51 protein-coding genes (2 of these 51 only partly in view) are annotated in these 57,671 nt (G+C 53.2%); 16 read left to right on the top strand and 35 right to left on the bottom strand.

The genetic code is table 11. From position 1 onward, the window contains the following. The 23 genes from F7R27_RS09760 to F7R27_RS09870 form a co-directional block, all read right to left on the bottom strand. On the bottom strand, positions 1 to 561 hold the start of the coding sequence (locus F7R27_RS09760) for a response regulator (RefSeq protein WP_151704053.1). 3,852 nt of this gene lie to the left of the window's left edge; only the first 561 of its 4,413 coding nucleotides appear in the window; it begins with the start codon at positions 559 to 561; its stop codon lies beyond the left edge, outside the window. A gap of 29 nt (positions 562 to 590) precedes the next feature. Continuing rightward, a complete protein-coding gene (locus F7R27_RS09765) occupies positions 591 to 1,796 on the bottom strand; it encodes a SpoIIE family protein phosphatase (RefSeq protein ID WP_151704054.1) in 1,206 nt (401 codons plus the stop codon). A 55-nt stretch (positions 1,797 to 1,851) separates the two neighbouring features. Beyond that, positions 1,852 to 2,925: an HD domain-containing phosphohydrolase gene (locus tag F7R27_RS09770; protein WP_151704055.1), complete on the bottom strand. Its 1,074-nt coding sequence runs from the start codon at positions 2,923 to 2,925 to the stop codon at positions 1,852 to 1,854. Positions 2,926 to 2,992: 67 nt separating this feature from the next. Further along, complete coding sequence (locus tag F7R27_RS09775) at positions 2,993 to 4,075, bottom strand: protein-glutamate methylesterase/protein-glutamine glutaminase (RefSeq protein WP_151704056.1); 1,083 nt, start codon at positions 4,073 to 4,075, stop codon at positions 2,993 to 2,995. 24 nt (positions 4,076 to 4,099) lie between these two features. Beyond that, positions 4,100 to 4,711, bottom strand: a complete 612-nt coding sequence (gene cheD / locus F7R27_RS09780) for a chemoreceptor glutamine deamidase CheD (protein WP_151704057.1) — start codon at positions 4,709 to 4,711, stop codon at positions 4,100 to 4,102. After that, the gene (locus F7R27_RS09785) at positions 4,698 to 5,537 is read right to left on the bottom strand and encodes a CheR family methyltransferase (protein WP_151704058.1); all 840 of its coding nucleotides are present in this window, start codon (positions 5,535 to 5,537) and stop codon (positions 4,698 to 4,700) included. The genes cheD and F7R27_RS09785 overlap by 14 nt, the downstream gene beginning before the upstream one ends. Further along, on the bottom strand, positions 5,530 to 6,294 hold the full coding sequence (locus tag F7R27_RS09790) for an Hpt domain-containing protein (RefSeq protein ID WP_151704059.1): 765 nt from the start codon (positions 6,292 to 6,294) through the stop codon (positions 5,530 to 5,532). Before F7R27_RS09790 ends, F7R27_RS09785 begins: the two co-directional genes overlap by 8 nt. Beyond that, on the bottom strand, positions 6,284 to 7,789 hold the full coding sequence (locus F7R27_RS09795; protein ID WP_168927473.1) for a sensor histidine kinase: 1,506 nt from the start codon (positions 7,787 to 7,789) through the stop codon (positions 6,284 to 6,286). The genes F7R27_RS09790 and F7R27_RS09795 overlap by 11 nt, the downstream gene beginning before the upstream one ends. A 28-nt stretch (positions 7,790 to 7,817) precedes the next feature. After that, positions 7,818 to 9,764 carry a methyl-accepting chemotaxis protein gene (locus tag F7R27_RS09800; RefSeq protein ID WP_151704061.1) on the bottom strand — a complete coding sequence of 649 codons (1,947 nt, stop codon included), beginning with the start codon at positions 9,762 to 9,764 and terminating at the stop codon, positions 7,818 to 7,820. After that, complete coding sequence (locus F7R27_RS09805) at positions 9,764 to 10,270, bottom strand: chemotaxis protein CheW (protein ID WP_151704062.1); 507 nt, start codon at positions 10,268 to 10,270, stop codon at positions 9,764 to 9,766. Before F7R27_RS09805 ends, F7R27_RS09800 begins: the two co-directional genes overlap by 1 nt. Beyond that, the gene (locus tag F7R27_RS09810) at positions 10,267 to 12,147 is read right to left on the bottom strand and encodes a chemotaxis protein CheA (RefSeq protein ID WP_151704063.1); all 1,881 of its coding nucleotides are present in this window, start codon (positions 12,145 to 12,147) and stop codon (positions 10,267 to 10,269) included. Before F7R27_RS09810 ends, F7R27_RS09805 begins: the two co-directional genes overlap by 4 nt. Positions 12,148 to 12,170: 23 nt before the next feature. Beyond that, the gene (locus F7R27_RS09815) at positions 12,171 to 12,536 is read right to left on the bottom strand and encodes a response regulator (RefSeq protein ID WP_151704064.1); all 366 of its coding nucleotides are present in this window, start codon (positions 12,534 to 12,536) and stop codon (positions 12,171 to 12,173) included. Between the two features lie 31 nt (positions 12,537 to 12,567). Continuing rightward, positions 12,568 to 14,346 (bottom strand): ATP-binding SpoIIE family protein phosphatase, encoded by a 1,779-nt coding sequence (locus tag F7R27_RS09820; RefSeq protein ID WP_151704065.1) that lies wholly within the window; start codon positions 14,344 to 14,346, stop codon positions 12,568 to 12,570. Then, positions 14,343 to 14,630: an STAS domain-containing protein gene (locus tag F7R27_RS09825; RefSeq protein WP_151704066.1), complete on the bottom strand. Its 288-nt coding sequence runs from the start codon at positions 14,628 to 14,630 to the stop codon at positions 14,343 to 14,345. Before F7R27_RS09825 ends, F7R27_RS09820 begins: the two co-directional genes overlap by 4 nt. Positions 14,631 to 14,665: 35 nt before the next feature. Next, positions 14,666 to 15,823: a methyl-accepting chemotaxis protein gene (locus F7R27_RS09830; protein ID WP_151704067.1), complete on the bottom strand. Its 1,158-nt coding sequence runs from the start codon at positions 15,821 to 15,823 to the stop codon at positions 14,666 to 14,668. Between the two features lie 196 nt (positions 15,824 to 16,019). Next, positions 16,020 to 18,419, bottom strand: coding sequence for an ATP-binding protein (locus F7R27_RS09835; RefSeq protein ID WP_240776326.1), 2,400 nt, complete (start codon positions 18,417 to 18,419; stop codon positions 16,020 to 16,022). A gap of 92 nt (positions 18,420 to 18,511) precedes the next feature. After that, the gene (locus tag F7R27_RS09840; RefSeq protein ID WP_151704068.1) at positions 18,512 to 20,167 is read right to left on the bottom strand and encodes a diguanylate cyclase; all 1,656 of its coding nucleotides are present in this window, start codon (positions 20,165 to 20,167) and stop codon (positions 18,512 to 18,514) included. Then, positions 20,160 to 20,543 (bottom strand): response regulator, encoded by a 384-nt coding sequence (locus tag F7R27_RS09845; RefSeq protein WP_151704069.1) that lies wholly within the window; start codon positions 20,541 to 20,543, stop codon positions 20,160 to 20,162. Before F7R27_RS09845 ends, F7R27_RS09840 begins: the two co-directional genes overlap by 8 nt. 196 nt (positions 20,544 to 20,739) lie before the next feature. Next, the gene (locus tag F7R27_RS09850) at positions 20,740 to 21,192 is read right to left on the bottom strand and encodes a c-type cytochrome (RefSeq protein ID WP_168927474.1); all 453 of its coding nucleotides are present in this window, start codon (positions 21,190 to 21,192) and stop codon (positions 20,740 to 20,742) included. Positions 21,193 to 21,323: 131 nt separating this feature from the next. After that, the gene (locus F7R27_RS09855; protein WP_151704071.1) at positions 21,324 to 21,992 is read right to left on the bottom strand and encodes an energy-coupling factor ABC transporter permease; all 669 of its coding nucleotides are present in this window, start codon (positions 21,990 to 21,992) and stop codon (positions 21,324 to 21,326) included. 14 nt (positions 21,993 to 22,006) lie between these two features. After that, positions 22,007 to 22,495: a ribosomal protein S18-alanine N-acetyltransferase gene (gene rimI, locus F7R27_RS09860; RefSeq protein WP_168927475.1), complete on the bottom strand. Its 489-nt coding sequence runs from the start codon at positions 22,493 to 22,495 to the stop codon at positions 22,007 to 22,009. Next, positions 22,485 to 23,387 carry a uracil-DNA glycosylase family protein gene (locus tag F7R27_RS09865; protein ID WP_151704073.1) on the bottom strand — a complete coding sequence of 301 codons (903 nt, stop codon included), beginning with the start codon at positions 23,385 to 23,387 and terminating at the stop codon, positions 22,485 to 22,487. The genes rimI and F7R27_RS09865 overlap by 11 nt, the downstream gene beginning before the upstream one ends. Positions 23,388 to 23,463: 76 nt before the next feature. Further along, positions 23,464 to 25,002 (bottom strand): 2-isopropylmalate synthase, encoded by a 1,539-nt coding sequence (locus F7R27_RS09870; RefSeq protein ID WP_151704074.1) that lies wholly within the window; start codon positions 25,000 to 25,002, stop codon positions 23,464 to 23,466. Positions 25,003 to 25,382: 380 nt separating this feature from the next. On the opposite strand from F7R27_RS09870, the gene F7R27_RS09875 reads away from it, so the two are divergent. Then, entirely contained in the window at positions 25,383 to 26,537 is a 1,155-nt protein-coding gene (locus tag F7R27_RS09875) for a MalY/PatB family protein (RefSeq protein ID WP_151704075.1), read from the top strand. On the opposite strand, the gene epmA is transcribed toward F7R27_RS09875, so the two are convergent. The 4 genes from epmA to F7R27_RS09895 form a co-directional block, all read right to left on the bottom strand. Further along, positions 26,538 to 27,515, bottom strand: coding sequence for an EF-P lysine aminoacylase EpmA (gene epmA / locus F7R27_RS09880; protein WP_151704076.1), 978 nt, complete (start codon positions 27,513 to 27,515; stop codon positions 26,538 to 26,540). Further along, positions 27,499 to 28,062, bottom strand: a complete 564-nt coding sequence (gene efp / locus F7R27_RS09885) for an elongation factor P (RefSeq protein WP_151704077.1) — start codon at positions 28,060 to 28,062, stop codon at positions 27,499 to 27,501. The genes epmA and efp overlap by 17 nt, the downstream gene beginning before the upstream one ends. 147 nt (positions 28,063 to 28,209) lie before the next feature. Then, positions 28,210 to 29,124: an exo-alpha-sialidase gene (locus tag F7R27_RS09890; RefSeq protein WP_151704078.1), complete on the bottom strand. Its 915-nt coding sequence runs from the start codon at positions 29,122 to 29,124 to the stop codon at positions 28,210 to 28,212. After that, positions 29,124 to 30,986: a putative bifunctional diguanylate cyclase/phosphodiesterase gene (locus tag F7R27_RS09895; protein ID WP_151704079.1), complete on the bottom strand. Its 1,863-nt coding sequence runs from the start codon at positions 30,984 to 30,986 to the stop codon at positions 29,124 to 29,126. Before F7R27_RS09895 ends, F7R27_RS09890 begins: the two co-directional genes overlap by 1 nt. A 252-nt stretch (positions 30,987 to 31,238) precedes the next feature. On the opposite strand from F7R27_RS09895, the gene epmB reads away from it, so the two are divergent. Together epmB and F7R27_RS09905 are read left to right on the top strand one after the other, a co-directional pair. Then, a complete protein-coding gene (epmB, locus tag F7R27_RS09900) occupies positions 31,239 to 32,261 on the top strand; it encodes an EF-P beta-lysylation protein EpmB (RefSeq protein WP_151704080.1) in 1,023 nt (340 codons plus the stop codon). Between the two features lie 120 nt (positions 32,262 to 32,381). After that, positions 32,382 to 32,831 (top strand): hypothetical protein, encoded by a 450-nt coding sequence (locus F7R27_RS09905; RefSeq protein ID WP_151704081.1) that lies wholly within the window; start codon positions 32,382 to 32,384, stop codon positions 32,829 to 32,831. 82 nt (positions 32,832 to 32,913) lie between these two features. Here F7R27_RS09905 and F7R27_RS09910 read toward each other — a convergent pair whose 3' ends face one another. Continuing rightward, entirely contained in the window at positions 32,914 to 33,237 is a 324-nt protein-coding gene (locus F7R27_RS09910) for a DUF1820 family protein (protein ID WP_151704082.1), read from the bottom strand. Between the two features lie 132 nt (positions 33,238 to 33,369). After that, positions 33,370 to 34,569, bottom strand: a complete 1,200-nt coding sequence (chrA, locus tag F7R27_RS09915) for a chromate efflux transporter (RefSeq protein WP_151704083.1) — start codon at positions 34,567 to 34,569, stop codon at positions 33,370 to 33,372. A 279-nt stretch (positions 34,570 to 34,848) separates the two neighbouring features. On the opposite strand from chrA, the gene miaB reads away from it, so the two are divergent. Genes miaB through lnt form a run of 5 tightly spaced genes read left to right on the top strand, consistent with a single transcriptional unit; the run spans position 34,849 to position 40,088 of the window. Then, complete coding sequence (gene miaB / locus F7R27_RS09920; protein WP_151704084.1) at positions 34,849 to 36,198, top strand: tRNA (N6-isopentenyl adenosine(37)-C2)-methylthiotransferase MiaB; 1,350 nt, start codon at positions 34,849 to 34,851, stop codon at positions 36,196 to 36,198. Positions 36,199 to 36,216: 18 nt separating this feature from the next. After that, complete coding sequence (locus F7R27_RS09925; protein WP_151704085.1) at positions 36,217 to 37,239, top strand: PhoH family protein; 1,023 nt, start codon at positions 36,217 to 36,219, stop codon at positions 37,237 to 37,239. Further along, complete coding sequence (ybeY, locus tag F7R27_RS09930) at positions 37,236 to 37,691, top strand: rRNA maturation RNase YbeY (RefSeq protein WP_151704086.1); 456 nt, start codon at positions 37,236 to 37,238, stop codon at positions 37,689 to 37,691. The genes F7R27_RS09925 and ybeY overlap by 4 nt, the downstream gene beginning before the upstream one ends. Positions 37,692 to 37,699: 8 nt before the next feature. Further along, complete coding sequence (locus F7R27_RS09935; protein WP_151704087.1) at positions 37,700 to 38,542, top strand: HlyC/CorC family transporter; 843 nt, start codon at positions 37,700 to 37,702, stop codon at positions 38,540 to 38,542. A gap of 7 nt (positions 38,543 to 38,549) precedes the next feature. Further along, positions 38,550 to 40,088: an apolipoprotein N-acyltransferase gene (gene lnt, locus F7R27_RS09940; protein ID WP_151704088.1), complete on the top strand. Its 1,539-nt coding sequence runs from the start codon at positions 38,550 to 38,552 to the stop codon at positions 40,086 to 40,088. On the opposite strand, the gene F7R27_RS09945 is transcribed toward lnt, so the two are convergent. Continuing rightward, positions 40,053 to 40,610: a zinc ribbon-containing protein gene (locus F7R27_RS09945; protein ID WP_151704089.1), complete on the bottom strand. Its 558-nt coding sequence runs from the start codon at positions 40,608 to 40,610 to the stop codon at positions 40,053 to 40,055. The two genes, lnt and F7R27_RS09945, sit on opposite strands and share 36 nt — an antisense overlap. A 183-nt stretch (positions 40,611 to 40,793) precedes the next feature. Here F7R27_RS09945 and leuS point away from each other — a divergent pair, with 183 nt between their 5' ends. The 6 genes from leuS (at position 40,794) to F7R27_RS09975 (ending at position 49,648) form a co-directional block, all read left to right on the top strand. Next, a complete protein-coding gene (gene leuS / locus F7R27_RS09950) occupies positions 40,794 to 43,388 on the top strand; it encodes a leucine--tRNA ligase (RefSeq protein ID WP_151704090.1) in 2,595 nt (864 codons plus the stop codon). Between the two features lie 12 nt (positions 43,389 to 43,400). Then, positions 43,401 to 43,913: an LPS-assembly lipoprotein LptE gene (locus F7R27_RS09955; RefSeq protein WP_151704091.1), complete on the top strand. Its 513-nt coding sequence runs from the start codon at positions 43,401 to 43,403 to the stop codon at positions 43,911 to 43,913. 7 nt (positions 43,914 to 43,920) lie between these two features. Next, positions 43,921 to 44,952, top strand: a complete 1,032-nt coding sequence (gene holA / locus F7R27_RS09960; protein WP_151704092.1) for a DNA polymerase III subunit delta — start codon at positions 43,921 to 43,923, stop codon at positions 44,950 to 44,952. Between the two features lie 376 nt (positions 44,953 to 45,328). Then, positions 45,329 to 46,831 carry an NCS1 family nucleobase:cation symporter-1 gene (locus F7R27_RS09965; protein WP_151704093.1) on the top strand — a complete coding sequence of 501 codons (1,503 nt, stop codon included), beginning with the start codon at positions 45,329 to 45,331 and terminating at the stop codon, positions 46,829 to 46,831. Between the two features lie 96 nt (positions 46,832 to 46,927). Next, positions 46,928 to 48,373: a dihydropyrimidinase gene (gene hydA, locus F7R27_RS09970; protein ID WP_151704094.1), complete on the top strand. Its 1,446-nt coding sequence runs from the start codon at positions 46,928 to 46,930 to the stop codon at positions 48,371 to 48,373. Positions 48,374 to 48,682: 309 nt separating this feature from the next. Beyond that, positions 48,683 to 49,648, top strand: coding sequence for a Bug family tripartite tricarboxylate transporter substrate binding protein (locus tag F7R27_RS09975; RefSeq protein WP_151704095.1), 966 nt, complete (start codon positions 48,683 to 48,685; stop codon positions 49,646 to 49,648). 67 nt (positions 49,649 to 49,715) lie between these two features. Here F7R27_RS09975 and F7R27_RS09980 read toward each other — a convergent pair whose 3' ends face one another. Then, entirely contained in the window at positions 49,716 to 50,387 is a 672-nt protein-coding gene (locus F7R27_RS09980; protein ID WP_151704096.1) for a DNA-3-methyladenine glycosylase I, read from the bottom strand. 177 nt (positions 50,388 to 50,564) lie between these two features. On the opposite strand from F7R27_RS09980, the gene F7R27_RS09985 reads away from it, so the two are divergent. Beyond that, positions 50,565 to 50,957, top strand: a complete 393-nt coding sequence (locus F7R27_RS09985; protein WP_151704097.1) for a glutaredoxin family protein — start codon at positions 50,565 to 50,567, stop codon at positions 50,955 to 50,957. Between the two features lie 97 nt (positions 50,958 to 51,054). After that, on the top strand, positions 51,055 to 51,204 hold the full coding sequence (locus tag F7R27_RS09990; protein ID WP_151704098.1) for a DUF3096 domain-containing protein: 150 nt from the start codon (positions 51,055 to 51,057) through the stop codon (positions 51,202 to 51,204). A gap of 17 nt (positions 51,205 to 51,221) precedes the next feature. Here F7R27_RS09990 and F7R27_RS09995 read toward each other — a convergent pair whose 3' ends face one another. The 4 genes from F7R27_RS09995 to F7R27_RS10010 form a co-directional block, all read right to left on the bottom strand. Then, entirely contained in the window at positions 51,222 to 52,688 is a 1,467-nt protein-coding gene (locus F7R27_RS09995; protein ID WP_151704099.1) for a helicase HerA-like domain-containing protein, read from the bottom strand. Between the two features lie 147 nt (positions 52,689 to 52,835). After that, positions 52,836 to 53,576: a 23S rRNA (guanosine(2251)-2'-O)-methyltransferase RlmB gene (gene rlmB / locus F7R27_RS10000; protein WP_151704100.1), complete on the bottom strand. Its 741-nt coding sequence runs from the start codon at positions 53,574 to 53,576 to the stop codon at positions 52,836 to 52,838. Between the two features lie 113 nt (positions 53,577 to 53,689). Beyond that, complete coding sequence (locus F7R27_RS10005) at positions 53,690 to 56,437, bottom strand: diguanylate cyclase domain-containing protein (RefSeq protein WP_151704101.1); 2,748 nt, start codon at positions 56,435 to 56,437, stop codon at positions 53,690 to 53,692. 145 nt (positions 56,438 to 56,582) lie between these two features. Continuing rightward, positions 56,583 to 57,671: the 3' portion of an NADH:flavin oxidoreductase gene (locus F7R27_RS10010; RefSeq protein ID WP_151704102.1), read on the bottom strand. The gene runs 942 nt beyond the window's last position; the window shows 1,089 of its 2,031 coding nt (coding positions 943–2,031); its start codon lies beyond the right edge, outside the window — the gene reads right to left on this strand; the stop codon is at positions 56,583 to 56,585.

The following is a 57,671-nucleotide window of genomic DNA, read 5'->3' on the forward strand; positions in this document are numbered from 1 at the left end:
CTCTCCCTCAGGAAAAACCATATCCAGCACCAACGCATCAGGCCTGGCTCCCTGTTGCCAGGTGGCGCGGAAATCCTCAAGGGAAGTAAACAACTGCACTCGAAATCCATTATCCTTGAGGGTGCTGCTCAACTGCTCTGCCTGGCCAGGGTCATCCTCAAGCAGGTAGATCAGAGGATTCCGGACCAAACGGGACAATGCTGCATGGGGTGACACGTGTGGCGCAGGAGTGTCAGACCCGCTGAGCGCCAAGGACTCCATATGTGACAGTTCAGCACCGATTGCATCCCAGGTTTCGGGTAGTGGAACTACTCCACTTTCAACAATGCCTTTCAGCCTTGTTTCCAGCTGGCGGGACGCGACCCCAAGCGACTGCATCCCAAAGGTACCGGCGCTACCGGTCAGGCTGTGCAACTGATAATGCAGTTTCTGAGCGCACTCAGGCTGCCAGTCACAGGCACTTGTGCTTTGGTAAGCAACACGCATCAGAGCGAGGCGCTCTGGCAGTTTACGGACAAACTGGCGTTGTAAATCTTTCAAGGCATCATTGTATTGCGACATCACTGCTTTACCTTTCTAAATAAGTCGAATCAATCCAGTTCCACTACTCTCGTGGCTATCTCCTCTCCCTTCGAGTCAATGCATAATGCACTGATATCAATTTCTGCCAGGCAGATATCATCCGCTGGTTCAGTTTCCTGTATATGCTGAACCAGAGCCTGACGAATGACCTGCATGGGGTGCTCACTCTCACAAAGCGACTGGCGTAATAGCTTAAATGTCTGACTGAAACTGCAGAGGTCAGCATTCAGCGCCTCTGTCACCCCATCCGAGTACAGAATCACCTTCTCATCCTGTGTAAGGGTCTGCTGTTTCGTCTCAGGTTGGAAAAGCTCAGGAGGTAGAATCCCCAGAGCCATATTTTCAGAGCGGAATTCAGCGATCTTTTTCGTGTTCGGGCTGATGCACATGGCCGCAGGCATACCACCATTCCAGATACTCAGCATGCGGTCATTGCAGTCACATCTCATAATTATCGCTGCGACAAACCTGTCACTCGGCAGCAGCTTATTAAGCTGGGCGTTTAACTCAGCTGCTATCTCACTGACACTGCTGGCTTTTTTAACCGCCGCGTGAAATATCAAGGATATGGGAATGAGACTGATTGCTGCCGCTAAACCATGGCCCATGGCGTCGGCCAACATCACGTAACAGGCACCAGTGGCAGGACATCTACCCGCAAGCAGCATATCACCACTGAATAGACTTGCCGGGCGATGGTAGCAGCTGATGCCGCCAAGCTGGCGCCCTGTATTGCCCAGCAGGTTTTCGTAAAGGCTTTGAGCCAGTATGTTCTCCTGCTCCAGAAGGCTTTTCTGTTGCCTGGTGACTTTGAGGTGGCGTTGCATCTCAATTAAATTGCGCACCCGAGCCAGTAGTTCAATATGGTCAAAAGGTTTAGTCAGGAAGTCTCTGGCTCCAGCTTGCAGCGCCCTCAGGCGATACTCTCTTTGCTGGTATGCTGTCAGTACAACAATTGGCGGTAGCAAGGGGTCTTGCAGTGCATGAAACTCCTCCAGAAGAGTGAACCCATCTTTGGAGGGCATTTGCAGATCCAGTAAAATGATATCTGCCTGACGAGCCAGATAGGCTCCGATGGCCAGCTCCGGATCTTGTAATAACTGAATATGCCTGTAGCCGTTAGACCTGAGGACCTTTTCCAGCAATTTCAAGTTTGCGGCTTCATCATCAATGATTAAGATATGTGCATCACTGTAGTCTGCAACCTGCTGCATAAAAACCTCTTTGATGATTAGTGCTGTATACCCAACCGTGATCCATTCCCTGCTTTCAGGTTATGTCTGGCTCGGCATATATCTCGCGTACAGCCACAACACTTGGCAACTCGAGTAAAAAAAGCTCAACCAGAACCGGGTCGAAGTGCTTGCCACTATTCTCTTTTATCAGTTCAACCGCAGCCTCTACTGACCAGGCTTTTTTATAGGGACGGACCGAGGTCAGGGCATCAAACACATCTGCCAGAGCTGCGATACGCCCTGCCATCGGAATATCTTCACCAGACAACCCGTTGGGGTAACCACTACCATCCCACTTTTCATGATGTGTCAGAGCAATATCGCGAGCCATTAACATTAATTCACTGTCATCACCCTCAAGCAGTTTCGCGCCTATCGCTGCATGGGTTTTCATGATGGCCCACTCGCTTGGTTCGAGCTTGCCGGGCTTGAGTAAAATATGATCTGGAATGCCGATTTTCCCTATGTCGTGCATTGGGCTGGCATTCAGAATAAGATCGACCTTTGCATCGCTCCAACCAACCGCCGTTGCCAGCAGAGCACAAATATGGCTCATGCGCAGAATATGGTTGCCGGTTTCTTCATCACGATACTCTGCCGCCATACCAAGCCGCTGCACCACCTGCAGACGGGTATGGTGCAGTTCATCCGTACGCTCCTTTACCAGCTGCTCAAGCAGATCTTTTTTGTTGTGCAGCATCTCATGGGCGAGCTGAACATCCAGCAGATTTCGCACCCGCATCAAGAGTTCGCTTCGATCAAAGGGCTTACTCACAAAGTCACGCGCACCGCCTGCCAAGGCCTTTAATAAATAATCCTTGGTATGCTGCGCTGTAAGTATCACTATGGGTGGCAACAGTGGGTCATTCAGCGCGATCAGTTGTGCCATTACCTGATAACCATCCAGATGTGGCATATTGATATCCAGCAGGATCAAATGAGGACGCTGCTGCTGATATTGATGCAATACATCTCTGGGGTCCTGGATCAGCACACGCTGCTGATAGCCCTGTGAGGCAAGCATTTTATCCAGCAGTTTGAGGTTGGCAGGTTCATCATCAACGATGAAAATACACACACTCTCACGCGACATCGGCTGTTCTGTCATAGCACTATCTCTCTGCTTGTGTTTCTGTAAACACTGCTTTTGTGACGCCGCGCATGAGTACTGATATTCAGACCCTGACACCGCGCCCCTTTTGAGCAACCCAGCTCAGAATTTCGCCAGCCATCCTATCCAGCGGCTCTATCAGTTCAGCAGCCCCGATCTCCGCTGCCGCACGGGGCATGCCATACACGACACTACTGATCTCATCCTGAGCCAGGGTAAAGGCACCTGCATTCCTGAGTCGTAACAGCCCTTCTGCCCCATCACGCCCCATACCCGTCAACAGTGTTGCAATAGTGTTCAGAGGCGCCACCTCAGCCATGGAATCAAACATCACATCCACTGACGGTCGGTGGCGATTCACGGCAGCATCTGAACCCAGTACCACATGGTAGTTGGCACCCGAGCGTTTAATTCTCATATGCTGATCACCGGGCGCTATGTATGCATATCCCGGAAGGATTCGCTCACCATCCTCCGCTTCCTTGACACGTATCTCGCACAATGAATTAAGCCTCTGTGCAAACGAGCGCGTAAATCCGGCTGGCATGTGCTGGGTGACCAACACTGCCGGCGAAAATGCAGGCAAGCCTGAAAGCAACTGCTGGATCGCTACTGTGCCACCCGTTGAGGCACCCACCCCTATGAGCAGTTCGGTTCCCTGAAAAGCTGTGACACTTGTTGGTGCTTGGGGGTGAGGCTTGCCTGAAGTGCGATGCGTTACCACCCTTGTAACAGCCAATTTTGACATGGCTGCAGCACGCACTTTGTCCGCTATCAATGCAGAAAAGTCACTTAACCCCGCTTCCACACCCAGGCGAGGTTTAGGTATAAAATCCACAGCTCCCATATCCAATGCACGTAATGTTATATCAGCACCAGCTTCTGTCAGTGTGGATATCATCACGACAGGTGTCGGCTGAGCACTCATCAACTTCTCAAGAAAGGTCAGCCCATCCACTCGGGGCATCTCAATATCAAGGGTGATCACGTCTGGCTTCAACTTCCTGACCATATCACGCGCCTCGTAGGCGTCACGGGCTGCAGCGACTACCTGCATATCCGGCTGTTGATTGATAATCTCGGTTAACAGCCGGCGGATCAGGGCAGAGTCATCCACCACTAACACGCGTATTTTGCTTCCTGGCATAGCTGGCTCCTCAAAAACAGGTGGCTAGAACAGATCAACGTCACCACTGACTGGCGCGGACTTGATCTTGAGGCGATATTCGCTCTCGCGCTCCAGAATTGTCGTGTTATGAATTGATCGCAGCGTTTTGATCTTGACCTTTCCGGTATCGGTGAAGAAGTAAACCTTGCGCGGGTAGTCCCCCAGCAAATCATGCCCCACCACAGGTATGCCCTCATTATGAAGATACTCCTCCACAAACTGGGCATTGCGCTGACCGACATTAGCCACTGTTAAACCACGCAATACATTGCCACCACCAAATATCTTGGCCTGCAAACGCTGACGGGAGGCGCCCATTTTGATCAGGTGGTTAATCAACAGCTCCATCGCATAACTGCCATATCGTGCAGACTCAGTGACAACACCTTCAGCCGCTGAATGGTCATTTGGCAGCAAAAAATGGTTCATCCCACCAATACCCGTTACCGGATCGCGCACACACGCAGCAACACAGGAGCCCAAGACAGTGACAATCAACAAGCCGTGGTTGGTGACATAGTATTCACCCGGCAAAATCTTGACCGCCTCACGGTCAAAATAGCGATCAAAGTAGTGATTCGGTGCAAGAAAGTGGTGGGCTTTATCCTGGGTCATTGCTCTCACCACTCAGCGCCGAAACATAGGTGCTTTTTCCAGTCAAGCGCACAACATGCGTGGCATGAACAAAGCTCTCGGAGTGTCCTGCAAAGTAGAGCCCACCCGGTGTAAGCACCTTCATCATGCGCGTCAACAGGCTCAACTGGGTTGGCTTATCGAAATAGATCATCACATTTCGGCAAAAAATAATGTCGAACTGTGACGTCAGCGGCCATGGCTGATCAAGCAAGTTCAATTTTTTGAAACTCACCAGCGAGCGTAACGCCGGATTGACCCGGGCATAACCCGCCCTTGGCCCCTGGCCTCGCTGAAAGAACCGCTTTTTCCGTTCAGGTGCAAGGCTCGAAATACGCTCCAGCGAATAAACGCCTTTACGGGCATGCTCAAGCACCTGGCTATCAATATCAGTTGCCAGAATTCTGGCCGGAGGGGACCAGGTGCCATATGCTTCCACCAGCGTCATCGCAATACTGTAAGGCTCTTCACCGGTACTCGACGCTGCACACCAGACTTTCAACGGCCGCTTCTTGCGCTGCCCTATATATCTGGCAAGCTCTTCAAAGTGATGAGGCTCACGAAAAAAGGAGGTGTGATTGGTTGTCAGGGCATTGATGAAGTTTTCCAACTCATCACTGCGCTCTGCCAGATACGCGAGGTAATCGGTAAACTGCTGCAGACCAAGTGCTCTCAGTCGGCGGGCCAGCCGACTGTAAACCAGATTACTCTTGTTATCCGACAGATTTATGCCAGCCCGTTGGCGAATCAGTGCCTGTATCTGCCGAAAATCAGCATCACTGAAGTGAAATTCACGCAGCTCACCCATTATCTCTTTCACCTTTTTCAAGTGTAAGCAAAAAACGCTCCAGGCTTTCCGTTAACTGGCGATCACGTTGCAATACTGCAGCAAAGCGCTGTGTCTCATCAGCGTGAACACTTCGTGCGGTTATCAATATGATGGGAGTGGAACGATTAGGCCCAGACGATGCCTGTAACGCAGCAGCCAGAGCCTGGCTGTCAATATCGCCCGGATCACGCGCTGAAATGATCAGATCAAAGCGCTGTCTGACCAGCAACTGAAGTGCACTCAGCCCAGTCTCAATCACCTTCACGTCATAGTGGTGATCAACCATGAACTGCTGGAAAAACTGTTGCATCAGCTGAGTAGGCTCAATGACAAGGCATGACTTACGAGCAGAGTTATGCTCCAGATATGACAGCTGCCGTGCCAGATCTCCCCACTCAGGAGCAGCCTGATCACGGGCGCGCTGTGCTATCTCGCGCATAAGATCCGTACCTGCAAGCAGCCTTTCCAGTTGAAGGGTATTTAGTGCCTGAGTTGACTGTTCCAGCAGGTCCTCAAGGTGATGGCACACTCGGCTCAGAAGATGCAGCCCATAGGTGCCACCGGAGCCTTTGAGACTGTGAATGCGTCGCTTCAACTCAGCCATTACCGGCTCTGACAACTCCTTGTGTAAAGTATCAAATTGATGCTCAATCCAATCGACGTGTTCATCAAGGTCCAGCACAAACTCCTGTCGAAGATTAAACAAAACAGCCTGAACCTGGTCCTCATGCTCCATCGAGCGTCCTCCCGGTGCTCTTTTCAGGTAATCTCGATACCACCTGAGAGTGCAGAGGCCATTTCACCCAGAAACATGCTCCGCTTCTATGATCAGGGTCATAACCGATACTGCCATACATCTCTTGCGCTAAGTTTCTGGATATAAACAGGCCCAGTCCCATACCACCACTGGATCGTTTGTCCGAACCATCCGCCTGGGAGAAGCGCTGGAAAAGAAAGGGTTGAAACTCAACCGGCACACCCGGCCCCTGATCCTCGACCTGAATCACCACATCACCTTTGTGCTCATGCATTGATACTGTGACCACCCCGCTGTCTGGCGAAAATTTGATCGCATTCGACAACAGATTACTGATGATCTGTCTGAAGCGTACCGGATCAAGCCACAGCGAACCTGCAGCCGTCATCTGCAGATCAATCAAGATACCTCTCTGAGCTGCAGTGACCTGATGACTTGCAATCACCTCAGGTAACAGTTGCTGCAGATCAACCTGAGAGTACTTGAATGTCAAAGTCCCCTGAGCAAGAGCCTCAATATCCAGCAGATCGTTTATCAAAATGCTCAACTGATCCGCATTCCTGGAGGCCATTTCCAGCAGTTGGCGCATTTCAACTGGCATATCAGAATAGATCCCCCCCTTCAGAAGCCCCAATGCTCCAGCAATAGCAGTCAGCGGTGTTCTCAGCTCATGGCTGATAGTGGAGATAAATTCCTGCTTGATCGACTCTGAGTGCTTGCGATCCGAAATATCCTGGACAGTGCCCACCAGTTTGAATGGCGTGCCGTCTGAGTTGAAACGTGTTTCTGCAAACTCCCGTACCCAGCGGATCTGGCCATCTGCACGAATAATCCGGTGCTCAACGTCATGTATGCCGGTTTCAATAGCTCGCGCCTCACTGGCACGAAGCAAAGGAATATCTTCGGGATGAACAAAGCTGAAGAAAAGATCCACTGAGGGGGTTGTAACCTCCTTGTCCAGGCCGAAAATGTCATAAATAACATCCGACCACCATAACTCACCTGTAGTCAGCCATGCCTCCCAGTGGCCCAGTAGTACCATACGACTGGTATCCTCCAGACGTTTCTGCTCAGTACGCAGAATCTGGTTTGTTTGCAGTAACGCCTCTCTGGCAAGGTGTAACTCTGTGACATCCCATATAAAGCCATCAAGAAAAAGCAGGTCACCGTCATCGTTGAATACCCCTCTTCCAATTTCCTGCACCCATATGATGCGTCCATCGGCATGCAGCATTCGGTATTCGATACGAAACCCCTGGCGCAGAGCGAGATTCTGGTCAACGCAGAATTTCACATCATGCATGTCCTCAGGCAGTATCAGATCCTGAAAGCACATTGGCCGCTTGCTAACAGATGAGACATAAAAGAGATCTGGAGAGTAGCCCAGCATCTCTTCTATGTAGGCACTGATATGGAATACCGTCCAGCCATCATCATTGGCGCAGCGATAAGCGACACCAGGAAGGTTATCCATCAAGTCCCGGAACTGATGGTCCACAGGTTCAGAACTCGCCCCAGTCATCTTCTTCCTCTATCTGTGGTTTTGGAATTCGACGTGGCGTTCCTGATGCTCTGGGTGCAGCAGCGCTGGCTGGTGCCAACAGGGCTGGCCTCCCTGTTTGCTGGATATTTATCCTGAAACGCGTTACCAGCAGGTTCAGCTCTTCTGCCTGAGACTGCTGGCTTTCTGCCGCGGCAGCAGCTTCTTCAACCAGAGCAGCATTCTGCTGAGTCATCTCATCCATCTGATTCACTGCCACCGATATATTCTCGATACCCCGCGCCTGCTCTTCAGAGGCAGCGGATATTTCTGCATTGATATCAGTAACACGCTGGATAGAGGTCACCACATCCTGCATCGTATTGCCGGCCTGTTTGACCAGACTGTCACCACGCTCAATCTTGCTGACTGAATCGGATATCAGTTGTTTGATGTCCTTCGCTGCATTGGCTGACCGCTGAGCCAGGGTCCTGACCTCTGATGCGACCACTGCAAACCCACGCCCCTGATCACCGGCACGCGCGGCTTCAACTGCGGCATTCAATGCAAGAATGTTGGTCTGGAAAGCGATGCCATCAATTACACCGATGATATCTGCAATTTTCTGAGCCGAATGGTTAATTTCAGACATGGTGCTGACAACCTGCTGAACAACATCCCCACCCTCGGCTGCAACCTTCGACGCCTGTGAAGAGAGGATGTTGGCCTGTCTTGCGTTATCAGCATTCTGCTTAACAGTTGACGTAAGCTCTTCCATGCTGGAGGCGGTTTCCTCAAGGCTGGACGCTTGCTCCTCAGTACGTGATGACAAATCCGTGTTACCAACCGCTATCTCTTTTGCTGCAGTACTGATCACATCGGCGGCCGAACGTATTGCGCCGATCATCTCAGAGAGGCTTTCCGCTGTTTCGTTGCAGCCATTCTTCAACTCTTCAAAGCTGCCGCCATAACTGCCAGTGACCCTCTGAGAGAGATCGCCCTCAGAAATCGCGCTCAATACCTGATTAATATCATTCAGCCCGTTTTGGGTTGTATTTAACAGTGCATTGAGTCCTTCCGCCAGCTTCAGGAAGAATGCAGTTTTGTTTGCTGTATCAATCCGGGTTGTAAAGTCACCCCGCCCGGCTGCCTCTACAGCAGCACTGACCTCATTTTCTATTCCCACCTCCTGAGTTCTGTCGAGCCACTCAACCACAGAACCCAGTCGCTCACCACTTTCGGAGTTAATGGGGTTAACAATCAAGCGAAAATGGAGTCGCCCAACCTGTATGTTTGCCGTATGTGTTTTAGTCAGTGATGACAAAAGGTTCATTTGGTGGGATGGGTTTTTGTGGAAAACATCCATATTGCTACCGACAATTTTATCAACAGAAAAGTGGGGCAGTTCCTGACGAAGATCTGCCTCGACCAGTCGTAGCATTTTTTCAACGGCACTGTTTATATATATGATTTTCCGGTCATTGTCGGCAATCATGATATTAGTCGATGTAGTATCCAGCGCACCCAGAATCCTACTTAACTCGTGTTCGGCTGCTATCTCTTTAGTTCTATCCTGCCATTCGACAACCGTTCCCAGACGCTCGCCATCGGCAGCAAAAATCGGGTTGGCTATTAATCTGAAATGGCGATTTGTTACCTGAATATTACCCACATAGGTATCCTTCAATCTCGCCAGGAGCTGGTTTTGATGAGAAGGGTTCTTATGGAAAATATCCATATTGCTGCCGACCACACTGTCCACGGAAAAATGAGGCAACGAAGCTTTCAGATCACTTTCTGCCTCTCGCAACATCTGCTCAACAGCCTTATTCATATAAACAATATTACGATCTGCATCAGCAATCATTATATTGGTGGAGGTAGAATCCAAGGCTGATTTTATCCGCAACATGAAAGCATTTTGCATCTGCTGTTGAGCATCGCTGCCAAACCAAGATTTAATATTCATTATTGTGTCTCCTGCGCAGCTGAGCTGGCATCAAAAAGACCCAGCTCCTGGCTTGAAATTAGTTTTTCTATGTTAAGTAAAATGATCATGTTGTTATTAATTGGCGCGAGCCCAAAAAGATACTGACTATCAAAAGCCACACCAAATTCTGGAGGCGGTTTAATATCCTGTTTCTGAAAATTGATGACATCTGATACGGCATCCACAACGATGCCTACAATTCGATCGCCTATGTGTAGCATGATCACAATAGTAAACTCATTATATTCAGCCCGACCAACATCAAACTTGATGCGCAGATCAACAATAGGAACAACATCTCCTCGAAGATTCAGTACCCCTTTTATAAAAGGAGGCGCATTAGCAATTTTAGTGACCGGCTCATATCCACGAATTTCACGCACCTGCATGATATCCAGGCCATAATGCTCATCACCCAGCGTGAAGGTTAAAAATTCACATGTACTGGATTCCGGTTTAATGGTGTCGCCTGCATTGTCACTCATACCGTTTCCTTCATCATCAGAGATTCATCTACCCGCTGAGCCAGAGACTCAGCATCAAGTATCAGGGCTACGCTGCCATCACCCATGATGGTAGCCCCGGCAATGCCCGGAACTCGCCGGTAATGCTGCTCAAGACTTTTGATCACCACCTGCTGTTGCCCGATAAGGTCATCCACCATCAGTGCAAATCTGGTTTTGCTCGTTTCAATCAGCACCAGTATCGCTTCAGAGATGGCTGTTCGTGCACCTTCAACCTGCATCACCTGATACAGTGGCACTATGGGCCAGTAGGCGTCCCTGAGTTCCAGCATCTCCTGCTTCTTGATCTGTTTGATCTGCTCAGGAGATGGTTGAACAGACTCAATAATATTCACGAGAGGGATAATGAAGTGCTGTTCTCCGACAGCAACAGACATGCCATCCAGAATAGCCAGTGTCAGCGGCAAACGAATCTGAAACTTAGCCCCCTCTCCGGTACGGGACTCAATTTCGATCCGCCCGCCCATGTGTTCAATATTTCGTTTGACAACGTCCATGCCAACGCCACGCCCTGAAACATCTGTCACCTCTGCTGCGGTGGAGAAGCCTGGTGCCATGATCAACTGCCATACCTGCGAGTCCGTTGGATGTTCCGGCAATTCTATGGACTTCTCTGCCGCTTTCTGCAGAATTCGCTCACGATTCAAGCCTGCACCATCGTCGATAACACTGATAAGTATATTGCCGCCCTTTTGCTCAGCCCTCAGTGTCAGACGACCACATTCAGGTTTGCCTTTTCGCAGACGCTCTTCCGGTTGTTCGATCCCATGATCAAGACTGTTGCGGACAAGATGAGTCAGCGGATCTGCAAGGCGCTCAATCAGCCCTTTATCAATTTCTGTCTGCCCACCCTCCACAACTAACTCCACACGCTTGTGCAGCTTGGAGGACAGATCGCGCACCACACGAGGAAAACGATTGAATACAAAGGAGATAGGCAGCATTCTTATCGACATGATGCTCTCCTGCAGCTCTCGAGTATTGCGTTCCAACTCAACAAGTGCAGCATGCAGCCGTTCAGTTTCAGGCCCTTGTACTTCTGAACCGATCAGGTTTAGCATGGATTGTGTGATCACCAGCTCACCCACCATATTCACAAGTTGATCGACCTTTACTATGTCGACCCTGATGGAGCTGGCTTCTCGCTCACTGCGTTGAGCAGGTTGCGAACTATCAGGCCGTACAACTGGCTTTGCAGGCGCTGTTTCGGTTGTGTTTGATGGCTGTGCAGGTGATGAAGTCGCAGCCACATCGGTGGGAGCAGCACCAGCAACTGGCACTTCCGGCAACTCAGCCGTAGCGGGCAGTGGCTCAAAAAAACCAAAGCCATCATCACTCCCAGCCTGTTCCGACTCATCCTGATCAAAGAAACCATAGGAGTCATCCCTTCCCGGTTGTTGCAGTGGCTCAAAGAAACCATAGCCCTGTTCGACCTGGGGAGCAGGTCCTTCTGCTGTAAGCCAGACTTCAAGAGAGTGGGTTATGTCGCCTATCTCGGTCCAGTTTATCTCTGACTGGTTGCGGTAGCTTTCAAGTATGGCGCGCAGGTGGTCACTCGTTCCCAGCAAGCAGTCAACGAGTGGCTGAGTCAATGACATACTGCCGCTACGCACTTGTTCAAGAATATTTTCCATGACATGCGTCACAGTGGTGAGCGCATCAAATCCAAAGATCCCGCTTCCTCCCTTGATGGAGTGGGCTGCGCGAAAAATGGTATCCAGATCTTCAGCCTGAGGCGCACTCAGGTCGATGGCCATTAAAACACGCTCCATTTCATCCAGATGCTCATGCCCCTCCTCAAAGAAGGTGGCATGAAACTGACTCATATCAATACTCATTCCCCACTCCCAGATGGTTGAAATCAACCCACCACTTTCGCTGTCACTTCCAGCAATTTGGCTGGATCAAAGGGTTTGACCATCCATCCTGTCGCACCCGCAGCGCGACCCTGTGCCTTCATCGCATCACTCGACTCTGTCGTGAGTACAACAATTGGGGTGCGGGAATAAGCCGGTAGCTGGCGCAAGGAGCGAATCAATGTCAAACCATCCATGCGCGGCATATTCTGATCCGTCAGAACAAAGTCATAGCGCCCTGACTTGCACATATCGAGCGCTTGTTGCCCGTCCTGTGCGGTAGTGACAAGGTACCCCTTGGATTTCAAGGTCACCTCTACCATCTGACGAATGGACGCCGAGTCATCGACAACCAAAATCTGTTTAGCCATAGTGCACATCATCTCTCTTTAAATAGATTGTTTAACCGATCCTGACCTTGATCAGATTCCCCGGTGGCAATACCTCAAGCTGGGTACTGAGGCTAGCGACAAGTACAAGCCCACGTCCCGACATCATTCTGTCCTGCCTTTTCTGAATCTCTTGCATATCGAACCCTTCCCCGGTGTCACACACTTCTATGATCAATCCGGCGTTCTCGTGACTGTTCTCGCCAGTTGGAGTCCAGCTCAGAAGGACATCAATCCTGTCAGCATCAGTGAGCTGGGACAGGCGCTCATCCCGCAAGGCAAGATACGTTGTAAATCCATCCACCTGCTCTTTTATCTGTGAGTCAAGACCCAGTAATCCATGATCAACCGCATTGGCGCAGAGCTCAGCCAGAATAGTGAAAACCCTTTCAGACAAAGCCTGATCAGCACCCATCTCCTGTAAGAACTGGCTGAACAGCAGAGGCACGCGATGCTGCCCCAGCTCAAGTCCTGCCTGAGAAAGCTGCCACTTGAAAGGGGAGTGATGACGCAAGCTGGTCAGCGGATCCAGCTCATCCTTCATGGAGTCATCTGACAGTGATTGCAGAACCCTCTGTGGCGCGACCACACATACCGACAGATCATCCATGACCGGTTCGCTGGCTCTGAAGTGTTCAAGCGCCTGCATAATCACATCAAGGGTTATATCTGGATCCGCTCTGAGACACATTTCCAACCGCCGATGACCAAACGGCTGGTGTTCCGGTGACATCTGCTCCGTTACCCCATCGCTGACCATCAGCAGGTAGTGGGTATCAACCAGAGAAAGAGGCTCAAGCGCGACATCAAAAAGATCATCCGACAGAATGCCAAGCGCCATATGACTGGAGCAAACACGACTCATGACTGAACCATCCTGACCGACCTGCAACAGTGCAGGCATGCCGCCATTCCAAACTTTGATCTCATCTCTGAGCGGATCCAGTTCAAGACAGATAGCTGCTACGAAACGGTCATCAGGCGTGTCGCTGAGGAGATGGCGATTCAGCTCAATCAGTATTTGCTGCAGGCCAAAACCCTTTTGTGCCATCCCCTGGAATACACGAACGAGTGGCAGCAGTGTTATTGCAGCCGAAAGTCCGTGGCCGGTTGCATCTGTCAGCATGAAAAGATAACGACCTCCCGGTGTACGGGCGCTCAGCACCAGATCACCGCCAAATGCACTGCAGGAAACCACCTGAGCAAATACCCCCTGATCAACCAGATGGGTTCGACGCAACAGATAATCATAGGCAAAACGCGCCATTGACTCCTCCTGCTCTCGCTCAGCAATCAGCTCCAGCAGCAGGCTGTTCTGCTCAGCCAACTGCTCCTGCACCGTCTGACTCTGCAGTAATGCATTGACTTTGAAGGCCAGCAGATTGACGTCAAAGGGTTTGACGACATAATCCGATGCGCCTCGCGAAAAACAGCTCGCAAGAAATGACTGATCATGATTACCACTGATCATGATGACGGGCACAAACGCACGATCCCAGCTTTTAGCAGCTGCCATCAAATCAGGTAGTAAGTCGACCCCCTCACCATCACCCAGGTAGTTGTCGAGCAGGACCAGATCGAAGCCATGCTGATCCTGCATCGCCGCATTAGCCGCCTTAAAGCTTGGTGCCTCAGACACCTCAAGCTCAAACTCAGAAACTCGGGAAGTCAGCACAGCGGACAGGAGCAAGCGCAATGAAGCATCATCCTCAACCACCAGCACTCGTCGCGCACGGGATGCGTCAGGATCATTATGGGTTGCCAGGCGGGTCAGCATCTGAGATCTGCTCACACTATTTCATACAACTTTTGCATGTTGGCAATCTCAATGGTCTCCCGCACAGCACCCTGTGCATTAGCCAGCTTCAGTATCAGACTTTTCCGGTCAAGCATTTTTCGATGCAGTTGAACCAGCATCCCCAGGGCCGCACTGTCCATATATTGAGTAGCGCGAAGATCGACGATGAGTGTCCGCATCGCCTCATCCTTGAGCACTGCTTGTACCTGCTGCTGAAACTCAGTATGAGTGCTGAAGTCGAACCGTTGACCTGTTCTTATCACATTCACTTCCGGCATTACTTAAGCTCCTGTAAAAAGCCATGGAGTTATCATCAAAAAAGCTCTATTTCGCCACTGCTCATCGATTGTGCGGCAACAGGATTGGATGGACGTTTGTCCAGCCGCAATCGCGCCTCCTCGACAACTTCATGAAGGGTTTCGGATAAGTGACTCTGATGACGAAGCTTATCCAGCAAGGCGACAGTGATATCGAGTGAGCCCAGGTTGTAACGCAGGTTCTGAGTAGCAATATCCTCAAACTGCAATGCCCGAATGGCTTCATGAATATTAAATTCAAGTGCAGCCGCACTGCTCTGTATCTGCTCAGCACATCTGGCATCCTCTGCTGTCTTACGCAGCAGATACTCAATCGTTGTCTCAACATCACGCTTAGCATCAAGTACATAGGTCATATCCTGAGACGCATTCATGCCCACCTCTTCACTCAGCGCACGAATGGACTCATCAATATCCTTGAGCTTCACCTGTATCGCTTCGCTGAAGCCGGCAGAGCGCACAGAAAGTGCTCTGACCTCATCTGCAACCACTGCAAAGCCACGACCACTGTCACCAGCACGAGCCGCTTCTATTGCAGCATTCAAGGCAAGAAGGTTGGTTTGTGCGGAGATGCCATCAATATCCTTCAGTAGTTTCATCACTGCAGGCATCGCATCAGAAATGCTATCGACGCGTTCGACCAACCCCATTGAAGCTGAACTCATTTCAACGGTCGTATCAACAAACTGACGCAAGAGACTGGATGTGTCATCAGCAAACCGTGACATTTGACAGCTGAGCGTTTCATCGCCACTGCCTGACGTGTCGAGTCCCAACAGATGACGAATTGTCTGCTGCTGCTCGCCCAGTTGCACTTCCAGTTCTCGGAATGCACTGGATAGTGTTCTGCATGCATCAATCTGGACGGTTTCAAGTGCAGACAGACTGTCGCGGCTGTCACAGATCACATTCTGAACATGATGAACCGCCTCCAAATACTGTACAGGCACAACTGCATCTTCAGCAGGAGGAGGCTCCTTTGATTCGGCGGGATGTTGGCGTGCAAACCGAGCAGATGACTTGAGTAGCAGCCAAAGAACAAAGAGCAGAAGGATAGTTGATGCCAACCCGTATTCGAGCGGTAACCAGTAACCGCTGGCCCAGGCCGAAACAGGAATTGCAAGTAGCAGAACACGGTACAGCCAGACTCGCATCAGTAATAACCCATTGTTGAAATGACAATGGTTAGAACTCTAGTCTGATTGGTCAGCAGCGGCAGCAGTAACCCGGAGTTATTTACTGCTTATGGCTCAATCTTGATACATTTATGAAACAATCGCGGCTAGAGCAAGCCAGAGATTCACTGGCCGAATACTGACACCGACGGAAACCAGTCTACCCGAAGGGTGACTAATCATGCAGCGGCAACTCAAACCAGAAGGTCGCACCTTCACCTTCTTTGGAGTTGAAGCCGATACGGCCATCCATCTGTTGGATCAACTCCCGTGCAATGGCAAGCCCGAGTCCGGTTCCTCCCTGCCTGCGCGCATCGGAGCTGTCAGCTTGAGAAAACTTCTGGAAAATTTGTGAATGAAAACCTTCAGGTACTCCAGCACCTCGATCGGAAACGGCCACACGGACCCAGCTGGCTGTTGGCTTTACTGTAATATGGACACTTTCACCCTCTGGTGAAAATTTGATGGCATTGGACAGCAGGTTAGCCAGCACCTGCTGCAGACGCTGGCTATCCACATATACCATGGCGTCTGTCGTTGTGCTGTCCAGTACCAGTGAAACATGGCGGTCAGCGCAGTATGCCTGGTGACTGTCTACTGCCTGTTTAACAAGCGGAAGCAAGGGTTGCATCTGCATAGAAAATTGCAGCTTGCCTGCGGCTATTCTTTCCATATCCAGCAAGTCGTTGATCAGATGGGTCAAACGCTTGCTGTTTTCGTGAGCAATATTCAAGACCAGCCGGGCCTGATCCGACAGCTCACCGACTGCGCCACCCACAACAAGGCCGAGTGCGCCTGAAATGGATGTGAGAGGCGTTCGTAACTCATGACTGACCGTTGATACAAATTCACTTTTCATCAGCTCCATGCGCTTACGCTCGGTGATATCTTCACTGATACCAAGATAGCCGGAAATATCACCCGCAGCGTTTGTCAGCGCAGTTACGGTCAGCGAGACAGGGACATGCCGACCATCCTTGCATACATAGGTCCACTCTCTGGTTTCAGAACCCTCCTGTTCTGCGACCTCCACAAATGTACGAAAGCCCTCTATGCTCTTGCCCTTCAGCCGACTCAGCTCTGCCGAGCGTGCCAGAACCTCTTGAGGCAGATGCAAAAGTGCAGGTGTTTCCTTGCCGATCAGATCATCAGCCTCATAACCCAGCATCTTTTCAGCACCTGAGTTGAAAAGGGTAATCAGCCCGGTACGATCTGTTGCAATAATGGAAAACTCTGATGCAGCAGCCAGCACATTCTGAAGTTGCTCTGCTGTATCGGCAAGCTCGAGGGTTCGATGGCGAACCTCAGACTCCAAGCCGCTTCTGGCTTGGCGTAATTCATAAAAATTATCTGAAAGCGTTTCACTCATGGCCTGCAGAGTCTGTGCAAGGTTGGAATACTCCAGCACACGACTGTCCGGCACGCTTGGGCGCACACCCTCCGCTATCTGTGCGGTCAACCCTTTACTGACCTGATCCAACTGACATAGTGGACGACTTATCCAACGACTGAGCCCTGCTGAAATCAGGGTGGCAAAAGCGATGATTGCCAGCAGCAACGTAAATAAGAATACTCGCTGTTGCTCCACGAGAGCGACCAGGGGAGCTGCTGGCCACTCTGCACGAATACTAGCAATTTCGGGTACGGCATCAACGGGAGCGTCAATGAAGTAACGCCCCTCTTTCCAGCGTGCAACTGTCGAAATAGATTCACCAGGCAGCCAGATCGAGAGCCCATGCCCACCTTTTTCAACCCAACCCTTCGCCGCTACTTGAATGCTCTGAAGATCACCACGGTGTGCCAAAACCTTTCCATCTGGTGATACGAGTGCAAGCCCAAGCTCTGCCCTGGTCTGTACACGGCTGAGGTTATAATCATACCTTTCTATATCTTGGAGATAGTCAGACTCAAGTCGGCTGGCCAGGTTGTCTAATCTATCGCCCAGCCGCTCAGCCATGAATGCCTCCTGCTCATTCCTCTGGATATGGCCTTCATAAATGATGGGGGCAACACCTGCGAGAAATGTCACTGTCAACATCACATGAAACAGCAAACTGCCGAGAGAAGGCTTTCTGCTCTTGATGTACGCATGCCTGATGGCTGACAACTGGTATAGCATCAGGAACAGACTGGCAATCAATGTATTGAAAAGGGCGTTGATCAACTGCTTCAATGTCACCATGATCGTTTGATGCCACTCCAATCCAACCAGGTTGCGATACAAGAGCAAAGCAAGAGGTCCGCCAATCAGCAACCAGTAGGCAAGATCTGCCAATACGATGTTCTCCACACCACGCCTGAATAGCAATCCCACAAAAAGCGCTTCAAACGCAAACACAACCATCGCATAGGGAGTGCCCCAGATAATAAAGGTGTAGGCTCCTCCGATAACTGCAATAATCAGCGCTGGAAAAATCCCGAGCAGAACAACTCCCAGCATCACAGCAATAGAACCGAAGATGAAATCCAGGCCAAAGAGCAGTGGCAGGCTGAAGTAGTTACCCGCTACTGCCAGAACGGAAAGGAGCAGAGTAGCCAGCCATTTGTGGGGCATGAAGCCTTTATGATTAATCATGGCAAACCCTGACTGCCAATCGACTTTTTATGAGATACAGTAGTTCTGCAGTCATGCCAGATTCAGTGACTCAAAAGACCCGAATTAAACAGTTACTCGGTGGCGTTGATGCACACTCTGTTACGGCCTGCTGACTTGGCCTGATAGAGCATCCGATCAGCCTGTTCCAGTAACACTTCTATGCTTTGCTCAGCAGATGAATCATAGCATGATAATCCTGCAGAAAAAGTGACATGAAAAGTTCGTCCATTGGAGCTGAATGGCAATTCGGAAAAAGCCACACGCAAGCTGTTCACCAGCTCCACTGCCGCATCAGGAGTACAGTCCGGCAAAACCACCAGAAACTCTTCGCCACCATAGCGACCGATAATATCTGTTTGCCTCAAGCGCTGCTTCAAAAGCAGTGCAATGGATGAGATGACCATATCACCACAGGCATGACCGAAGGAGTCATTGATATTTTTGAAATGATCGATATCCAGCATGGCAAAACAGACCGACGACTGATAGCGCTGGGCACGCGCCAGCGCCGACGCAGCAGCGTCCTTGATCATGACGTGTCTTAACAGACCGGTGAGGCTGTCGCGCATGATCAGATTGTTAAGTTCCCGCGAGCGGGCCACTCGCACTCTGACAGCCGATACCAGCTGCTGATCAGACACCGGCTTCATAATAAAATCATCCGCACGGTTACGCATCGCTTCTACCTGCCGGGTCAGGTCGCTTTCTGCTGAAAGATAAACGATGGATAAACTGGCCCAGTGATCATATTGCCTGACCAGACCAGCCAACTCTGGTCCGCTGAAATCAGGCATGTAGACATCCATAAGGATCAGATCTGGCTTGAAGGAAGAGAGGGTGTCGATGATCTGAACAGGATTATCCAGCACTTCTGCGATCATACCAGCCTGCTGAAGCACCAGTTGATAATGGGAGGCCAGAAGTTGATCGTCCTCAACAATCAGGATTCGCTCTGGACTCATCATCTGCTTATCAATCAAATGATCTATGCGGTTAACCAGGCGAACCATATCAAGCGGCTTGACAAAATAGCCCTCGGCACCGAGCCGAGCCGCCCTAATACGACTATGAAACTCATCATATGCCGAAATAAAAATCAGCGGACAGCCCAGATGTGTCAGTGGTGATTTTTGCAGCAGAGTCTCTGTCGCATTCCGACTTTCATCCGGAAACAGTATATCCAACAACAAAAGGTGAGGAGGCTGCACTTCACAAGCAGCTTCTGCATCTGCCAGTGATTCAAATGGGGTGACATCGTAGCCATAGGCCTCTAACTGCTGCTGAAGATATACGCGCATTTCATGATCATCTTCCACCACCCAGATGCTATGTTTGTGCTCAGATGACGGGGAATCAGACGCGACGGCCTGTATGCTGCTCTCACATGTGCGCAAGTCGAAGTATTGCCTCAAGCCCATGAGGCCCGATGCAAAGGACCCAAGCTGAAGTGCATCCACATCAGCCAATCCTGTCTGACGCCATTGGCCCAATATTGCATGCAACGCATGCGCATGCTGACTGACCTGTGTGTATCCAAAACTTCCTGCAGATCCAGCGAGTTTATGCAGTTTCTGAAACAGAGGTTCTGAAAGTTCCTCAGTTAATATGCCTTCACTCAGCTGAAGAGCGCTCTGCTCGAGCTCATCCAGTGTTCGCTCAAGACGCTTTCTATACTGTTCATTCAGTGCCTGTAATTGTTCATCTATACCCTTGATAGAGTCACTCATGCAGTGTATCCCAGATTTTTCGCACCTCCTGTGCCAGTGTCATCGGATCAAAAGGCTTAGCAATAACGGCACAGGCACCCAGCTTCATGAAGGACTGCACCTCTTGAGGCTGTACCTTGGCTGTCATGAATGCAATTGGGGTATCTGCAAACTCAGGCAGGTCCCGAAGATGCCTCAGAGTCTCAGGCCCGTCCATGCCCGGCATCATCACATCCAGCAGTATCATCTGCGGAGCTATCTCATCAATCCGAGCCAGAGCCTCCTCACCGGATGAGCAGATTTCAACGCCTAGACCGCCAACCGTCTGCAGTGCAAGACGAGCAATCACCTGTATATCTTCATCGTCTTCGACGTACATCAGTTTTTGCAACTGCATATTGGCTCCTGGTTATTCAACACACACTTAATCGAGTGCATGGACCGCCTGGCAGCGACCAGTAGGAATAGCACTACAGGTAAAGGGAATCATCATGGCATAATTCACGCAAGCATATAAGACTGAAATAGACTGACGCAGGGACTGCAAACATCGGTTGTTACATTGATGAAACAATCACCGTTATCAGATAACTTCAATCCATCCGATACTGATCATGGCATGCCTTGCAGTGACGCATCGCCTGGCGAAACTGATTACGCACCTGTCGCTGCGAGCCGTCTGCGGCCACCTCGACCAGTTCAGCGGTATCTGACTCGAAACGAGCCATTATCTGATCAAAACGCTCCCGCTCATCCCATAACCGATCCGCTGCCCGGCTCCCGCTTTCGTTCCGAGTGGTTTCAATAAACCCTTCGTGCGCCAACGGAATCAGGGTATATAGCGCCTGAGAACGTTGCAGAAATTCTTCATTAGTGAACTCCCTTTCACCCCGGATCATCTGTGCCATGGCACCGAACTGAAAGCGAATCACCTGAAAAGCGGCCTGACGATACTCGACAGCATCTTCGGGTTTGATCAACTCACGTGCCTGTAAAGACAGACTGAGCATGCACAGCAGTGGAACAAGCAGAAAAAAACGGGTCACAAGAGTCTCCAGTCGATATGCAGTTTTGTAGTTCAGGATAGTTTTGTAGTTCATGACTATGGGCACGGAGCCTGTCTGTGGCAACAGACTCTATGACAGGGACCGGGTGGAGCTGCCTGAGTTCCATCGACTCATTGATCATCAATATAGGCGCGGGCATCAAAGGTACGAATCCAGTCCGGGTGGAACACCATCATACCGGTCATGATGATGCCATTGAGCAAGCCTTCGGGCAGCATGATCAGTGGCAGCAGGATAATGTACTCCTGATAGATCCGGCTCCACGGGTACACGTCATCCAGCCACAGGATCAGCGCGTAACTCAGCCCGGATCCGGCAATGGCAACCCCCGCGCCCAGAAAGGCGCAGAGAAACATGTAGATGAAGAAGTTTTTTGGCAGACGTCGCTCCACCAGACGCAGCACACCATAGCTGATCAGTGCTGGCAGCACTACCATGCACAGACCATTGAGAGAAAACAGCTCCCAACTTTCACGGCCAGTCAGCGTCAGACCTGCCAGCGCCAGAAGCCCTGCGACAATCGCCAGATCCCAGCCGAACATCAGCGTCAACGCAGTCATGCCCAGAAAGTGGATGGAGAGCCCCGGCGAGATACCGGCCCGAAAACTCCACATCAACACCAGAATCATGGCCGACCCAAACAGCAGATGTTGAATACCCCGTTCACGCAGCAGTACAGACCAGGGCAAGTGCAAAAGAGTCGGTATCAGCAGCAAAACCAGCAACAGATGTGCGCTCCAGATCCAGACCGGACTCAACAGCGCAGTGGTGATCCCCATGCCAACCTCTCAGATCAACTATCACCTGGCTGGGCCAGGGTACAAATATAGATCAGTGCATCCTCAACGCCAGCACTATCCACATAGTATGCCTTACGCACCGCCTCCAGAACAAAACCACAGTGTTCATACAGTCGGATCGCAGCGAGATTGGAGCGTCGCACCTCCAGCATCACACGACAACACCCGCGCTGTTGCAAAAAAGAGAGCGCTCCCTGTATCAGCTGACGACCACATCCCCTGCCCTGAAAATCCGGACTCACGGCAATACGCAATAACTCAGCTTCGTCCAGCACACAGCTGAACAGCGCGAAGGCAAGAACAGGAGTATCATGGTCTTCACGCAGTAACCAGGCGCAGCCTCTCCCTTCCAGCAGTGATTGCCACAAGCTCTCGGAGAAGGGATCATCAAAGGCTTCGGCATCCAGCACAATGGCCGCTGGCAGATCATCAGGTGTGAGCTCACACAGCAACAGATCTGCCAGAGGAGTATCAACGCTCACTGGAAGTGGCAGCCTGATGCAGTGGCTGCAGATCCCGCCACAGATCAGCCTTGTACTCAGGCAACTGCAGCAGTTCGCTGAGGCTATGACTAGCCACAACCTTGACTCCGGGTTTCAGCGTGAAAGAGAGGCCTCGCAGTTGATCCAGAGGCTCATCACGCGCCAGCACCCAGCGTGCGGCCGGCTCACCCAGCAGCAGCACCCGGGAGATCTCGGGCGTGAGCTGATAACCCAGCAGACGCTCAACCGAGCGACGTGCTTCATCAGGCCCCTGGTTCAGTGTTTTACTGGCCAGCATCGGCCAGGAAAGAAACTGCGGCAATCCTTGCTGATCACTGACATTCAGGGCCTGTACTATGCGCTGCAAAAGCCGCTGATGCAGCGGGCTGAATCCCTGCCGTGCATGTGGTGGCAAGGCATCCACCACCAGCATATCGCCAGCCTTGATAAAGGCAAGACGAAAGCGTGGTGGGGGCTGCACACGGTTGTTCGCAGGCGACGTGCTGGACGGAGGATCGGCCACCACTGCATCCTGAACCTGACTGGATGGCAGTGGCGTTTTGAGTATCTCTTCCTGCACGACAGGTGTCGTCGCAGGCTTTAGCTGTTTATCTGGACGAGACGCTTTATCAGATCCGGCTCCGGCCGCCAGACCGGCAAGCTGTCGCAGTGCGTTCTGGCCTGTGGTGTGATCCACCTCGACGGGAGAGTCGGCATCGAACGCCGATTCCCCTGCTGCCTCAAGGGCCTCGATAGCGACCTGCCCTGTTCGAAAGGCAAACACCCAGTCGGCAGAGGGCGCGGCACCTGGCAGATCAACACGGGGCAGCCAACTGGCTATCCCCATGGCATCCAGATACTGGTGCCTTTGCTGTTCCAGCGCGTTATGCATCCTCACCTCGTCTTCTGCCGAAAACACGAACATCGATTAGGGGTAAAGCCACGGCCCCTGATTGGATAAAAGCGCATCAAACCTGCGGATGCGCTTTTTCGATGTTCGCATCCAGCATGTTCAGGGCATGAATGTAGGCTTTTGCCGATGCGATGATGATATCGGTATCCGCGCCCAGGCCATTAACGATACGACCACCTTTTTCCAGACGTACCGTCACTTCGCCCTGCGAATCGGTACCGCTGGTGATTGCATTAACGGAATAGAGCTGCAGACTGCTGCCTGACTCAACCACTGACTCGATCGCCTTCAGCGCCGCATCAACCGGACCACTGCCGGTACCCTCAACCTGATGTTCAACACCATCGACCATCACCACCAGATTCGCCACCGGTGTTTCGCCTGTCTGTGACGTCACCTTGAGGCTGCTCAGGCGGAAGCGTTCAGCACCTGTGCCGACACGCGCCTCACTGACCAGCGCAATCAGATCCTCATCAAAGATCTCACTTTTCTTGTCGGCCAGCTCCTTGAATCGGGCAAAGGCATCGTTCAGCTCAGCATCGGAATTGAAGCTGTTGCCCAGCTCCTCCAGACGGGCACGAAACGCATTACGGCCAGACAGCTTACCCAGCACCATGCGATTGGTGTTCCAGCCGACATCCTGTGCTGTCATGATCTCGTAGGTTTCACGATTCTTGAGCATACCATCCTGATGGATGCCTGACTCATGAGCAAAGGCGTTCGCACCGACGATCGCCTTGTTCGGCTGCACCACAAAACCCGTGATACTGGATACGAGTCGCGAGGCTGGCAGAATCTGAGTGGTTTCGATACCGGTTTCGAGCCCCAGCACATCCTTGCGGGTACGCAGCGCCATCACGATCTCTTCAAGTGAGGCGTTACCGGCGCGCTCACCCAAGCCATTAATGGTACATTCCACCTGACGTGCACCGGCAGACAGGGCCGACAGGGAGTTGGCGACAGCCAGACCGAGATCGTTATGACAATGGACCGAGAAGATCGCCTTGTCGGCATTGGGAATACGATTCAGCAACTGGGCGATGGTATGGCCAAACTCCTGCGGTACGGCATATCCCACTGTATCGGGAATATTGATTGTACGCGCTCCGGCATCGATCACCTTTTCGATGATGCGACACATGAAGTCCAGTTCGGAACGGCTGGCATCTTCAAGCGAAAACTCAACATCGTCTATCAGATTGCGGGCACGTTTGACCGCTCTGACCGCATTCTCAACCACCTGATCAGGTTCCATCTGCAGCTTGAACTTCATATGGATCGGGGATGTCGCGATGAAGGTATGAATACGTCCGGAGTTGGCATTGACCAGCGCCTCCCCGGCGCGATCGATATCAGCGTCCAGCGCACGGGACAAAGAGCAGACCGTGCTCTCTTTGATCGTGTCGGCAATCGCCTTGACGGCCGCGAAATCGCCGGGGCTTGCTATGGCAAAACCGGCTTCTATGACATCGACACGCAGCTTCTCAAGCTGACGTGCAATACGCAGCTTTTCGTCACGCGTCATGGACGCGCCGGGGCTCTGCTCACCGTCACGCAAAGTGGTATCAAAGATAATGACTCGATTGTTGCTCATGGGAAACACTCCAGCTCTGTCGGTGCTGCACCGGTCGTATACAGGTTCAGCATCAGAATATTGTTTCTATTTTACTGTATTTTTGACGCAGGGATGAGAGAAAAGATAATAGTCTGCCCTAAGGCAGTAGCAGCAGAGACAGCAGGGGGTAAGACATGAACTTTACCCGTGCAGATACTGTTGCATCGGCAAGGGTCTGGGCTGTGTTCATGTTTCGCTCTGAAAGTCGCATGGCATTTATTCAACGTTTATAATTGAGCTTGAATCAACTATACCGCCGGTGCTGTGATTTGCAACCCCCGCGATTTTTAAGTTTTCCAAAGCTGACCGACAGCCTTTACTATTCCAGAAAACAGTCACCAGCGACAGGAGTTATACGGATGACCGAAAAAGAGTTCGACCGTCTGATCGACAGGCGTAACACCGCCAGCGAAAAGTGGGAGCGTTACAAGGACAGTGAAGTGCTGCCAATGTGGGTGGCCGATACAGATTTCATGGCACCGCCAGCCGTGCTCGAAGCGCTGCACAAACGCATAGATCACGGTATTTTCGGCTATACCAACACCCCTCAGGAGTTGAACGAACTGGTCATCCATCGCATGCAGAGCATGTACAACTGGCAGATCAACACCGATAGTCTTGTCTGGCTGCCCAGTCTGGTCTGCGGACTGCATCTTGCCTGTCGTGCCGTGGGGGATACTGGCACTGCCGTACTGACACCCACACCGATCTATCCGCCCTTCATGTCTTCCCCAAGACTGTCTCAGCGCGAGTTGATCACGGTCCCGATGAAGCTCGAGCAGCAACGCTACACCCTTGATATTGACGCGCTCGAATCGCTGATCACGCCCGACAGCAAACTGCTGCTGTTCTGCAACCCACACAACCCCGGCGGCACCGTTTACCGGCGGGAAGAGCTTCAGGTACTGGCCGATCTGGTCATCCGTCACGACCTCATCATCTGCTCCGACGAAGTGCATTGCGAACTGCTGCTGGAACCGGGTATCCAGCACATACCGCTGGCCAGCCTGAATGATGAGATCGCGCAGCGCACCATCACTCTGATGGCCCCGAGCAAGACGTTTAATATCGCTGGCCTCGGTTGCGCCTATGCGGTGATCGATAACCCCGAGATTCGCCAGCGCTTTCAGCAGGTGCGCAAGGGGATAGTGCCGGACGTCAACCTGCTGGGTTACACCGCAGCCATCGCAGCCTTTCGTGATGGTGATGAGTGGAATCGTGCGCAGTTGAACTACCTGCGCGGCAATCGTGACTATCTGGTGAATGAGATCAATGCGATACCGGGCCTGTCCCTGAATCCGATCGAGGCAACCTACCTGGCCTGGATCGATGTCAGTGCTGCCAAGCTGGAAAATCCGCAGCACTTCTTTGAGCAGGCGGGTGTTGGCATGTCGCCAGGGAGGGATTTTGGTGACTCGCGTTTCATGCGTCTGAACTTCGGCTGCCCGCGCAGAATACTGGAACAGGCTGTCGAGCGGATACGCCGCAGCCTGCTGAATCACCTGCCGGTCTGATCAGGCGCGATTAAAGGCAAAGGGGATCACCTGAGCGATATCACTGGCGCCCAGCGCCAGCATCACCAGGCGATCCACCCCCAGAGCAACCCCGGCACACTCCGGCAAGCCCTGCTGCAAGGCCGCAACCAGCCGCTGTTCGGTAGGCCGTTGCGGTAACTGCAGGCGTTCACGCTGCTGCTGATCAGCCGCCAGACGGCGCGCCTGCTCAGCCGCATCAGTCAACTCATAATAACCGTTGGCCAGCTCCAGACCATCGACAAACAGCTCGAATCGGGTCGCCACCTCAATACCGGTTTCATCCCGCTCAACTCGCGCCAGCGCCGCCTGCGAGGCAGGGAATCCATAAACAAAGACCCCCTCTTCCAGCGCTGGCTCTATCAGATGCGACATCAACAGATTACGCCAGGTATCCGGATCATCATCCTCAAAGGGGGCATCAATATGCGCTCGGCACAGGCGACTGAGCTGAGCAACACTTGCCTGATGCGGATCAATATCCAGATGGTTCAGAAACAGATCACGATAGCTGATGCGTCGAATCGTCAGATCAGGCAGCACCGACAGCACCAGCGCCTCAACCTCATTCATCAACTGCCAATGATCGAAACCGATGCGATACCACTCAAGCATGGTGAATTCGGGGTTATGCCGAGGACTCACTTCACCGTTTCGAAACACCTTACCCAATTGGTAGATGGAACCGGCACCCGCCGCCAGCAGACGCTTCATCGCAAATTCGGGTGAGGTCTGCAGATACAGTGACTGCATCTGATCAGAGCCGATCAGATTAAAATTCGCTTCGATGGAATCTATGAAAGGATCACTGACAGCGCAGTGAGACAGGATCTGGGTATCCACTTCCATCACCTGGCGGGCTGCGAAAAAGTCTCGGATAGAGGACAGAATCGCAGCGCGACGGCGCAGGTGTTCGATGGAAGCGGTGGGTTCCCAGTGGTGATCAGGCGCGGCTGACATACTCACCGGTACGAGTGTCGATCTTCAGCTTCTGACCACGCTCAATAAACAGTGGCACACGCACCACAGCACCTGTGCTCAGGGTTGCAGGCTTGGAGCCGCCCTGCGCGGTATCACCTTTCAGACCGGGATCTGTCTCGACCACTTCCAGCTCAACGAAGTTGGGCGGTGTAACGGAGATGGGGTTGTTATTCCACAGGGTGATGATGCACTTGTCGCCCTCTTTCATCCACTTGGCCGAATCTCCGATAGCCGCCTTGTCTGCAGCAAACTGCTCAAAGGAGTTCGGGTCCATGAAGTGCCACATCTCACCATCACTGTAGAGATACTCCATATCCTGATCCATGACGTCTGCGCCCTCAATCGACTCGTTCGATTTGAAGGTGCGCTCCCAGACTCGACCGGAGATCAGGTTGCGCAGTCTGACACGGGTGAACGCCTGCCCCTTGCCGGGCTTGACGAACTCTACATCCACCATGGAGCAGGGGTCGCCATCCAGCATCACTTTGAGGCCGTTTTTAAACTGGTTGCTTGAATAGGTTGCCATTGTGTTTCCCGTTGTCAGTCTGATTTGTGCGTAACTGTCGCTCCCGACAGCAGGCCGGGAAATGATTGGCGTGTATTCTACTGCAAACCCTCAGATACGCCAATCATCCGCTTTTCTGATCCGACAAGAGGTGGAGCCAATCAAGGATCAGGCATCAGGCAAGGTAGCACGCGCAAGATAGATAGCGGTCTTCTCTTCATGCGAGGAGTAATAACTGACCCAGAGCTGCTGCTCATGGAACACCATACCGGCATAGCTGGTATCACCACCCGATGGCAGCTCCAGAAACTCGCTCAGCGTGCCAGCTTCTGTGTCCAGCCAGCACAGGGAGGTACGTGCTCTTTCATCATAGAGCCGCACCGCTGCCACATAGCGCCCATCCGGCAAACGCAGCAGCGCCGGCCCACCGATCCTGACACCCAGGTCCCGCCACTGCCAGTCAAGGTAGGGGGGCTGTGCCGTGCCCAGCAGACCATTCACCGGCACGCCATCATGTCGCAGCAGACACAGTGCGGTATCACACTCAAAAACCATGGCACTTTCGTTGGGGTAGCCTTCGTCATAAAGGGTATCCAGCAGTGTCTCAAACGTCCTGCCATCATCGCTTTGATACAGACGCACCGAGCGCTTGACCCCCTTGCCCGTTCGATAGGCCACACCATAGGCCCGATCACCATGCCAGGTAACACGCCAGAGCCAGAAACCGAGATCGCCAACCGCATGCTTTTCACTCCAGTGGATTCCATCATCCGAGAACCAGGTCAGAGACTGATGCGAAAAGCGTGTCGTGTCATGAGGTTTTTCAGCAGCACAGAGCATCAATTGTCCCTGTGGTGTGATACTGAGCTTCGGATCACGCAGGTCCGAGTCATCTGAGGTTATCAATGCAGCCGGCTGCCACTCTCGCCCTGCGTCTGATACCAGCACACGAATGGCACCATCGGGCGAAATATGATTTTCACCTTCGCGGAAAACACACAACCAGCGATCCTTGAATCGAATCAGATCTGTAAACGCGTTATGTGGAGCATGATCCCATATCCTTTCCACTTCACACTGCATCAAGCCTTTCCCTTTTCCACAAGCCAGGTATCGAGTTGCTCTGATGATAAGGGGTTACTGAAAAAGTAACCCTGTGCTCTTTCGCACCCCAGGCGTTTCAATAGATCACACTGCGCGGCTGTCTCAACACCTTCCGCCACGACGCACAAGCCAAGATTCTGCCCCAGCTGTATCAGCGAATGCAAAACCCCCACTGCTTTTTCACCATCATTGAGATTGCTCAGATAAACAGGCGCCAGTTTGAGCGTGTCCACCGGCCATTCATGTATTCTGGACAAGGTCGTCGCCTGTTCACCAAAATCATCGATCGCAATACGAATTTCGGGTATTTTCTGCCTGATCAGATTCAGGTGCTCAAACGCCAGCTCCAGATTCAGCAGTACAGAAGACTCGGCTACATCCAGCTCGATACAGGAAGGATCATCAAACAGTGTCAGTAGCCGGTGGATCAGATGATCCAGCTGCGGCCGTGAATACAGCTCTCGTGCCGACAGGTTCATCGTGATCCTCATTGCCGGTTGCACTGACAGCCAATGTGCCAGCCTGTCACGTACAGACCGGGTTACCCAATGATCAATTCGCCCTATCAGGTCGCTGCGCTCTGCCAGCGGTAGAAAACTACCGGGCTCCAAAACGCCCTTTTCAGGATGATCCCACCGAACCAATGCCTCAACACCACAGACCTGCATACTGTTCAGGTCCACACAGGGAAGATAACGCAGCATCAATTCCTTGCGACTGATGGCCTCGCCCAGTTCAAACCTGAGACTCATTACCTCCTGAGCATGATCATCCATGCTGGAATCGAAATAGGCAAAACGGTTTTTTCCACTCGTTTTGGCCGAGTACATCGCAATATCAGCATAGCGCAGCAGGCTTTCCGGGCTTTCTCCATCCTCGGGATAAAGACTGATACCAATACTCAGATGCGTGACAATCCTGTGGCCATTTATCTCGACCGGCGCACTCACCTCATGCAGCACCCTTTCGGCGATTTCGGAGGCATCGTCTGACTCATCCACTTCGACGAGAAAAACAAATTCATCTCCCCCCATACGAGCCACTGTATCGTTCTCTCGCACCATCAGCTCCAGCCGATGCGCAACCTGACACAAGAGGTCATCACCTGCCGCATGGCCAAGGGTGTCATTCACCAGTTTGAAGTCATCCAGATCGAGCAGCAGAACTGCAAGGCGGCTCTGTTTGCGCCCTGCACGGGCTACCGCCTGGACCAGCCTGTCCTCCATCAGTTTACGATTGGGCAGGCCGGTAAGCGCGTCGTGATAGGCCAGCCTCTGCATCTTCAGGTCCAGCTTGTTTGCTGCAAATGCATTGGCAAACACCTGTCCCAGCAAACGCAGCGACACCTGAATATCCTCAGACCAGATCTGCTTGTGATTGACCGCATCAAGCCCGAAAAAACCGGTAATCTGTTCTGCCTGAAAAAGAGGAACCAGGATCAGTGACTGAATTCTTTCACGCCTGAACTCCTCCTGCTCATTCACGGCCCCGATTGGCAGCTCCTCAACATCAGGAATGTGGACCACTTGATTATCAAACAGTTTTTTCATGACCCAGGGAAACCTGGACACAGGTATATTCTGAAGATTCGCCCTCTCGGATTGAATACCCGCCGCATACCACTCATGGGTCAGGCTGTGCGTCTGTTGACCATGATCTATAGCAAAGAGATAAGCCCTGTCCACCTTGAAAAAAACACCAATATCGGCAAGTGCCGCATCAATCGACTGTGCAAAACCATCCGGTTTGACATTCAACAGATGAGTGGAAACCTGAGTGATATGGCGCTCAAACTCAAGACGGTTCCTCAGCTCTTCCTGTATCGCCACTCGCTCACTCATCAACCGACTCCCACCGCTGCTCTATCCAACGCATTCCATACACGAATCACCAGTCACATAGCGGCAAGTCAGCCGGAATAATCAGCCGATTATCAAAAACAGCCCCGCCTCTTCCATACTAGCAACAATATTTTTTTTTACACAATCCATCATGGAATAACCGGGCACCTGATAACAGAAGCAGGATTGACACTGTTGCGCGCGAAGATCAGAATGCCGGCAATCCAACTGTTTTTCTGAAACCACACTCTGATGTCGTCACCCCTCTATCTGCCCGAACCCTGGCAGCAAACGCTACGCGAGGCTGTCTCCGACCCGGCAGAACTTATCCGTTTGCTCGAACTGCCCGAAACGCTGCTGCCTGATACGTGGGAAGCCAGCCGGGCCTTTTCGCTGAAGGTGCCTGCACCTTATCTGGCACGGATTCGCAAGGGTGATCCGGATGATCCGCTGCTGAAGCAGATTCTGCCGATCGGGCAGGAGATGGTATCGCAACCGGGATACATGACAGACCCGCTGGCGGAGATGAGCAGCAATCCCGAGCCAGGACTGGTTCACAAATACCGTGACCGTGTACTGCTGATTCTCAGCGGCGCCTGTGCCATCAATTGCCGCTACTGTTTTCGCCGCCATTTTCCCTACGAAGAGAATCAGATAGGCACTGAACAGTGGCAGAGGCTGCTGGACTATATTCGTCGACACCCGGAAGTGACCGAAGTTATCCTCTCGGGTGGCGATCCGCTGGCAACACCTGATCGCAGAATCATTCAGATGCTGCGCGATCTGGAACAGATCCCACAACTGAAACGCCTGCGCATCCATAGCCGGATGCCAGTGGTGATACCACAGCGCATCACACCAGAGTTGACACAAGCGCTTGCCACAAACCGACTCAGATGTGTGATGGTGTTGCATATCAACCATGCTAACGAGATAGATCAATCTGTTGCTGAGGCCATTAAACACCTGCGCGACAAAGGCATAACCGTACTTAATCAGGCTGTTCTGTTACGGGGGATTAATGCTACTATCAGCGATCAGAAATCACTCAGTGAAGCGCTTTTTGAGTGTGGTGTGCTGCCCTACTACCTGTTCCTGTTGGACCCGGTCGAAGGAAGCGCACATTTTGATCTGCCCGATCAGGAAGCACAGCACCTGATCGGTGAGTTACAGACACAGTTACCAGGCTATCTGGTACCACGCCTGGCACGAGAAATTCCAGGCCGGAAAGCAAAAACGATTCTGGCCCCCATACAGGTTCACGTTAATGAGTAACAATCTACACAGTCGGAGTGGTGTGTGATGAAACCGAATACATGCAATGTATTGAAGAGATCGCTGGTGCGCGGATGTGCAGTATTAACCGCCACGCTACTTCTCAGCGCCTGCAGTTTCATGAAGAAAGAAGAACCTGAAATCGTTGTCGTTCCGCCACCTCCTCCGCCCGCAGTGCCAGAAATCAAACCGGCGTTGCTGATCAGTCAGATGTACCCGGAACAGCCTACAGGACGTGGCGATGCCGGTGCGTTCATTGACTTTGTCAATGCGACCGACGGGATTCTCGAGTATGTGATGTTCAAGACAACCGCCTATGACTCACAGGGCCGTGTCGTTCACTCGAAAAAATCCGGTGACCCCAACACCTGGTTGCGCATAGCAGGCCCCTTCACACCGGGTCAAAGCAGCGGAAGCCGCCATTGGGAGCAGCTCTGGCAGAATCTGGATCTGGCCTGTTTCGAGATCGAAGGGGCCGAAGTGATCTACATCAATGGTCTGGTTGAGTTCTATCATGCCGACCAGATTGCGGTTCTGCCCAGCAGCGAAGCTCAGAACAACTGCATTTGATGCAGCAGGCTGTCCGAGAGTACACCGCTCTGAATAAGGATAGCCTACAAGACCCGGCAACTTACTGCCGGGTCTTGTTCAATCATTTTTCACGTCTGGGCGGCATCACAGGAAAAGGGGTCACACTGCCCTTGACATCCATTATCTTGGCCACGCCCTCCTGCTGTACTTCATCAATTCGAATCACAGCCTGAACAGGAATGAATGAACGCTTCACCTCGGCAAACTGCTGCTTCAGCTTTTCCTCACCCGGATCAACCAGCAACTCCGTACGAGAACCGAAGACAAACCCCTCCAGCTCAATGAATCCCCACACCTCACTCTGATACACATGGCGGACATAAAGCTCATACACCTTGTCCTGATTGACAAAGGTTACCCGGTAAATACGGTCATCTGCAGCCATTTGAGTGTTATATCTCCATCTAAAAAGCCTTTACGCCAATATGGGGGCTGATTTGCCATTTACAATCCCCTTGGCTGCACAACGGAAGCCTGGCCCTGAGTCCGTGACTGCAAAGTGTATCCTGCAGGCATCTTATGGGGCTATCAGGATACCGCCCCCTGCCAGGATAACCACCACCGCCCAGGCGGGCAGCTTCCAGATGCTGAGCAAGAGAAAACCCGTCAACGCCAACACAAACTCATACGGGCCGATAATGGCACTGGTCCAGACTGGCTGATAAAGCGCAGCGCCCAGAATGCCTACCACTGCAGCATTTGCACCTCGCATCAGCGCCTGAGCACCATCCACACGTCTGAAGCTGTTCCAATAAGGCAACACAGCCACAAGCAGCAGCATACCCGGGACGAAAATTATAACCAGTGCCATGGCAGCACCTGCCAGACCGCCCAGTGCCGGTTCAATAACTGCCCCCAGATAAGCTGCAAAGGTAAAAAGAGGGCCAGGAACAGCCTGGGCCGCACCATAGCCGGCCAGAAACTCATCTGCCGTTACCCAGCCCGACTGCACCACCTCTGCTTCCAGCAACGGCAGCACCACGTGCCCGCCGCCGAATACGAGAGCACCGGCACGATAGAAGGCATCGAGCATCGCTATCATTCCCGACGGACTTGTCCAGGCTAACAGCGGCAGACCAAGAAAAAGGGCCACAAAAATGATGAGGGCAACCTTGCCCGCTCTTCGCGATACCGGCATTTCAAACTGACAGGCGGCAGGTTCGTTGTGTGTTCGACACAGCGCCATCCCTCCGAGAGCGCCTATCAGAATCGCTGAAACCTGCCCCAGTGGACCGCTGACCAGTATCACGGTAAAGACTGCTACCAGCGCGATACCGGCTCGTTGCCGGTCAGGACACAGGTTACGGGCCATTCCCCATACGGCATGAGCCACAATAGCCACAGCCACTACTTTCAGTCCATGAATAATGCCCTGGCTGACTGGGCCATCGAGCAGGCCTGCACCCAGGGCAAAGAGCAGCAAAACTATAGCCGAGGGTAAGGTAAAGGCTGTCCAGGCGGCAGCAGCACCCCAAGGGCCGGCTCGCATCAACCCCAGCGCGAAGCCAACCTGACTACTGGCTGGTCCCGGCAAAAACTGGCACAGGGCGACCAGGTCGGCGTAAGCCTGCTCAGATAACCAGCGCCGACGGGCAACGAATTCTGTACGGAAATAACCCAAATGGGCGACAGGTCCACCAAAGGAGGTCAAACCCAGCATGAGGAAAGCACCGAATACCTCCCAGACTCCACCTGTGGGTTGTTTTAGCTCAGACATCAAGTGGACTCCCTGTTTTCATTCTGTCAGACATGATCATGATACTTCACTGGATCAGCACGCCTATTCTGATCCAGTATAACGAATGGCAATATCGGTTTTCGTTATATAACTGCACATATTACTCGTCAAACGTTGCAATCTGCCTTCTGCATGCCAACGGATCGCAACCCTTGATCAATTAATATCCAATTAACATCCAATTGATAGCCTGAGTAGCCCACCTCCGGTATAATTTGTCCCCTTGTAAAAAACTACCCAATGCAACACAGGTGATTCATGGCGAAAAAGCTGTTTATCAAGACACATGGTTGTCAGATGAACGAGTATGATTCCTCTCGCATGGCCGATCTTCTGAACGAGAGCCACGAGTTGGAGCTGACCGACAACCCTGATGAAGCGGACGTTCTGCTGCTGAACACCTGCTCGATTCGTGAAAAGGCTCAGGATAAGGTGTTCCATCAGCTCGGCCGCTGGCGCAAGCTGAAAGAGAAGCGTCCTGACCTGGTGATCGGAGTCGGCGGCTGTGTTGCCAGCCAGGAAGGTTCGGCGATTCGCGACCGTGCTCCCTATGTTGATATGATTTTCGGACCCCAGACACTGCATCGCCTGCCCGAAATGATCAATGAGTCACGCAAGGGTGTGGTGGGAATCGTCGATGTCAGCTTCCCCGAAATCGAAAAGTTTGACCATCTGCCAGCACCACGGGTAGAGGGTGCCGAAGCCTTTGTATCGATCATGGAAGGCTGCAGCAAATACTGCACTTTCTGCGTCGTGCCTTATACTCGCGGCGAAGAGGTCAGCCGACCACTGCAGGACGTACTCAATGAATGCCGTGAACTGGCAGAGCAAGGCGTGCGTGAGGTCAACCTGCTGGGCCAGAACGTGAACGCCTATCGCGGCGACACCAGCGACGGCGACAGCGCCGATCTGGCTGAACTGATCCGTTATGTGGCCAGAATAGACGGTATTGATCGCATCCGCTTCACCACATCACATCCCGTGGAGTTCAGCGAAAGTCTGATCAATGTGTATGATGAGGTTCCAGAGCTGGTCAGCCACCTGCACCTGCCGGTTCAGAGCGGTTCCGATCGCATTCTGATGGCAATGAAGCGCGGCCACACGGTGCTTGAGTACAAATCCAAACTGCGCCGTATCCGCAAGTTACGCCCGGAGATCAGCTTCTCCTCAGACTTCATCATTGGCTTCCCCGGCGAAACCGAGGCGGACTTTGAAGCCACCATGAACCTGATCCATGAGATAGGTTTTGATACCTCTTTCAGCTTTGTTTACAGCCGTCGTCCCGGCACACCGGCAGCCGATCTGCCCGACAATGTTGCGGATGAACTGAAAAAACAGCGCCTGAAGATTCTGCAGGACCGCATCACCCTGCAGGCGATGCAGATCAGCCGTCGCATGGTCGACAGTGTGCAGCGCATTCTGGTCAATGGCTATTCAAAGAAAGACCCGGGGCAGCTCTCTGGCCGCACCGAGAATAACCGTGTTGTCAACTTCCGCTGCGATAATCCGGACCTGATCGGCCACTTTGCCGATGTACGTATTGTCCAGGCCTATGCAAATTCTCTGGTCGGCGAGCTTGTCAGCTCTGAGCTGGACCAGCTTCACTAACAGATTCAGGACCACATTTTGTCAAACGACGCGTCAAAGAAAGAGTCGGTCAACCTCGTGCTTGAACCGGATCATCCGGGCAGCCTGGCCAACCTGTGCGGCCAGCTGGATGAGCACCTGCGCCTGATCGAGCAGCGCCTGGATATCGAAATTCGCAACCGCGGTAACCAGTTTCAGTTGCTGGGAGATAACACCGCACTGATCGTGGCACAAGGCATTCTGGAGCGCCTGTATACCGAAGCCTGCAATGGCAAACAGCTGACGCCGGATGATATCCATCTCAGCCTGCAGCACACAGGTATAGCCCCTCGTCTGCCGGAGTCCGCCGATTTCGCAGACTGCAGAATCCGTATCCGCAAGATGCAGATCATGCCCCGTGGAGGCAATCAGCAAGGCTATGTCCGCTCGATCCGCCGCCACGATATCAACTTCGGTATCGGCCCGGCCGGAACCGGCAAAACCTATCTTGCGGTAGCCTGCGCTGTGGAAGCACTGGAGCGCGAAGAGGTGAGCCGCATTCTGCTGGTACGCCCGGCAGTTGAAGCCGGTGAGAAACTGGGCTTTCTGCCCGGCGATCTGGCACAGAAGGTCGATCCATACCTGCGCCCCTTGTATGACGCCCTGTTCGAGATGATCGGTTTTGAGAAGGTTGCCAAGCTGATTGAGAAAAACGTCATCGAAGTCGCGCCACTGGCCTATATGCGTGGCCGGACACTGAATGGCAGTTTTGTCATACTGGATGAAAGTCAGAACACCACCAGCGAACAGATGAAGATGTTCCTGACCCGTATCGGCTTTGGCTCCACCGCCGTCATCACCGGCGACATCACCCAGATCGACCTGCCCAAAGGGACACGCTCGGGGCTGATTCATGCCATGGAAGTATTGGATGGGGTCGAAGGGATAGGCTTCACCCACTTCACTGCACAGGATGTCGTTCGCCATCCACTGGTTCAGCATATTGTTCTGGCCTATGAGCGTTATGAGCAGCGCGAAGCCAGAAAACAGAAGCTCAAGCATCAGGGAGAGCTGGCGAAATGAATCTGTTCGTTGACCTGCAGATCGCCACTGAGGCAAAACAGCTCCCCGACGCCGACCAGTTCAACACCTGGGTCAGGGCTGCGCTGGACGGCCAGCGCGATCGTGCAGAAGTGTGCATTCGCCTGGTAGATGAAGTGGAGAGCCGGGAGCTGAACAACACCTGGCGTGGCAAGGATAGCTCGACCAATGTGCTGTCCTTTCCATTTGAGTCGCCCCCTGGCATTGCCGTTGATCTGATCGGTGATCTGGTGATCTGTGCCGATGTCGTCGCCAGGGAGGCAGAGGAACAATCCAAGCCCCTGCTGCATCACTGGGCGCATATGGTGATTCACGGAACCTTGCATCTTATCGGTTTCGATCATATAAATGACGATGAGGCCGAGGAGATGGAGACACTGGAGTGCACCATATTGTCTCGACTGAATATCCCAGACCCCTACCAATCCGCTTAGAGGATACTATGAGCGAAGACCGATCGGGAGCCAGCCCAAAAGGCTGGCTCGGCAAACTGGCCCAGGCGTTCTCGGACGAACCACCGACCAAAGAAGATCTGATCAACGGTTTATATGAAGCGGCCGAAGCCGGTGTTCTGGACAATGACGCCATGTCGATCATTGAAGGAGCACTGCAGGTATCGGACATGAAGGTGCGTGATGCCATGGTACCCCGCTCCCAAATGACCCTGGTGCAGATCAATCAGACCGCGAGCGAGTTTCTGCCGATTCTGATTGAAACCGCACACTCACGCTTTCCGGTAGCTGGCGAGAACCCTGACGAAGTTGTCGGCATTCTGCTGGCCAAGGATCTGCTGCCCTATATGCTTCAGGGCAACCTGGATGAGTTCAGAATCAGTCAATGCCTGCGTAGCGCCGTATTCATACCCGAGAGCAAACGCCTCAACGTGCTGCTTCGAGAGTTCCGCGGCACACGTAATCATATGGCGATCGTTGTGGATGAGTATGGTGGCGTATCCGGGCTGATCACCATTGAGGATGTACTGGAGCAGATCGTCGGCGAGATAGAGGATGAACATGACGACGATGATGATGAGGGCAACATCAAGTCACTTGAGGATGACGGATTCATCGTCAAGGCACTGACACCGATTGATGACTTCAATGAGTTTTTCCATACCGACTTCTCTGATGAGGAGTTCGACACCATAGGCGGTATCGTAACCCAGCGCTTCGGGAGGCTACCGGAAAGAAATGAAAAGGTGACGCTGCATGGCCTGACCTTTACCGTCCTGTCTGCAGATGACCGCCGCATTCGCCTGCTGCAGGTTTCACCGTTAGTCGAGTAAACACACCATGACACCGACAGCTGGACGTCAGGGCACTCACGCACACAGCAAAAAAACCAGAGAGCATCACGTGCAGAATGGCTGGTGGTACATCAGCCTGCTCTCATTGCTGGCCGGAGCCGTCACAGCGCTGGCCTTTGCACCTCTGGATATGATTCCACTGGCATTGTTAGGGCCTGCGCTGCTGTATCTGGCGCAACATGGACAGTCCACTCGCGCAACCGCCTGGTCGGGCTGGATGTTTGGCCTCGGTTTCTTCGGGGTTGGTGTCTCCTGGGTATTTGTCAGCATACATGTTTATGGTGCGGCATCAGTGCCGCTGGCGGGGCTGATGACAGCTGTATTCGTTATGGGGTTGGCGCTGCTCTTTGCCTTGCAGGGCTGGCTGTTCGGCCGCCTCTGTCGCAGCGTATCCTGGCTGGGTTTTGTCGGCCTGTGGCTGCTGTTTGAGTGGATCAGAAGCTGGCTTTTTACCGGCTTCCCCTGGCTCTATCTCGGTTACATCTGGCTCGACACCCCCTTCAGCCATCTGGCTGCCTGGGGTGGTGTCTGGGCACTGACGCTCTTTACCTTATTTCTGTCAATCGGACTCGCTGAAGCGATCCGCAGCCGAAGATGGCCTTCTCTGCTGCCGGTTTTCCTGCTGCCGGTGCTGGTCTACTATCTGCCAACCGAACAGACCCAACAGCGTGATCAGGCTCCCCTCAAGGTAGCGCTGGTTCAGCCCGACATCCCACAAATGATCAAATGGGAAGGTGCTCAGCTCGAAAACCTTCTGCAGCATCAGATCCAACTCACGCGACGCTATCCCGATGTGCAACTGGTGCTCTGGCCGGAAACCGCTATCCCGGCTTTTTACTATGAAGCTGCGCCGTTTATCGATGACTTCCTTGAGGAGCTGGATCAACAGAACATCGCGCTGATCAGCGGCTTCCCGTTTATCGCCGAAAATCCACGTGATCGCTCACGCAGCATCTTTCACAACAGCTTGGGTGTGTTCAGCCATGGCTCGGGCATCTATCACAAGCAGCGACTGGTACCCTTCGGCGAGTATGTACCGCTGGAGAATCAATTGAGAGGGTTGATTGAGTTCTTTGACCTGCCGATGTCGAGTTTCAGCCTGCCGGAGAACACCGAGCTGCGATTGCATGCTGCCGGCCACAGCCTGGCCAGCACCATCTGCTATGAGATCGCCTATCCTGAACTGGTACGCAAGTCTGCGATCAACTCGGATCTGCTGCTGACCGTATCCAACGATGCCTGGTTCGGCAACTCTTTCGCCCCCGATCAGCATCTGCAGATAGCCCGCATGCGCGCCATTGAGAACGGCCGCTGGTTGATCCGCGGCACTAATAACGGCATCACGGCTATTATTCGCAGCGATGGCAGCCTAGAAAAAGAAGCGCCCAGACAGCAAGCGGCTGTCATCACGGGTGAGGTACCGGCCATGCACGGCACAACGCTGTATCAGCAGCTAGGGGTCTGGCCCTCACTGCTGACCTCACTGTTGTTACTGGGAATCGGTTTCCTCCGCACCCGCCCCTGAGAGGCGTTCGAAAATATAGGCTCCGCACTGAGCACAGGGCAGTATTTTTTTAGTGCGCATCAACTGTTTTTCATGCCCGCAGTTGAGACAGCGCAAGGTGCCCGGCACGGTGATTTCACCGGCAACAAACTGATCCTCACCATGTTCCAACTGCTCTCGCAGCAGCTCATGCTCCACTCGCGTCCTGTCTGCCAGGTCGACCAGGCGATCCAGAATGGTCTGCTCCAGCACATTCAGATCAAACCGCAGGAAACCGGCAATGCCGCCACCTGTTTCATGCACGAAATAGCCCAGATGCTTCAGGTCACGATTGACATAGGCCGTGAGTAGATCTATCTCATCCCTCGTCATCTCCTCGGCCGCCAATTCGATTTCAACCGCTTCCTCTATCTTATCCTGCAGTGCCTCCCAGGTGCTGAGACTCGCCTCATCCAGCGTATGCCGCAACCTGTCAAGAATTCTGTCATAGGCTTCCGGTGCATGATCTGAATGTTCTACCGGCGGTTTCTTCGATTCACTCATATTGACTCCTTTTTCACCTGTCTGGTGAGCTCATGGCCCTGTTTGCCTGAGGCCATATATTGTATGCTATGCCGCATTACGCAATCTTTCCAATTAAACTGAGCAAGGCGCCTGCCATCAGGTCTGATTTATACACCTGAATGCAGAAGAACGCTTGTTGTTAACGGGATTTGACCAGACACAATGAACGAACAGTACCAGCCCCAGTCGATCGAGCCTCAGGCCCAGCAGTTCTGGGAACAGAGCGACAGCTTCAAGGCCAGCACGGACACCACAAAAGAGAAGTTTTACTGCCTGTCCATGTTCCCCTATCCCAGTGGCCGACTGCATATGGGACATGTCCGTAACTATACCATCGGGGATGTGGTTTCACGCTATCAGCGCATGAAGGGCAAGAATGTTCTGCAACCCATGGGCTGGGATGCGTTTGGTCTGCCGGCAGAAAATGCGGCAATCAACAACAATGTTGCGCCAGCCAAGTGGACCTATGAAAACATCGACTACATGCGTAATCAGCTCAAGCGCATGGGCTTCGGTTATGACTGGTCACGTGAGCTGGCCACCTGTCACCCCGAATACTATCGCTGGGAACAGTGGTTCTTCACCAAGCTGATGAAAAAAGGCCTGGTCTACAAGCGCGAAGCGGAAGTGAACTGGGACCCGATCGATCAGACGGTGCTGGCCAACGAGCAGGTGATCGACGGCCGCGGCTGGCGCTCCGGCGCACTGGTTGAGCGCAAGAAAATTCCACAGTGGTTCCTGAAAATCACCGACTATGCCGACCAGCTTCTCGACGACCTCGACAAGCTGGAACACTGGCCGGAACAGGTCAAAACCATGCAGCGCAACTGGATCGGTCGCTCGCACGGTGTAGAAGTCACCTTCCAGGTACCCGGTGATGGCAGCCTTGAGGTCTTCACTACACGTCCGGACACCCTGCTGGGCGTGACTTTCCTGGCCGTTGCTGCACAGCACCCTCTGGCGCTGCAAGCCGCTGAAGGCAATGCCGAACTCGCAGCCTTCATCGACGAATGCAAAAACATCAAGGTTGCAGAAGCCGATCTGGCGGTGATGGAGAAGCGTGGCATGCCGCTGGGTATTAACGCCATTCACCCGCTGACCGGTGAGTCAGTGCCTGTCTGGACTGCCAACTTTGTCCTGATGGAGTATGGCTCCGGTGCTGTCATGGCTGTTCCCGGACATGATCAACGTGACTGGGAGTTCGCCACCAAGTATGGCTTGCCGATCAAGCAGGTGATTGCGCCTCTGGACAGCAAGACACCGATCGACCTGACCAAAGAAGCCTTCACTGATAAAGGTACTCTGGTCAATTCCGGCGATTTTGATGATCTCGAATTCGATCTGGCATTCAAGGCGATCACCAAGGAGCTGGAAAAGAAAGGCTGCGGTAAAGTTACCATCCATTATCGCCTGCGTGACTGGGGTGTTTCGCGCCAGCGTTACTGGGGCGCACCAATTCCAGTGATCAACTGTGCAAGCTGTGGTGCCGTACCGGTTCCTGAAGATCAGTTGCCGGTTGTGCTGCCGACCGATGTCGAATTTGATGGTGTCGGCTCGCCCATCAAGAGGATGGACTCTTTCATCAAAACCACCTGCCCAACCTGTGGCGGCCCGGCGGAACGTGAAACCGATACTTTCGACACCTTCATGGAGTCGAGCTGGTACTTTGCCCGTTTCGCCAGTCGTGAAACCTCAGATGCGATGCTGGACCCGACTCACTCGGGCTACTGGCTGCCGGTGGATCAGTATATCGGCGGTATCGAGCATGCGATTCTGCATCTGCTCTATGCACGCTTTTTCCACAAGCTGATGCGGGATGAAGGCCTGGTCGATTCAGATGAGCCTTTCACCCGGTTGCTCTGCCAGGGCATGGTGCTGGCCGAGACCTACTATCGTGACGATGCCAACGGCGGCAAGACCTGGATATCACCGCAGGACGTGATCACCGAAACCGACGACAAGGGGCGCATCATCAGCGCGCGTCACAAGGCCGATGGTGAACCGGTGATGTCTTCCGGCATGTCCAAGATGTCCAAGTCCAAGAACAACGGTATAGATCCACAGGTGATGATTGATCGCTATGGTGCCGATACTGTGCGCCTGTTCATGATGTTTGCGGCCCCTCCGGAGCAGTCACTGGAGTGGTCCGACTCGGCTGTTGAGGGTGCTCATCGCTTCCTGCGTCGCCTGTGGAAACAGGTCTTTGACCATCAGATACTTGGTCTGCCTACCGAGTTGATCAAGCCAGATCAACTCAATGAGGAGCAGCGCGAACTGCGTCGCAAGGTGCACGAGACCATCCAGAAAGTCAGTGATGACGTCGAGCGCCGCCAGACCTTCAACACCGCCATCGCCGCCGTCATGGAGCTGACTAACGCCACTGGTCGCTTTGTTGATGTCAGCGAGCAGGGTCGCGCCGTGATGCAGGAGGCGCTCGAAGCCTCGACACTGCTGCTGGCACCGATCGTGCCCCATATCAGCCATGAGCTGTGGCATAGCCTGGGCCATACCGAAGCAGTTCTGAAAACGCCCTGGCCGAGCGTCGACAGCAGCGCCCTGATTCGCTCCAATGTCGAGATCGTAGTTCAGGTCAACGGTAAGGTACGCGGCCGGATTGATGTTGCTGCGGATGCCGATGAGGATGTGATCCTGCACTCGGCACTGGCGCTGGAGAATGTGCAGAAACATATGGAAGGCAAAGCGATCCGTAAAAAGATCGTGGTCCCCAATAAACTGCTCAACCTGGTTGTAGGTTAACGGAGAACACGGATGCCAAGACATCATTCATTCTGGACAGCAGCCCTGCTGCTGGGATTGTGCCTGCTGCTGATCGGCTGCGGATTCAAACCCAGGGGCTTCTACGCTGTACCGGACGCTCTGCAGGAAGCAACACTGGTGACCATGAGTGATCGTCCCAGCGAAATCCGCCCGATGCTGCTGCGTGCGATGCAGGTCAATGGCATTGAGCTGAGTGACAACGCGCCGATCATTCTCGAAATCCATGAAGAGCGTCATAGTCGGCGCTCAGTCTCGCTCAGAGGTCGCGCCAGAGGCTCGCAGGTTGCCGAGTATGAGCTGCGCAGCGAAGTGTTCTTCAGTGTCAGGCAGCGCGAGGGCGATACCCTTTTGATAGCTCCGCGCAGCATCTTCACTGAGCGGGTATATGCCTACGACGGCGATAACATCACCGCCAGTGAAGCTCAGGAAGTGGTGCTCAGACAGCAGATCTATCAGGATCTGGCTCAGCAGATTGTACGCCAGTACACCAGTCTGAAACCCTGAATCCGATATGAAGACCAATCCGGATCAACTGGCCAGAGTATTGCAGAAGCATACTCTGGCTCCGATCTATATGGTAACCGGTGATGAACCGCTGATGTCGGGCGAGAGCTGCGACTTACTGCGGGCGTTCTTTCGCGAGCAGGGCTTCACGGAGCGCGAAGTACACCATGTTGATGCGTCCTTCAGTTGGGATCTGGTACTGCAGAACACCAATGCGCTGTCGCTGTTTGCCGAGCGCAAGGTGATCGAAGTACGCATGGGGCACCACAAGCTCAACAAGGCTGACAGCCAGCACCTGCAGCTGTATCTGAAAAATCCTGCCCCCGATACGGCGTTTCTGCTTATCGCAGATAAACTCGATGCGACCAGCAAGAAGTCTGCCTGGTACAAGGAGATAGAATCTCTGGGGTTGGTGGTTGAGATCTGGCCGCCGGAACCGGATCAGCTCCCGGCCTGGCTCGCAGGACGTGCTACCAGACTGGATATCACTCTGACGCCGGATGCCACCGCTCTGCTGGCAGACCGTATCGAAGGCAATCTGCTGGCAGCCAGACAGGAGCTGGATAAGCTGCAGTTGCTCTACCCCAATCAGAGTATCGGTGTGGATGAGATCGCAGCGGCCGTTTCTGACAGCTCGCGATACGATGTCTTCACCTTGATAGACGCGGCACTGGGCCAGCAACCGGAACGCTGCCTGAAGATTCTTCATGTGTTGCGCCATGAAGGAACAGAAGCCGCCGTGACCCTCTGGGCCATCACACGTGAATTGCGCACACTGCTTGCCGTCAGCAACGGTCTGGCTTCCGGCACTCCCTACGATACACTGTGTCAGCGTGAGCGCATCTGGGGAAAACGCAAAAAACACCTGCAGCAGGCCTGCCGTCGCCTACCCGCTTCATTGCTGGAGCAGCAACTGAAACAGTGCATGCTGGCCGACCGCGCCATCAAAGGACAGCGCATCGATGACCCCTGGTTATTGATGGAACAGATCATCATTACGTTGGCGGGTATATCACTGTCTCTTGCCGCATCAGAATAAGCCTAATGCGTGTCCAATTGTTACAAACCTCCGTTCCAGCCTACAACCCTCTTTTCAGCTGAAAAAATAAATTCTTTTATATCAATAGATTGATCTTTTATTTTTACCTTTTGGAAAAAAATGCTTGCACATTTTTTCGTCACGCATAGTATTTACCAAAAGGTAAAAAACAATAACAAATACCAGACAGTCTGTTCAAACCTCTGCCAGAATCAAACGCCTGGTTTGTCAGCCTGCCTTGCAAGGGCCCCGCACAGATGAAGTTGTAACAACACAACATGAACACTGGCCAGCGAATTGCATGGGAACCTCTCGTTTTGTGAGTACCTGCCGACGTTTGGCTGGTTTCATCAATAATAACGATAGAGGATGTGCTATGACTGGAAATACAACTGGCACCTCATCAGCCGTCAAGGTTGGTGAATTTTATGAGCTGAATACTGGCGAAGATGTCAGTGGCAGTGCTCATTACAACGAAGATATCGCACCCACTCAGGTCAAGGAACGCACCTGGTCCGTCTGGAATATCGCAGCCCTCTGGATAGGCATGTCGATCTGCGTTCCCACCTACACGCTGGGTGGAGTACTGACGGCCTACTTCGGCCTGTCAGTCACAGAGGCACTGATCACCATCCTGCTGGCCAACGTCGTCGTTCTTGTACCGCTGATACTGAACGCCTTTCCGGGCACCAAGTATGGCATTCCCTTTCCGGTTCTGTTGCGCTCATCCTTTGGCGTTCTCGGTTCCAACGTACCCTGCCTGATTCGTGCGCTGGTTGCCTGCGGCTGGTTCGGGATACAAACCATGTTCGGTGGGATCGCGATACATATTCTCTTCTCGACGCTGATCCCCGGCTGGGCTGCCATGGGTAGCAGCGGCGAAGTTATCGGCTTTTTCCTGTTCATGGCGATCAACCTCTACATAGTGATCAAGGGGTCCGAGTCGATCAAGATCATGGAAACCCTCTCTGCTCCACTGCTGCTGGCAGTGAGTATCGGTCTGATGATGTGGGCAACGCCGCAGATCTCCGTAACCGAGCTGTTGCTGACGCCTGCCAATCGACCCGCCGAGGCATCCTTCTGGGGCTACTTCTTCGGCGGCCTGACTGCCATGGTCGGCTTCTGGGCTACCTTGTCACTCAACATCCCTGACTTCAGCCGTTTTGCCAAGTCACAGAAGGATCAGATCATGGGCCAGATCATCGGCCTGCCGCTGACCATGTTCTTCTTTGCCTCGTTGGGTGTGGTTCTGACTGCAGCATCTTTCAATCTGGTAGGAGAGACCATTTCCGACCCAGTCAACCTGATCGGCCGTATCGACAGCCCCTTCTGGGTGGTGATCGCGATGATCATGATCATTATCGCTACCCTGTCGACCAATACTGCTGCCAACGTTGTATCTCCCACCAACGATTTCCAGAACATTGCACCGAAAAAGATCAACCACACGCGTGGTGCGCTGTTGACCGGTGCGTTCGGTGCATTGCTGATGAGCTGGGAGTTGCTGAAGAAGCTGGGTGTCATACATTCCGACGTCAGTGTGGAGGCGATGTACAGCGGCTGGCTGCTGGGTTACTCAAGCCTGTTAGGGCCGGTCGCAGGCATCATGATCGTGGATTACTTCCTGATCAAACGCCAGTTCCTGAATCTACCCGAGCTATACAAGACTCAGGGCATTTACAGCGGCTTCAATTCAGCGGGACTGATCGCTTTTGCCATACCGGTTGCTCTGACCCTGGTTGCCATCACCACCGGCGCCTTAAGCTGGTTCTATGATTACGGCTGGTTCACCGGTTCACTGCTCGGTGGTCTGGTCTATTACGTTGCAGCCAGCAAGCAGACTGTAATGGTCGGCGATGGTATCGCTCAGAGTAACTGATCCGCTTTATCGAGTCTCGCTGCAGCTGATCGGATATCCAGGCTGCAGCGTGACTCACAGAACAGGCTTTTGCTTCACAATAATAAGGAGTGACCCATGTCCATAGTGATTCGTGGCGGTACTGTCGTAACCGCAGACCGGAGCTTCGCTGCTGATGTCTACTGCAGGGATGGCCAGATTGCAGCAATAGGTGAAAACCTGGATGTACCTGCCGATGCTGAAGTGGTGGACGCCACAGGTCAGTACATCATGCCCGGCGGTATCGATCCTCATACCCATATGCAGCTCCCATTCATGGGCACGGTTGCCAGTGACGACTTCTTCACAGGTACCGCTGCAGGATTGGCCGGTGGCAATACCAGCATTATCGACTTTGTCATACCATCACCAAAGCAGCCGTTGATGGATGCCTATCATCAATGGCGTGACTGGGCAGGCAAATCAGCTGCTGACTATGGTTTCCATGTCGCCATCACCTGGTGGGACGAGTCCGTGAAAGAAGATATGGGTACGCTGGTGCGCGAGCATGGTGTGAACAGTTTCAAACATTTCATGGCCTACAAGAATGCGATCATGGCTGATGATGAGACCCTGGTAAAAAGTTTTCGCCGCTGCATGGAGCTGGGTGCGATCCCCACGGTGCATGCCGAGAACGGCGAGCTGGTGTTCCAGTTACAGCAGGAGTTGCTGGCACAGGGGATCACAGGCCCTGAAGGCCACCCACTGAGCCGTCCACCTGCCGTGGAGGGAGAAGCGGCAAACCGCGCTATCCGTATCGCGCAGGTGATGAATGTGCCTATCTATATTGTCCATGTCTCCTGCAAGGAGTCACTTGAGGCGATCACCCGAGCCCGCAATGAGGGGCAACGCGTATTCGGCGAGTGTCTGGCGGGTCATCTGGTGATTGACGACAGTGTCTATCGTCATCCCGACTTTGAATTTGCCGCCGCGCATGTGATGAGTCCACCGTTTCGTTCCGGGGAGCACCAGGCAGCTTTGTGGCAGGGCCTTCAGGGGGGGAATCTGCAGACCACTGCAACCGATCACTGCTGCTTCTGTGCCGATCAGAAAGCAGCTGGTAAAGACGATTTCAGCAAGATCCCCAACGGCACAGCCGGCGTTGAGGATCGTATGGCCGTACTCTGGGATGCCGGAGTCAACACGGGCAAGCTGACCATGAATGAGTTTGTGGCCGTCACCTCGACCAATGCGGCACAGATCTTCAACCTCTATCCACGCAAAGGCTCGGTGAGCGTCGGTGCGGATGCAGATCTGGTGGTATGGGATCCCGAAGGTACACGTACCATCTCAGCCAAAACCCATCATCAGAATATCGACTTCAATATCTTTGAAGGACGCACGGTTAAAGGCATACCGTCACATACCATCAGCCAGGGTAAACTGGTATGGAAGGATGGCGACCTGCGCGCCGAGAAAGGCGCTGGTCGCTATGTCGAGCGCCCGGCTTTCAGTGCCATGTTTGACGCCTTGGCCAGACAGGGTCTTCACAATACACCCTCTGCGGTCAAGCGAAACAGATAAGCCTGACAGACGGCAGGCTGCCCACCTCAACAGGGCAGCCTGCTCAATTCATGACAGTACAGGGTCCATCTTACTGACCGATATCAATAACTTTGCCGAATCACAAAAAGCCCTGTCGCTTTTCCGACATTTACGGGTTGCCCGAGCCTGAAAACCTGTTTACCCTGAATAATGCTCGGATAAAGGACTTGTTCAATGGACTTCGGGCAGGGTAAAGCGGTGAACCAGAATCCCACAAGGATTCCACCATCCCGACCTTCAGTGTGCGACACCCGCAGGCTGAATCAGATAAAAAATAAGGAAACAATAATGAAGAAGAACTTTTTTGGCACGGCACTTCTTTCCGCCACTCTGGCATTTGGCGGCCTTGGCCTGGCGCAGGCAGCAGACTTCCCCAGCAAACCCCTGACACTGGTGGTCGGTTTCGGCGCTGGCGGAAGTACTGATATTCAGGCTCGTGTGCTGGCTAACGTTCTGCAGGAAAATCTGGGGCAGCCAGTCAATGTCGTGAATCAGCCGGGAGCAGGTGGTGCGGTTTCACTGACTCGTCTGATGCACAACAATGATGAAGGTCACACTTTTGTCTACGCAGGCACGGCCGGCACGCTGACCTTCGCACCTCATGCGCACGAAACCAGCTTCAGCCTTGATGACTTCCGATACGTTGCCAGCATCACTACTGTGCAGCACGCCATAGTCACCGGCAAGGATCGTCCATTCGGCGATACCTGGGAAGGGCTGCTTGAGTATGCAAAGGCCAACCCAGGAACCAGCTATGCCTCACAGCATGCACTGGACCGTATCCTGATTGAACATATCATGGAGAAAGAGGGTCTTGATCTGCGTATCGTACCGACATCCGGTGGCGCTGGCATGGCACCCCTGATTCTGTCCGGTGATGTTGCCTTTGGTTACAGCGGCGGCACCCATTCAGGTTATGCCGAGACTGGCGAAATGCCAGTACTGCTGAGTCTGGATAAGGATCGCCTGATCGCTTTCCCGGATGCTCCGACACTTGCCGAAGCCGGCTATGACCTGGATCTTTCTGATTTCCGTGTGGTTGTGGTACCAAAAAACACCCCGGATGCACATGTCGAAAGGCTTGCAGAAGCACTGGAAGCGGCAACCAAGGACCCACGCTTTATCGAAATCACGGAAGAGCGTATTCTGATGCCGGTCACCTTTGTTGCAGAAGCAGAAGTCACTCAGATGCTGCGCGACCAGTCTGAAAACTATCGTCAACTGCTCGAAGAGATGGGCGGCGTTGTCGAATAAGTCACTGGCCTGACAAACCCTGTCTGACAGTCACGCTAACGCGTTGCCTGTCAGACAGGTACAGGCTTCAGTCATCTACACTGCATGCCAATATCCGGGACAGGTGGCTATAGGGCAAGCCGGTTTCCTCATGCCACTGGTTGAATGCCATCTGCACCTGTAGCAGCCCCTTCTGAGAAGAAGGTGCCGCATCCAGCATTCCAGTATGTCTGAGCGCTCGGATCACATCACCGGACAGGACAAACCCATCCCAACCGATACTGCGCAAAAAGTACTGAGGTGTTGCGCCCCCGAGGCGTGAGCCGCTTTTTTTCAACCACTGCAACAACCCAACCTGATCACTGGAGGGCCATTGCGCCAGAAAACACCCGAACCCATTATGTTGCTGCGAGGCCTCTACAATCATCCGCGCATTATCAGGTACGGTACTGATCTTCTGCATATTACGCACAATGCGCTCATCCCGAGACAGGTTTTCCAGTACCTCGGGAGACACCTGCTGCCAGTAGACAGGCACAAACCCCTGAAACGCCTCCTCAAAACCCGGCCACTTATTGTTGATCACACGCCAGACAAAACCCGCTTTGAAAATACACTGCGTGATCGCAGCCAGATAGCGGTCATCGGATGTGGCGCACAACTCATCCAGGCTGGCCACTCGCGGCAACAGAGCATTCAACCCTTCAGCGCCCCCTTTTCTACTCATGGCACGTGCATGAATCACGTCAAAGTCCGACATTCTGCCTCCCTGAAATCAATGCCTGTGATCAGCCGGTATCCGTATACCCTCAGGCATGACAGACGCCTGAAGGATTGTCATTAGATTGATACCGATTGGGTTGCGGCTGAAACACGATTGCCTGATTGAAGTGATATACTAGGCCACCACATTTTCAATCGAGCAACCGATCATACCATGAGAATCCTTATCCGCTATTTCTTCCGTCTTGTTCGCCTGATTCTGACACCGATCATGTTGATCAGCGAAAAATTAACCACACCGACCGCCATCAGTCGCAGTGCAGATGAGCAAGCCCTGGTCGACCAGGCAACAAGCAACCTGGCACTATACCAATTTCGCGCCTGCCCTTTCTGCATCAAAGTGCGCAAGGAGATAGCCCGCCTCAGTCTGACAATCGAAACCCGCGATGCAAGACAGGATGCACAACACCGTGCTGATCTGGAAACTGAGGGCGGTCGAATCAAAGTCCCCTGTCTGCGCATCCGGCATGATGATGGCAGCGAGGAGTGGCTCTACGAATCTGATGCCATCAATCGCTGGCTGCAGCAGCGTTTTGAGGCGGCATGATTGATATCAGGGCCCAAAGCGTCATATCTGTTGTTTAATGCCAGGTTCAGGGCGCATACTCCAACCTCACTGAGATCCAGATAAAAAGGAACATATCATGACAGTTGCACTGGCGCCCCTGATTTCGCTGATAGCGGGCATTCTGATTTTACTTGTTCCCAGGCTACTCAACTATATCGTCGCCATCTATCTGATAGTGATAGGTGTGGTAGGCCTGTTCGGAATGGGCAGCTTCAATCTGAGATGACCCGTTTGGCCAACTGCTCACTTGAGCAGTGAGCCCAGTATGCCGCGAAAGATCTTGCGACCAAGATTTCTACCGGCAGCCGAACCGAGGCTTCGCACCAGGCTTTTGACAAAAGCATCAGAAGTGCTCTGTCGGTTACCGGCGGCACGACCGCTGTTCGTACCTGACCTCTTTTCCAGTTCGGCTTTATCTTTTTCGGCCTGCCTGGCAGCCGTTCGTTCAGCCAGAATTTCGTGCGCTGAATAAGGGTCGATAACATCCCGGTAACGTAGCTGGTTGTTGTCTTGAGCCAGAATAGCTGCACGTTCTTCCGACGAAGCAGGCCCCATCCTGGAGTGCGGTGGTCGGATCATTATACGTTCAACCGGGGCAGGGACCCCCTTGTCCTGAAGTGTGGAAACCAGCGCCTCTCCTACACCCATCTCGGTAATGGCTGTAACGGTATCCAACGTCGGATTTGCTCGAAAAGTCTGAGCTGCGACTCTCACAGCCCTCTGTTCTCTTGGCGTGTAGGCACGCAGCGCATGCTGAATACGATTTCCCAGCTGCGCCAGAACAGTATCCGGTATATCGCTCGGACTCTGACTGATAAAGTAAACGCCGACACCCTTGGATCGGATCAAGCGCACCACCTGCTCAATTTTCTCAAGCAAAACCTTGGGTGCATCACGAAACAGCAGATGCGCTTCATCAAAAAAGAACACCAGCACCGGCTGTTCAGGGTCACCCAATTCAGGCAACTGCTCGAACAGTTCTGACAGCAGCCAGAGCAGAAAGGTGGAGTAAACACGAGGGCTGCGTATCAAGGTATCAGCCGCCAGAATATTGATCATGCCACGACCGTCTAGACTGGTTTGCATGAAATCGCTCAACTGCAAGGCAGGTTCGCCGAAGAAATTTCTTCCCCCTTCGCGCTCCAGCATCAACAGACGTCTGAGAATTGCATTCACTGATGCCCTGGATACTCCATAACCTGGTCCCAGCTCTTTTCCATGCTCGCCGAGATACTCCAACGTGCTTCGCAGATCCGGCAGATCAACCAACAGCATCCCTTCGTTGTCGGCAAACTCAAATACCAGCGTCAGAATACTTTCCTGTGTTTCATTCAGATCCAACAGACGCGACAGTAGTTGAGGCCCCATATCGGATATACTGGTTCTGACCGGTGTCCCCTGCTTCCCGAACAGATCCCAGAAGGCCACCGGATAACCGCGCTGCTGATATTGCTCAATACCGATCAACTGTAAACGTTCATCAATTTTTGCATGAGGCGTACCCGCCTGGCTGATCCCCGATACATCGCCCTTCACATCAGCCATGAATACCGGCACACCGAGATCAGAAAAGCTTTCGGCAAGACATTGCAGGGTGACGGTTTTACCGGTACCTGTCGCTCCAGCAATCAAGCCATGGCGATTGGCGAAGCGGGGATTGAGTCCGCATTGAATCGCGCCGTTTCCACCGATAAGAAGTGAGTCATGCATTGTCCTGTCCCTGCCCTTGATATAACCCTGCTTATCAGCTGATTCATAGCATGAGAAACTCGCTTACTGCAAGCCACCATCTGCATTGGAATCAGACAGCCTACCAGTAACACCCCGAACCTGGCCGAGGTACAGTCCATGCAGGGATTATATCGCCAGACGCTGGCGAACCACCTCAAACAAACATACGCCGGTGGCGACCGACACATTCAAGCTGCTGATCTGGCCCAGCATCGGGATCTTGACCAACTGGTCGCAATGCTCACGGGTCAAACGGCGCATGCCTTTGCCTTCTGCGCCCATGACCAGCGCCATGGAACCTTTCAGATCAACCTCGTACAGGGTGTGTTCGGCTTCGCCGGCCGTGCCGGTGATCCAGATACCGGCAGCCTGCATCTTCTGCATGCTTCTGGCCAGATTGGTGACTTGAATATAGGGAACGGTCTCTGCCGCACCACAGGCAACCTTGCTGACCGTGGCATTCAGTGGTGCGGATTTATCTTTCGGCGCAATCACGGCCTGCACACCGGCTGCTTCAGCAGTTCGCAGACAGGCCCCCAGATTGTGCGGGTCGGTCACACCATCCAGCACCAGCAGCAACAGAGGTTCATCGTTACTGTCCAGCAGGTAGTCGAGATAGGTTTCGTCCTGCGCCTGCATCGGTTTGCAGTCGGCAACAATCCCCTGGTGTACACCGCCAGCCATATCATCCAGGCGTTTGCGTGCCGTCATCTGCACCGAGATACCCAGCTTGCTGGCTTCTTCCAACAGAGGCAGCAGGCGGGCATCTTCGCGGCCACTGAGTACAAAAAGGGTTTTCACACGATGAGGATCCTGCTTGAGCAGGGATGTGACGGCATGTATGCCGAAGACGATTTCAGAAGCCATGACCGACCTGTGGTGTCAATAAAGCGTAAGTGGATGTTATTGGCGCCATTCTAGCACAGGCCCACTTATCCGGCATGCTGATCCGGTTGAGACGAAGAGTGGGCTGCCAGTTCTCAGTCAATCTGCTCTGTTTCGGGGTTATAGATAGCATAGCGGTTACGACCGGCCTGCTTGGCAATATACATCGCCTGATCGGCATGTCGCAGCAGCGTGTCACCATCTGAGTCATCATCGGGGAAAAAGGTGATGCCGATACTGGTTGAAACCAGCACCTCATGCCCATCCAGCATAAAGGGGGTCGAAATGGCAGTCTGTACACGTGACATGATCAGTTCAACCTGCACCGGTTCTTCCAGATCGCACAGCAGCAATACAAACTCATCCCCTCCCAGACGCGCCAGCGTATCACCACCGCGCAGTATCTCATTGAAACGCCTGGCGACTTCGACCAGCAGCGCGTCACCGGCAGCATGACCTAGTGAATCATTGATCGGTTTGAAGTTATCCAGATCCAGATAACACACCGCCACCAGTTTGCCTGTTCGACGGCTGCGGGTGATAGCAAGCTGTAGCCGTTCAGCCAATAAACGGCGGTTAGGCACACCCGTGAGGCTGTCATACAGCGCCATATGCTGCAGCGCTTCCTCCTGCTCCTTGAGTTGGCTGATATCGCTGAACACGCTGACATGATGCAACACCTTGCCATTGTCGTCCCTTACTGCGGCGACCGACATGATCTTGGGGTAAATCTCGCCATTCTTGCGCCTGTCCCAGATTTCGCCACGCCAGTGATCCTGATCATTCAGGCTGCTGTAGATGGCATCGAAGTACTCATCGCTGTGTTTACCTGAGCGTAATATGCTGGGGTGCTTGCCGATGATCTCCTGTGCCTCATAGCCGGTGATGCGGGTAAAGGCAGGATTGACATCCACGATGATATTCTCAGCATCGCTGATCATGATCGCTTCATAGCTGTTGGCAAACACGCTGGCTGCCAGGCGCAACTTGCGCTCATCCTGCCGCCGCTCGAAAGCGCTGATCGACTGACCCATGATCGTCGCGATGGTGCTGACAAACACCTCTTCATCCGGCAACCAGTGGCGTGACCCACCGACATGCTCCAGACAGATCACGCCGACCAGTCGCCCGCCACTTCGGATACCGGCATCCAGCATCGCGCCGATGCCCAACGGCCTCAGATAGGGCTCAACCAGGTCTGCCGTGGCATCATGGCTCAGGACATCCTCGGCATTCAGCCACCCATGCCTCAGAATATGTTCGACATAACGCGGATATTCGTCATGGCTGAGTACCAGATGCTCAGAGGGTTTCAGTTGCCCCGCCTCATAAAGGGAGATGCACCTGAAGCCGTCACCCGCATCAGACAGAAGCCAGATACCGGCACGCTGAACCTCCATGGTTTCAGAGACTTCTGCCACCAGACGACAGGCCAGCGCCTGAATGCTCTCCTTACTCAAGGTCTGATCCACCAGCAGTGATGCCAGCAGGTTACGCTGCTGATTGGCAAAGCGTGTTTTCTGCGCCAGCTCGGCTGTACGCTCATTGACCTTGTATTCCAGGCTTTCAAACAGCTCGCGCAGGTGTCTGGCCATCACCTCGTAAGCGTCTGTCAGCTCATTGACCTCCCGCACCGGGGTGCAGGGTAACGGCGGCTGAGACCAGTCCTTGTCCGACAGCGCCAGCGCGCGCCGCTTCAGCAGCGTTACCGGCCGCACCAGCCAACCCGCCAGCCAGAGAGCAACCAGACCTGCCAACAGCATCGCTGCGAAGCTGAACCAGAGCGTCTGTTGCAGGTTGCGATTAACAAACGTCATGTACTCGGCACGTGGTAATACCACAGCAATTTTCAGACGCAGACCCAGAGGATCAACAAACTCACGATAATTCAACAGGTACTCCTGACTCTCGTGCCTGAAGCGTGTCTGGCTCGGCATCTCTGTCTGGCTGGCCATTGCGATCGCTGCCGCTCTCAGCAGGGAATTTTGGCTGTCGATGGCATGGATGCGTATATATTGATCATTTTCCACCTGGTACACAGGATCACCGGTAGAGGTAGCCAGCAACGCCCCCTGGCCTTCGGTGATAAAAGCTATCCCCTTCTGGCCAATTGATTCCTCTTGCAGATAGCGACTCACCTGATTCAAGGCCACATCGCTGGAAAGCACACCAACCACGCCCTGCTCATTCTCGACCCGCACCGACAGCCCCATACCAAGGCTGTTCTCGTAGAAATAGCGGTAAACCGGGTACCAGACTGGCCCCTCTGACTCCAACGCTGCGCTATACCAGCCTCTGACACGAGGATCGTAATGCCCCAGATCCTCCACCAAATCGCCCACACCAAAGTCCGAGGCCAAACGATAGGTGCGCAATACATCACCATTCTCTGGCAGCGCCGTCATCAGGGTTACATCATTGCTTTCCAGATCTCTGCTTGCACCGACATAGGCACCGTCCTCACGGCCAAAGGAGATAATCGTCAAAGACGGCAGGCTGCTGATCTGCACACTGAAGCGCCGCAACATTTCCAGTGGCTGATCGGCCGAGAGGTCACCGGCAAGCAGCGAGCGCCGATTGGTTTCAAGCAGCAGACGTTGAATGGAGAAAAAACGCACCAACTGGCCTTCGATGCGGTTACCAACTTCCTGCGAGTAGCCTCGCTCAAAATGTGCGGCAGCACGCTGGCCATGATAGTGGGAGATGGCACTGATCAGCACAGCGGTAAACAGTATAAGGAGAAGAACCGGCAGCGAGAACAGAAAACGGAGGGAGTATGCGCTCTTCAGTGAAAGGCGCGAGCGGATTACAGCCTGCTCTGACTCGTCAGCACGCTTGTTCATAACCACCCATTTATCTGTTGCTGACCTTCAATCCGGAAGGTGCTTTATTATGTTGGGTCAGATTTGAGTGTAGCGTGCAATTGGCCCTGAAACCAGCAACGGAATGTTTCAGGGCCAGCCTTGCATCATTAACCTGTAAAAATGCCTATATGTCTTTCACCAGACGCAGCGCATCATAGATGGCAGCATGGGTATTACGGGCCGACACGGCATCTCCGATCCGGAACAGACGAAACTGTCCGTCAGGCGCTGCCTGCTGCGGGCGACCGGCAATCAGGGCATCGTAATCGACCTCGCCCTTATTGGCAGACCCTGCCTTGAGTTCAAAATAGAGCTCATCCAGCGGCCGCGTACCGTGGTTGACCACCACCTGATCAACACGCCGTTCCTTGAGCACACCACCGTAATCACTGCCTACCCACGCCAGCAGCCCCTCCGCAACCCGCACCACACTCGCCAGCCGGAAGGTGACGGTAAAGGTAACATCCTGCTCCTGCAGGCTGCGCATATAGGGCACCAGATTCATCGCCATTACCTCAGGCGCAAAGGTACGATCCGGTGTCATTATCTCCACTTTCGCCCCACTGGCTGCCAGCACTTCAGCCGCCTGCAGTGCCGCGTGGTCACCGGCATCATCAAACAGCAGTACATTTCTGCCCGGTTTGACATCACCTGAGATGATATCCCAGGTGGAGACGACCAGTTCATTGCCTTCACTGAGCACGTCGGTATGCGGCAGACCACCGGTGGCGATGATCACTTCATCCGGCTGTTCGGCCAGCACATCCTCGGCTTCTGCCCAGGTGTTGAAGCGGAAAGTCACACCTTTTTCCTGACACTGCTCCATACGCCAGTCTATGATGCTCATCATTTCGCGGCGCCTCTCGCTCTGTGCCGTCAGCCGGATCTGCCCGCCCGGATCAGCTGCAGCTTCAAACACTACCACTTCATGCCCTCTTTCTGCCGCAACTCGAGCGGCCTCCAGCCCGGCAGGGCCAGTACCGACCACCACCACCTTACGCTTCACCGCTGCTGGCTCGATATCGTGTGGCATGGTCAGTTCACGACCGGTCGCGGCGTTATGAATACAGTAGGCCTCGCCACCCTGATAGATACGATCCAGACAGAAGTTGGCACCTACACAGGGGCGTATCGATTCTTCCCGCCCTTGCAGTATCTTGCGCACGATATGCGGATCAGCCATGTGGGCACGGGTCATACCCACCATATCCAG

The organism is Nitrincola alkalilacustris, from assembly GCF_008973755.1.
Lineage (GTDB): Bacteria > Pseudomonadota > Gammaproteobacteria > Pseudomonadales > Balneatricaceae > Nitrincola > Nitrincola alkalilacustris.

Bases quoted from the DNA above. Each gene is read 5' to 3' on its own strand.
- F7R27_RS09765 (WP_151704054.1), bottom strand. From the start codon at position 1,796: ATGCAGCAGGTTGCAGACTACAGTGATGCACATATCTTAATCATTGAT.
- F7R27_RS09770 (WP_151704055.1), bottom strand. From the start codon at position 2,925: ATGACAGAACAGCCGATGTCGCGTGAGAGTGTGTGTATTTTCATCGTT.
- F7R27_RS09775 (WP_151704056.1), bottom strand. From the start codon at position 4,075: ATGCCAGGAAGCAAAATACGCGTGTTAGTGGTGGATGACTCTGCCCTG.
- cheD (WP_151704057.1), bottom strand. From the start codon at position 4,711: ATGACCCAGGATAAAGCCCACCACTTTCTTGCACCGAATCACTACTTT.
- F7R27_RS09785 (WP_151704058.1), bottom strand. From the start codon at position 5,537: ATGGGTGAGCTGCGTGAATTTCACTTCAGTGATGCTGATTTTCGGCAG.
- F7R27_RS09790 (WP_151704059.1), bottom strand. From the start codon at position 6,294: ATGGAGCATGAGGACCAGGTTCAGGCTGTTTTGTTTAATCTTCGACAG.
- F7R27_RS09795 (WP_168927473.1), bottom strand. From the start codon at position 7,789: ATGGATAACCTTCCTGGTGTCGCTTATCGCTGCGCCAATGATGATGGC.
- F7R27_RS09800 (WP_151704061.1), bottom strand. From the start codon at position 9,764: ATGAATATTAAATCTTGGTTTGGCAGCGATGCTCAACAGCAGATGCAA.
- F7R27_RS09805 (WP_151704062.1), bottom strand. From the start codon at position 10,270: ATGAGTGACAATGCAGGCGACACCATTAAACCGGAATCCAGTACATGT.
- F7R27_RS09810 (WP_151704063.1), bottom strand. From the start codon at position 12,147: ATGAGTATTGATATGAGTCAGTTTCATGCCACCTTCTTTGAGGAGGGG.
- F7R27_RS09815 (WP_151704064.1), bottom strand. From the start codon at position 12,536: ATGGCTAAACAGATTTTGGTTGTCGATGACTCGGCGTCCATTCGTCAG.
- F7R27_RS09825 (WP_151704066.1), bottom strand. From the start codon at position 14,630: ATGCCGGAAGTGAATGTGATAAGAACAGGTCAACGGTTCGACTTCAGC.
- F7R27_RS09830 (WP_151704067.1), bottom strand. From the start codon at position 15,823: ATGCGAGTCTGGCTGTACCGTGTTCTGCTACTTGCAATTCCTGTTTCG.
- F7R27_RS09835 (WP_240776326.1), bottom strand. From the start codon at position 18,419: ATGATTAATCATAAAGGCTTCATGCCCCACAAATGGCTGGCTACTCTG.
- F7R27_RS09840 (WP_151704068.1), bottom strand. From the start codon at position 20,167: ATGAGTGACTCTATCAAGGGTATAGATGAACAATTACAGGCACTGAAT.
- F7R27_RS09845 (WP_151704069.1), bottom strand. From the start codon at position 20,543: ATGCAGTTGCAAAAACTGATGTACGTCGAAGACGATGAAGATATACAG.
- F7R27_RS09855 (WP_151704071.1), bottom strand. From the start codon at position 21,992: ATGGGGATCACCACTGCGCTGTTGAGTCCGGTCTGGATCTGGAGCGCA.
- F7R27_RS09865 (WP_151704073.1), bottom strand. From the start codon at position 23,387: ATGCATAACGCGCTGGAACAGCAAAGGCACCAGTATCTGGATGCCATG.
- F7R27_RS09870 (WP_151704074.1), bottom strand. From the start codon at position 25,002: ATGAGCAACAATCGAGTCATTATCTTTGATACCACTTTGCGTGACGGT.
- F7R27_RS09875 (WP_151704075.1), top strand. From the start codon at position 25,383: ATGACCGAAAAAGAGTTCGACCGTCTGATCGACAGGCGTAACACCGCC.
- epmA (WP_151704076.1), bottom strand. From the start codon at position 27,515: ATGTCAGCCGCGCCTGATCACCACTGGGAACCCACCGCTTCCATCGAA.
- efp (WP_151704077.1), bottom strand. From the start codon at position 28,062: ATGGCAACCTATTCAAGCAACCAGTTTAAAAACGGCCTCAAAGTGATG.
- F7R27_RS09890 (WP_151704078.1), bottom strand. From the start codon at position 29,124: ATGCAGTGTGAAGTGGAAAGGATATGGGATCATGCTCCACATAACGCG.
- F7R27_RS09895 (WP_151704079.1), bottom strand. From the start codon at position 30,986: ATGAGTGAGCGAGTGGCGATACAGGAAGAGCTGAGGAACCGTCTTGAG.
- epmB (WP_151704080.1), top strand. From the start codon at position 31,239: ATGTCGTCACCCCTCTATCTGCCCGAACCCTGGCAGCAAACGCTACGC.
- F7R27_RS09905 (WP_151704081.1), top strand. From the start codon at position 32,382: ATGAAGAAAGAAGAACCTGAAATCGTTGTCGTTCCGCCACCTCCTCCG.
- F7R27_RS09910 (WP_151704082.1), bottom strand. From the start codon at position 33,237: ATGGCTGCAGATGACCGTATTTACCGGGTAACCTTTGTCAATCAGGAC.
- chrA (WP_151704083.1), bottom strand. From the start codon at position 34,569: ATGTCTGAGCTAAAACAACCCACAGGTGGAGTCTGGGAGGTATTCGGT.
- miaB (WP_151704084.1), top strand. From the start codon at position 34,849: ATGGCGAAAAAGCTGTTTATCAAGACACATGGTTGTCAGATGAACGAG.
- ybeY (WP_151704086.1), top strand. From the start codon at position 37,236: ATGAATCTGTTCGTTGACCTGCAGATCGCCACTGAGGCAAAACAGCTC.
- F7R27_RS09935 (WP_151704087.1), top strand. From the start codon at position 37,700: ATGAGCGAAGACCGATCGGGAGCCAGCCCAAAAGGCTGGCTCGGCAAA.
- lnt (WP_151704088.1), top strand. From the start codon at position 38,550: ATGACACCGACAGCTGGACGTCAGGGCACTCACGCACACAGCAAAAAA.
- F7R27_RS09945 (WP_151704089.1), bottom strand. From the start codon at position 40,610: ATGAGTGAATCGAAGAAACCGCCGGTAGAACATTCAGATCATGCACCG.
- leuS (WP_151704090.1), top strand. From the start codon at position 40,794: ATGAACGAACAGTACCAGCCCCAGTCGATCGAGCCTCAGGCCCAGCAG.
- F7R27_RS09955 (WP_151704091.1), top strand. From the start codon at position 43,401: ATGCCAAGACATCATTCATTCTGGACAGCAGCCCTGCTGCTGGGATTG.
- holA (WP_151704092.1), top strand. From the start codon at position 43,921: ATGAAGACCAATCCGGATCAACTGGCCAGAGTATTGCAGAAGCATACT.
- F7R27_RS09965 (WP_151704093.1), top strand. From the start codon at position 45,329: ATGACTGGAAATACAACTGGCACCTCATCAGCCGTCAAGGTTGGTGAA.
- hydA (WP_151704094.1), top strand. From the start codon at position 46,928: ATGTCCATAGTGATTCGTGGCGGTACTGTCGTAACCGCAGACCGGAGC.
- F7R27_RS09975 (WP_151704095.1), top strand. From the start codon at position 48,683: ATGAAGAAGAACTTTTTTGGCACGGCACTTCTTTCCGCCACTCTGGCA.
- F7R27_RS09980 (WP_151704096.1), bottom strand. From the start codon at position 50,387: ATGTCGGACTTTGACGTGATTCATGCACGTGCCATGAGTAGAAAAGGG.
- F7R27_RS09985 (WP_151704097.1), top strand. From the start codon at position 50,565: ATGAGAATCCTTATCCGCTATTTCTTCCGTCTTGTTCGCCTGATTCTG.
- F7R27_RS09990 (WP_151704098.1), top strand. From the start codon at position 51,055: ATGACAGTTGCACTGGCGCCCCTGATTTCGCTGATAGCGGGCATTCTG.
- F7R27_RS09995 (WP_151704099.1), bottom strand. From the start codon at position 52,688: ATGCATGACTCACTTCTTATCGGTGGAAACGGCGCGATTCAATGCGGA.
- rlmB (WP_151704100.1), bottom strand. From the start codon at position 53,576: ATGGCTTCTGAAATCGTCTTCGGCATACATGCCGTCACATCCCTGCTC.
- F7R27_RS10005 (WP_151704101.1), bottom strand. From the start codon at position 56,437: ATGAACAAGCGTGCTGACGAGTCAGAGCAGGCTGTAATCCGCTCGCGC.